The 57245-nt window shown below is 63.0% G+C and carries 51 protein-coding genes (1 of these 51 running past the window's edge); 29 read left to right on the top strand and 22 right to left on the bottom strand.

From position 1 onward, the window contains the following. Window positions 1–141: 141 nt before the first annotated feature. The gene (locus tag HJO_RS06775; protein ID WP_035615443.1) at window positions 142–1287 is read right to left on the bottom strand and encodes a hypothetical protein; all 1146 of its coding nucleotides are present in this window, start codon (window positions 1285–1287) and stop codon (window positions 142–144) included. Window positions 1288–1503: 216 nt separating this feature from the next. Here HJO_RS06775 and HJO_RS06780 point away from each other — a divergent pair, with 216 nt between their 5' ends. From HJO_RS06780 to HJO_RS06795, 4 genes are all read left to right on the top strand, one after another. Further along, complete coding sequence (locus HJO_RS06780) at window positions 1504–2394, top strand: stearoyl-CoA 9-desaturase (protein WP_035615445.1); 891 nt, start codon at window positions 1504–1506, stop codon at window positions 2392–2394. A gap of 154 nt (window positions 2395–2548) precedes the next feature. Continuing rightward, complete coding sequence (locus HJO_RS06785) at window positions 2549–3307, top strand: vWA domain-containing protein (protein ID WP_035615447.1); 759 nt, start codon at window positions 2549–2551, stop codon at window positions 3305–3307. A gap of 162 nt (window positions 3308–3469) precedes the next feature. Further along, a complete protein-coding gene (locus HJO_RS06790) occupies window positions 3470–3931 on the top strand; it encodes a response regulator transcription factor (RefSeq protein ID WP_035615449.1) in 462 nt (153 codons plus the stop codon). Window positions 3932–4036: 105 nt separating this feature from the next. Continuing rightward, window positions 4037–4582, top strand: a complete 546-nt coding sequence (locus HJO_RS06795) for a DUF4199 domain-containing protein (protein ID WP_035615451.1) — start codon at window positions 4037–4039, stop codon at window positions 4580–4582. Between the two features lie 59 nt (window positions 4583–4641). On the opposite strand, the gene HJO_RS06800 is transcribed toward HJO_RS06795, so the two are convergent. After that, window positions 4642–5421, bottom strand: a complete 780-nt coding sequence (locus tag HJO_RS06800) for an SDR family NAD(P)-dependent oxidoreductase (RefSeq protein WP_035615453.1) — start codon at window positions 5419–5421, stop codon at window positions 4642–4644. Window positions 5422–5487: 66 nt separating this feature from the next. Here HJO_RS06800 and HJO_RS06805 point away from each other — a divergent pair, with 66 nt between their 5' ends. Both HJO_RS06805 and HJO_RS06810 read left to right on the top strand, forming a co-directional pair. Then, window positions 5488–5889, top strand: a complete 402-nt coding sequence (locus HJO_RS06805; RefSeq protein ID WP_051618368.1) for a YkvA family protein — start codon at window positions 5488–5490, stop codon at window positions 5887–5889. Window positions 5890–5893: 4 nt separating this feature from the next. After that, window positions 5894–6541 (top strand): lysoplasmalogenase, encoded by a 648-nt coding sequence (locus HJO_RS06810; RefSeq protein ID WP_035615454.1) that lies wholly within the window; start codon window positions 5894–5896, stop codon window positions 6539–6541. Here the strand turns inward: HJO_RS06810 and HJO_RS06815 are convergent. Continuing rightward, entirely contained in the window at window positions 6538–7377 is an 840-nt protein-coding gene (locus tag HJO_RS06815) for a TauD/TfdA dioxygenase family protein (protein ID WP_035615457.1), read from the bottom strand. The two genes, HJO_RS06810 and HJO_RS06815, sit on opposite strands and share 4 nt — an antisense overlap. Before the next feature lie 133 nt (window positions 7378–7510). On the opposite strand from HJO_RS06815, the gene HJO_RS06820 reads away from it, so the two are divergent. The 7 genes from HJO_RS06820 to HJO_RS17625 all read left to right on the top strand — a co-directional run bounded on the left by HJO_RS06820 (window position 7511) and on the right by HJO_RS17625 (window position 16850). Then, window positions 7511–8674 (top strand): phosphoserine transaminase, encoded by a 1164-nt coding sequence (locus HJO_RS06820; RefSeq protein WP_035615459.1) that lies wholly within the window; start codon window positions 7511–7513, stop codon window positions 8672–8674. Between the two features lie 137 nt (window positions 8675–8811). After that, window positions 8812–10407 (top strand): phosphoglycerate dehydrogenase, encoded by a 1596-nt coding sequence (serA, locus tag HJO_RS06825; RefSeq protein ID WP_035615461.1) that lies wholly within the window; start codon window positions 8812–8814, stop codon window positions 10405–10407. Window positions 10408–10504: 97 nt separating this feature from the next. Continuing rightward, a complete protein-coding gene (locus tag HJO_RS06830) occupies window positions 10505–11095 on the top strand; it encodes a flavodoxin family protein (RefSeq protein ID WP_035615463.1) in 591 nt (196 codons plus the stop codon). Between the two features lie 71 nt (window positions 11096–11166). After that, window positions 11167–11745, top strand: a complete 579-nt coding sequence (locus HJO_RS06835; protein ID WP_035615465.1) for an acyloxyacyl hydrolase — start codon at window positions 11167–11169, stop codon at window positions 11743–11745. Window positions 11746–11891: 146 nt separating this feature from the next. Then, window positions 11892–13184 carry an adenylosuccinate synthase gene (locus tag HJO_RS06840; protein ID WP_035616031.1) on the top strand — a complete coding sequence of 431 codons (1293 nt, stop codon included), beginning with the start codon at window positions 11892–11894 and terminating at the stop codon, window positions 13182–13184. 86 nt (window positions 13185–13270) lie between these two features. After that, on the top strand, window positions 13271–13507 hold the full coding sequence (locus HJO_RS06845) for an HP1242/YdcH family protein (RefSeq protein WP_035615466.1): 237 nt from the start codon (window positions 13271–13273) through the stop codon (window positions 13505–13507). 136 nt (window positions 13508–13643) lie between these two features. After that, the gene (locus tag HJO_RS17625; protein ID WP_084141714.1) at window positions 13644–16850 is read left to right on the top strand and encodes an ATP-binding protein; all 3207 of its coding nucleotides are present in this window, start codon (window positions 13644–13646) and stop codon (window positions 16848–16850) included. A 120-nt stretch (window positions 16851–16970) separates the two neighbouring features. On the opposite strand, the gene ccrA is transcribed toward HJO_RS17625, so the two are convergent. After that, window positions 16971–18242, bottom strand: coding sequence for a crotonyl-CoA carboxylase/reductase (ccrA, locus tag HJO_RS06855; protein WP_035615468.1), 1272 nt, complete (start codon window positions 18240–18242; stop codon window positions 16971–16973). 155 nt (window positions 18243–18397) lie between these two features. Here ccrA and HJO_RS06860 point away from each other — a divergent pair, with 155 nt between their 5' ends. Then, window positions 18398–19282, top strand: coding sequence for an aminotransferase class IV (locus HJO_RS06860; RefSeq protein ID WP_035615470.1), 885 nt, complete (start codon window positions 18398–18400; stop codon window positions 19280–19282). Here HJO_RS06860 and HJO_RS06865 read toward each other — a convergent pair. Together HJO_RS06865 and HJO_RS06870 are read right to left on the bottom strand one after the other, a co-directional pair. Next, a complete protein-coding gene (locus tag HJO_RS06865; protein WP_051618370.1) occupies window positions 19231–19539 on the bottom strand; it encodes a SemiSWEET transporter in 309 nt (102 codons plus the stop codon). The two genes, HJO_RS06860 and HJO_RS06865, sit on opposite strands and share 52 nt — an antisense overlap. Before the next feature lie 39 nt (window positions 19540–19578). Next, the gene (locus HJO_RS06870; protein WP_156945459.1) at window positions 19579–20118 is read right to left on the bottom strand and encodes a hypothetical protein; all 540 of its coding nucleotides are present in this window, start codon (window positions 20116–20118) and stop codon (window positions 19579–19581) included. A 149-nt stretch (window positions 20119–20267) separates the two neighbouring features. Between HJO_RS06870 and HJO_RS06875 the strand changes: the two genes are divergently transcribed. Both HJO_RS06875 and rimK read left to right on the top strand, forming a co-directional pair. Continuing rightward, the gene (locus HJO_RS06875; protein ID WP_035615474.1) at window positions 20268–22262 is read left to right on the top strand and encodes a protein meaA; all 1995 of its coding nucleotides are present in this window, start codon (window positions 20268–20270) and stop codon (window positions 22260–22262) included. An 86-nt stretch (window positions 22263–22348) separates the two neighbouring features. Further along, on the top strand, window positions 22349–23758 hold the full coding sequence (gene rimK, locus HJO_RS06880; RefSeq protein ID WP_035615475.1) for a 30S ribosomal protein S6--L-glutamate ligase: 1410 nt from the start codon (window positions 22349–22351) through the stop codon (window positions 23756–23758). Here the strand turns inward: rimK and HJO_RS06885 are convergent. Both HJO_RS06885 and HJO_RS06890 read right to left on the bottom strand, forming a co-directional pair. Further along, window positions 23745–25013 carry a multidrug effflux MFS transporter gene (locus HJO_RS06885; RefSeq protein ID WP_051618371.1) on the bottom strand — a complete coding sequence of 423 codons (1269 nt, stop codon included), beginning with the start codon at window positions 25011–25013 and terminating at the stop codon, window positions 23745–23747. The genes rimK and HJO_RS06885 overlap by 14 nt on opposite strands. A gap of 144 nt (window positions 25014–25157) precedes the next feature. Beyond that, the gene (locus tag HJO_RS06890) at window positions 25158–25748 is read right to left on the bottom strand and encodes a CC0125/CC1285 family lipoprotein (protein WP_035615477.1); all 591 of its coding nucleotides are present in this window, start codon (window positions 25746–25748) and stop codon (window positions 25158–25160) included. A gap of 171 nt (window positions 25749–25919) precedes the next feature. Between HJO_RS06890 and HJO_RS06895 the strand changes: the two genes are divergently transcribed. Beyond that, complete coding sequence (locus HJO_RS06895) at window positions 25920–27473, top strand: PQQ-dependent sugar dehydrogenase (protein ID WP_084141717.1); 1554 nt, start codon at window positions 25920–25922, stop codon at window positions 27471–27473. A 70-nt stretch (window positions 27474–27543) separates the two neighbouring features. Here the strand turns inward: HJO_RS06895 and HJO_RS06900 are convergent, their stop codons facing one another. Next, window positions 27544–28974 (bottom strand): aldehyde dehydrogenase family protein, encoded by a 1431-nt coding sequence (locus HJO_RS06900; protein ID WP_035615479.1) that lies wholly within the window; start codon window positions 28972–28974, stop codon window positions 27544–27546. A 128-nt stretch (window positions 28975–29102) separates the two neighbouring features. After that, window positions 29103–30623: a helicase HerA-like domain-containing protein gene (locus HJO_RS06905; protein ID WP_035615481.1), complete on the bottom strand. Its 1521-nt coding sequence runs from the start codon at window positions 30621–30623 to the stop codon at window positions 29103–29105. A 150-nt stretch (window positions 30624–30773) separates the two neighbouring features. On the opposite strand from HJO_RS06905, the gene HJO_RS06910 reads away from it, so the two are divergent. The 5 genes from HJO_RS06910 to mtgA all read left to right on the top strand — a co-directional run bounded on the left by HJO_RS06910 (window position 30774) and on the right by mtgA (window position 39912). Beyond that, the gene (locus HJO_RS06910; protein WP_035615483.1) at window positions 30774–31862 is read left to right on the top strand and encodes an AI-2E family transporter; all 1089 of its coding nucleotides are present in this window, start codon (window positions 30774–30776) and stop codon (window positions 31860–31862) included. Between the two features lie 358 nt (window positions 31863–32220). After that, complete coding sequence (locus HJO_RS06915) at window positions 32221–36933, top strand: NAD-glutamate dehydrogenase (protein WP_241764689.1); 4713 nt, start codon at window positions 32221–32223, stop codon at window positions 36931–36933. Between the two features lie 96 nt (window positions 36934–37029). Further along, window positions 37030–37704 (top strand): glutathione S-transferase family protein, encoded by a 675-nt coding sequence (locus HJO_RS06920; RefSeq protein WP_035615486.1) that lies wholly within the window; start codon window positions 37030–37032, stop codon window positions 37702–37704. Beyond that, window positions 37685–38824 carry a tRNA epoxyqueuosine(34) reductase QueG gene (gene queG / locus HJO_RS06925; RefSeq protein WP_035615488.1) on the top strand — a complete coding sequence of 380 codons (1140 nt, stop codon included), beginning with the start codon at window positions 37685–37687 and terminating at the stop codon, window positions 38822–38824. Before HJO_RS06920 ends, queG begins: the two co-directional genes overlap by 20 nt. Further along, the gene (mtgA, locus tag HJO_RS18140; RefSeq protein ID WP_156945461.1) at window positions 38821–39912 is read left to right on the top strand and encodes a monofunctional biosynthetic peptidoglycan transglycosylase; all 1092 of its coding nucleotides are present in this window, start codon (window positions 38821–38823) and stop codon (window positions 39910–39912) included. The genes queG and mtgA overlap by 4 nt, the downstream gene beginning before the upstream one ends. Window positions 39913–39921: 9 nt before the next feature. On the opposite strand, the gene HJO_RS06935 is transcribed toward mtgA, so the two are convergent. After that, the gene (locus HJO_RS06935; protein ID WP_051618372.1) at window positions 39922–41412 is read right to left on the bottom strand and encodes a mechanosensitive ion channel family protein; all 1491 of its coding nucleotides are present in this window, start codon (window positions 41410–41412) and stop codon (window positions 39922–39924) included. A 9-nt stretch (window positions 41413–41421) separates the two neighbouring features. Continuing rightward, the gene (locus tag HJO_RS06940) at window positions 41422–42339 is read right to left on the bottom strand and encodes an SDR family NAD(P)-dependent oxidoreductase (protein WP_035616045.1); all 918 of its coding nucleotides are present in this window, start codon (window positions 42337–42339) and stop codon (window positions 41422–41424) included. A gap of 103 nt (window positions 42340–42442) precedes the next feature. Between HJO_RS06940 and HJO_RS06945 the strand changes: the two genes are divergently transcribed. The 3 genes from HJO_RS06945 to HJO_RS06955 are packed head-to-tail and all read left to right on the top strand — an operon-like array spanning window position 42443 to window position 43959. Further along, window positions 42443–43093, top strand: coding sequence for an HAD-IA family hydrolase (locus HJO_RS06945; RefSeq protein ID WP_035615490.1), 651 nt, complete (start codon window positions 42443–42445; stop codon window positions 43091–43093). Then, the gene (locus tag HJO_RS06950) at window positions 43080–43661 is read left to right on the top strand and encodes a hypothetical protein (protein ID WP_035615492.1); all 582 of its coding nucleotides are present in this window, start codon (window positions 43080–43082) and stop codon (window positions 43659–43661) included. The genes HJO_RS06945 and HJO_RS06950 overlap by 14 nt, the downstream gene beginning before the upstream one ends. A gap of 4 nt (window positions 43662–43665) precedes the next feature. Next, on the top strand, window positions 43666–43959 hold the full coding sequence (locus tag HJO_RS06955) for a 4a-hydroxytetrahydrobiopterin dehydratase (protein ID WP_035615494.1): 294 nt from the start codon (window positions 43666–43668) through the stop codon (window positions 43957–43959). A 12-nt stretch (window positions 43960–43971) separates the two neighbouring features. Here the strand turns inward: HJO_RS06955 and HJO_RS06960 are convergent, their stop codons facing one another. The 5 genes from HJO_RS06960 to HJO_RS18860 form a co-directional block, all read right to left on the bottom strand. Beyond that, the gene (locus tag HJO_RS06960) at window positions 43972–45600 is read right to left on the bottom strand and encodes a response regulator (protein WP_051618373.1); all 1629 of its coding nucleotides are present in this window, start codon (window positions 45598–45600) and stop codon (window positions 43972–43974) included. Between the two features lie 96 nt (window positions 45601–45696). Next, window positions 45697–47250 (bottom strand): carbon-nitrogen hydrolase family protein, encoded by a 1554-nt coding sequence (locus tag HJO_RS06965; RefSeq protein ID WP_035615496.1) that lies wholly within the window; start codon window positions 47248–47250, stop codon window positions 45697–45699. Window positions 47251–47305: 55 nt separating this feature from the next. Further along, entirely contained in the window at window positions 47306–48598 is a 1293-nt protein-coding gene (locus tag HJO_RS06970; RefSeq protein WP_035615498.1) for an ATP-binding protein, read from the bottom strand. 13 nt (window positions 48599–48611) lie between these two features. After that, window positions 48612–49292: a response regulator gene (locus HJO_RS06975; protein WP_035615500.1), complete on the bottom strand. Its 681-nt coding sequence runs from the start codon at window positions 49290–49292 to the stop codon at window positions 48612–48614. Between the two features lie 7 nt (window positions 49293–49299). After that, window positions 49300–49929 (bottom strand): MarR family transcriptional regulator, encoded by a 630-nt coding sequence (locus HJO_RS18860; protein WP_156945463.1) that lies wholly within the window; start codon window positions 49927–49929, stop codon window positions 49300–49302. On the opposite strand from HJO_RS18860, the gene HJO_RS06985 reads away from it, so the two are divergent. Next, window positions 49818–50702, top strand: coding sequence for a branched-chain amino acid aminotransferase (locus tag HJO_RS06985; protein WP_035615502.1), 885 nt, complete (start codon window positions 49818–49820; stop codon window positions 50700–50702). The two genes, HJO_RS18860 and HJO_RS06985, sit on opposite strands and share 112 nt — an antisense overlap. 24 nt (window positions 50703–50726) lie before the next feature. Here the strand turns inward: HJO_RS06985 and HJO_RS06990 are convergent, their stop codons facing one another. Together HJO_RS06990 and HJO_RS06995 are read right to left on the bottom strand one after the other, a co-directional pair. Next, window positions 50727–51485 (bottom strand): GGDEF domain-containing protein, encoded by a 759-nt coding sequence (locus HJO_RS06990; RefSeq protein ID WP_051618375.1) that lies wholly within the window; start codon window positions 51483–51485, stop codon window positions 50727–50729. Window positions 51486–51635: 150 nt separating this feature from the next. After that, window positions 51636–52274: a peroxiredoxin gene (locus tag HJO_RS06995; RefSeq protein WP_035615503.1), complete on the bottom strand. Its 639-nt coding sequence runs from the start codon at window positions 52272–52274 to the stop codon at window positions 51636–51638. 128 nt (window positions 52275–52402) lie between these two features. Here HJO_RS06995 and HJO_RS07000 point away from each other — a divergent pair, with 128 nt between their 5' ends. Further along, window positions 52403–52930, top strand: a complete 528-nt coding sequence (locus HJO_RS07000) for a SixA phosphatase family protein (RefSeq protein ID WP_035615505.1) — start codon at window positions 52403–52405, stop codon at window positions 52928–52930. A 114-nt stretch (window positions 52931–53044) separates the two neighbouring features. Here HJO_RS07000 and HJO_RS07005 read toward each other — a convergent pair whose 3' ends face one another. The 3 genes from HJO_RS07005 to HJO_RS07015 form a co-directional block, all read right to left on the bottom strand. After that, complete coding sequence (locus HJO_RS07005; protein ID WP_035615507.1) at window positions 53045–53356, bottom strand: UrcA family protein; 312 nt, start codon at window positions 53354–53356, stop codon at window positions 53045–53047. Between the two features lie 93 nt (window positions 53357–53449). Further along, window positions 53450–53632: a hypothetical protein gene (locus HJO_RS07010; protein WP_035615509.1), complete on the bottom strand. Its 183-nt coding sequence runs from the start codon at window positions 53630–53632 to the stop codon at window positions 53450–53452. 247 nt (window positions 53633–53879) lie between these two features. Continuing rightward, window positions 53880–55451, bottom strand: coding sequence for an FAD-binding domain-containing protein (locus HJO_RS07015; RefSeq protein ID WP_241764691.1), 1572 nt, complete (start codon window positions 55449–55451; stop codon window positions 53880–53882). A 253-nt stretch (window positions 55452–55704) separates the two neighbouring features. Here HJO_RS07015 and HJO_RS07020 point away from each other — a divergent pair, with 253 nt between their 5' ends. Beyond that, a complete protein-coding gene (locus HJO_RS07020; protein WP_162173791.1) occupies window positions 55705–57036 on the top strand; it encodes a glycosyltransferase family 2 protein in 1332 nt (443 codons plus the stop codon). A 104-nt stretch (window positions 57037–57140) separates the two neighbouring features. After that, on the top strand, window positions 57141–57245 hold the beginning of the coding sequence (locus HJO_RS07025) for an acyl-CoA dehydrogenase family protein (protein ID WP_035615513.1). Its footprint extends 1110 nt past the window's final position; the window shows 105 of its 1215 coding nt (coding positions 1–105); the start codon lies at window positions 57141–57143; its stop codon lies beyond the right edge, outside the window.

The following is a 57245-nucleotide window of genomic DNA, read 5'->3' on the forward strand; positions in this document are numbered from 1 at the left end:
TGAGCCACCTCACAGGGGCAGATTTTTCGCGAGACGGGTATTCGAACCCAAGGTGCGGCCGCGGAAAAATCGGGCACAGGTCGCCAGCGAACACCCCTTTCCGTGGCGAATGCAGAGCTGAAGGCGCCTGCGTGCGCGATGTCAGGTGTTTGCGAGCGGCTCGGGATCGGCGGCGGGGGTGCGCCGGCGGCTGTAGAGGATCAGCAGGGCAACGAGGCCGATGGATGTGCCCTGGCTGGAGAAGAGTTCCAGCATGCCGGCAAAGAACCAGCTGGGGATCGCCGCACGTGCCTGGGCCTCGATCAGGATATCGCCTTCGCCCTTGCCGAGCAGTTCGGCATTGGCGGCCTCGATCTTGGCCTGCAGCGCGTCGCGGCGGCGGGCGAGGCCGAGTTCGTTCTGGGCATCGCGATAGGGTTTCTGTTCGGTGCGGCCGACGCGTTCGACTTCCGAAATATAGGCTTCCAGGCCTTCGACGGAGCGCGTTTCCGGCGGGATGCCGGCCAGCTGGACCCGCCAGTCGGCAAGCTGTTGCTGCAGCAGGGCGCGGTTTGTTCCGGCCGTGGTGATTTCTGCCTCGGAGGCCTGGTTGTTGGCCGCGATATACATCTGCGTGCCGAGAATGCTGGTGCCGGCGCCGGCAAGGGCGAAGAGCAGGGCGCGGACACCTTCCTTCATGCGCTTGTTGGCCGTGTGCCAGTAGAAGAAGGTGAAGCCGCCAAACGAGATGACTGACGCGATAACGCCGGTCCAGCCCCAGAGCCCGGCCTGCAACGGGTCTGTCACGGAACTGGAGAAGGCCTGGTAATTGGCAAAGCCGGACAGGGCCGCCGCGCTGAGGCCCGCGCCGAGAAACAAGAGCGCGAGCAGGGTGATGATGATGCGCTCGCCGAGGTTGCGGTGAGGGCGGGGAGGGGGCGGTGGGGGTGGAAGAACGCGGTCTTCAGCGCGGAGAGGCAGGACTTTGGGTTGCATGGCCGGCTGGAGGGCGCCTGACTCCGCCTTGGTAACTTCCGTGAACTCTGCGTCCTGCACGGCGGCATTGGTTGGCACCCCGGATGACTCCAGGGCGACGATCAGGTCTTCGAGGTCACCCTCAGTCTTGCAACTTGAGCATTTGAACTGTCCGGCATGGAAGTTCACCGAGAGACTGTAATCGCCCGAATCGACGCAGTCAGGTGTCAGCGAACAGCGAATCCTGAGCGCCGTCTCATCCTGGCTTGCCTCCGGATCGACCCCAAGCGACACAAGGCGTTCGATCGCTTTCAGGCGGCGTTCTTCCTGCATCCCGCTTGTTTCCCCGATCCTTGGGTTCAAACCCACCGCTGAGCGCATTTATCCGAAACTCGAGCTTTGCGTCACCCCTGCGATCACATATGCGCAATGGATGACAATTCCGGCTTCCCCGAAGGCGTTGCCGACCTTAAGTATGTGTTAATCGGCCCGGCCTGAGAATGGCTTGCAGAACGCACGGCCCGTCGGCCGATTGGAGACACTACGCACATGATCCCTCGCTCTCTGGCCATCCCGAAAACGTGGAAGACATTCAATTCGGCCAGCTTCTTTTCAGCCTTCGGCTACCCGGCCCTTGGCCTCGCCCTGTTCATCACAATGGTCGTTCTCGGTTTCGCGCTGAGCGAACTGACGTTCCACTGGTGGTATTTCCCGATCGCGCTCGGCGTGATCGCGCTGTCCGTGTTCCTGTGCAATGCCGGCATTGGCCCGCTGCACCGCATTCTCCAGCACCGCGCAGGCGAGTTGAAGGCGCCGGCGCAATTCCTCACGATGATGAACCTGATGCTGGCCATGCAGGGCAACGTGAAGGACTGGGTGAACTATCATTCGCAGCACCACCGCTTTGCCGATGCGCCGGGCGACCCGCACAACCCGTTTGAATCCAAGCGCTGGGCCTGGGTCGGCTGGATCCTCTGGCGCGACAAGAAGGACACCGACCGCCCGCTAGCCATGTGGCTGAAGGGGCATCCGATCATTGTCTGGATGGACCGGTTCTACAACGAGATCAGCCTGGTCGTGCACCTTGTCATTCCCGCGGCTGTCTACCTGATCGTCTGGGCTGCCGGCGGCTCGCTCGTGCTGACCGCGATCATCCATGCCAGCGTCGTCATCGGCCGCGCCATCCAGTTCCACGCCACCGTCTACGGCATCAACGTGCTCGGCCACCTCAAGACACCGATCTGGGCAGACCACCTGATGGCGCTGCTGACAGGCGGCGAAGCCTTCCACGATCATCACCATGACGCGCCGCAAAGCGCGCTGCACCGCCCGCGCAAGGGCGTCTGGAACCGGATCGTCGACTATAACGGCACCATCCTGCTGGCCTTCGAGAAGATCGGTTGGGTGCAGAACCTGAAGATCGCGCCGCAGTTCGCCTGACACGTTCCTGAATTCATTCTGAACTGGCCCGCCCTTCAAAAGGCGGGCTTTTTCTTGGCTTCGGCACAGGTTGGCCACAGGCGCGCCCCAATGTTTCGCAATCCTGCCCGTCACGAAGGCTGGGGAGCCGATAGAAATGGGAAGGGACGCCCCGATGAAATCCACACTCTTATCAATCGCCATGACAGGCCTCAGCCTGGCCATGGTCCTGCCTGCTGCGGCCAAGCCGGCACCGACACCCGCGCCGACCGCCGGGTCCATACACTCCTACATCCTGCTCGACCGCACCGGTTCGATGAGTGACATCTGGGACGAGGCACTCGGTTCGGTGAACGCCTATGCAGCCAGCGTCGGCGAAGCCGATGAGGGCGAGACAGAAGGCGAGGACATCAAGACCGCCGTCACGCTGGCGGTCTTCGACTACCAGGAATCCCTCCAGTTCGACGTCCTGCGCAAGGCGGTCCCGGCAGAATCGTGGACGAATGTCACCAATGACGAAGCCAGTCCGCGCGGCATGACCCCGCTGTTCGACGCCATCGGCCGGATGGTCTCGCTGGCCGAAGCCGACAAGCCGGAAAAGGCCGTCATCGTCATCATGACGGACGGCCATGAGAACTCGTCGAAGGAAATCACCCGTGACGGCGCCAAGGCTGCGCTGGAGCGGGCAAAGGCCAATGGCTGGGAAGTTGTCTTTCTCGGTGCCGAATTCGCAAGCTTCGGTGACGCCGACGCTGTTGGCATGAGCGCCTCCAAGACCATGGCCGTCGGCCAGGGCCGCATGCAGGATTCGATGTCCGCGCTTGCCAAGAAGTCCCGTGCCTATGGCAAGGGCGAAGAGGCCGAGATCATCTTCGATGAATCCGACCGCGCCACGGCCGGCGAGGAAGACGTCAAACAGCGCAAAGGCCAATAGGTTTCAGGGGCGGTTTGACCTTCCCGAAGACTGGCCCCTGAAATGAAAGCCCGCTCGGTGTGAGCGGGCTTTCTGATTCCGGCGTTCCCATGATCCGGGGCGTGACCTGCAGCAGGTGGAGCGCTAGTCTGCGCGCCTGACTCACGCTGGCTGGTTCCCGACATGCGCAAACGCACCCGTCTCAGACGCCTTGTCCCCGGATCGCTCCGGACATTGGTCGTCTATGGCGTGGCGCTGGCGGCCGGTGCCCTGCTGCTGCAGTGGCTGGAATACCAGCGATTTGCGCAATTCCATTCCGCTGAACTCCAGATCGGCATTGTTGCCGCCCTGTTCCTCGCACTTGGCGTGTGGGCGGGCTCCAGACTGTTCCGGCGCAGTGCCACGAATGATGCTGGCGAGGCGCCCGGCAACCCGGCGGCCCGTGCCGCGCTGGGCATCAGCGACCGCGAACATGAAGTGCTGGGCCTGCTGGCAGGGGGGCTGTCGAACAAGCAGATTGCGGCAAAGCTGGGTGTGTCGCCCAATACGGTGAAGACGCACATTGCCCGCCTGTTCGAGAAACTGGGCGCGCGGCGGCGGACCGAGGCCATCCTCAAGGCGCGGGAACTCGGACTCGTGGCATAGGCCTGATAAAAAGGGTGATTTCGCGAAAATCACCCTTTCGGGCGATTGAGCCGAACCGGAGGAAGGCCTTTGGTCCGGGCATCCAATCAAGGGGAGGAGAGTGAAATGTTGAAACGTATTGCCTGGGCCGGGCTCGGCGGAGGCTTGATAGCAGGCGTGTTCCTGTTCGGTGTCACGATGGCGCTGAAAGACCTGTCACCGGCCGAGAACAAGTATGGCGCCCTGTTCGGCTATGCGTCCATGTTCCTGGGCTTCAGCCTGATCTTCGTGGCCGTCAAACAGCAGCGCGACGTTGCGCAGGGCGGCGTCATCAGGTTCCTGCCGGCCCTGGCAATGGGGCTGGGCATCACGTTGATCGCCGGGGTGATCTATGTGATGGCCTGGGAAGTGACGCTGGCCACGACGGGCATGGACTTTGCCGGCACCTATGGCGACGCGATGATCGAGGCAGCCCGCGCCAAGGGCGTTTCAGGCGAGGAACTCGCCGCTGTCGAAACCCGGACGCGCAAGTTTGTCGACATGTATCGCAACCCGCTGTTCCGGATGCCGATAACGCTGACGGAGATCGTGCCGCCGGGCCTGCTCGTGTCGCTGGTTTCGGCATCACTGCTCAGCAACAGCCGGTTCCTGCCGGCGCGCGCAAACGCCTGAAACGGAAAAGCCCGCTCCTGGGAGCGGGCTTTTTTTGTCTGGGCGACGGGGGCAGGCGCTCAGCGCGGTGCCATGCGGATGGCGCCGTCGAGGCGGACGTCTTCGCCGTTGAAATAGGCGTTGCTGCACATCTCGCAGGCCAGCGACGCATATTCTTCCGGATTGCCGAGACGGGCCGGGTGCGGCACCTGTGCCCCGAGGGCCTTGCGGACCGGCTCAGGCGCACCTGCCAGCAGGGGCGTGTCAAAGATGCCGGGCAGGATCGTGTTGACGCGGATGAACTCGCGGCTGAGGTCGCGGGCGATTGGCAGGGTCATGCCGACAACACCGCCCTTGGAGGCTGAATAGGCAGCCTGGCCGATCTGGCCGTCTTCAGCGGCAACGGACGCAGTGTTGACGATCGCGCCGCGCTCGCCGTCGATCGGGTCGAGTGTCATCATGCCGGCAGCCGATTTCGCGATGCAGCGGAACGTGCCGACAAGGTTGATCTGGATAATCAGGTTGAACTTGTCGAGCGGGAAGTGGCTGATCTCGCCTGTTTCCTTGTGGCGGCTGGCCGTCTTGATGGCGTTACCGGTGCCGGCGCAGTTGATCAGGATGCGCTCCTGGCCGATGGCGGCACGCGATTTCACGAATCCCGCGTCGACGGAAGCGTCGTCGGTCACGTTGACCTCGCAGAACACACCGCCGAGCTTCTTGGCCAGGGCTTCGCCCTTTTCAGCGTTGAGGTCGAACAGCGCGACCTTCACGCCCATGCCGGCGAGCTTGGTGGCGGTGGCTGCGCCGAGGCCGGATGCGCCGCCTGTAATGACGGCGGATATGCTGGAATCAAGTTTCATGGGGCACTGCCCTCCCTGGTTTTCGTCTGACTGGCCATGTGTCTATAATGGTATGAGGAGTTCGCAATGACTGACGCAGCGGAAATTATAAATACGGTCAGGGGCACGGACGGGACATACCTGCCCAAGTCGATCGAGCGCGACGAGCGCATAGCGCGCGGCCTGGTGCCCAAACTGATGCGTGTGATCGGCCGGGTGCCGTTCGCCGACGACCTGGTTGCGGCCTGGTACGCCGCCCGCGACCCGCTGACGCCGATGAAGGCCAAGGCCGTCCTGTTCGCGGCGGTCGCCTATTTCGTCATGCCGCTCGACCTGTTGCCCGACATGGTCGTCGGCCTCGGCTTCACCGATGATGCGACCGTGCTGGCCACCGCGCTTGGCGTGGTCGGCATGTATGTGAAGGAGCGCCATCGCCGCATGGCCCGCCGGCTGCTGCGCCTGCCGGAACCTGTCAAAGGGGCCGACTAGGCGCATGACCGGGGGGGAGGTTTCAGTCTACGCGGCAATCGCGCTCGGCCTGCTCTATGGTGTCGCCTTCTGCTATCGCGCCAAGGGCCTGACGGGCCTGCTGGTGAAGACCGGTTCGACGGCACTGCTGGCGCTGTGGGCGTACCTGGCGGGCGGGCCGCTCCTGCTCGTCGCCGCGCTGGCGCTGAGTTCGCTGGGGGACCTCTTCCTCGCGAAGGACGGCGAACGCTGGCTGATGCCGGGCATGGCGGCCTTCTTCCTTGCACATGTGGCCTATGTCGCCCTGTTCTGGGGCCTGGACTTTGCGCCGCGGACTGTCCTGAACCTGACGGCGCAGATCGCGCTGATCTTCGGTGGGGCAGCCTTCGTGCGGTGGCTGTCACCCTGGCTTGGCACCATGCGGGTGCCGGTGTTTGCCTATGCGGCGGTGATCCTAGTCATGGGCGCAGCGGCCCTGCGGCTTGATGCGGCCTACTGGCTCGTCACGCTCGGTGCGTTGATGTTCATCGCGTCGGACACGGTCCTGTCGCTGCAGCTTTTCCGCAAGCCCGCAGAAGAACCTGCCGGCGTTAAGTCTTCGCTCGCAGTCTGGACGCTGTATTTCGGCGGGCAGGCCCTGATCGCCTGGGGCATCCTGCGCGTCCTGGCCTAGCGCGGGCGGTCGCCGTTTACCGTCACGCGGCGCATGTGGCGGCGCTGGCCGGCATAGTCGTTCAGCGCAAAGTGCCAGGTGCAGCGATTGTCCCACATGGTGACATCGCCTGCCTGCCAGCGCACCCGGCAGGTGAACTGTTCCTGCCGCGAAAGGTCGAACAGGTAGTTCAGCAGCGGCTTGCTCTCCGCCCGTGTCCAGCCGGCAAAGCGCAGGGTGAAGGCGGGGTTCACATAGAGGCCCTTCCGGCCGGTCTCCGGATGCGTGCGGATGACGGGATGCTCGTATTCCGGTGCGTCGTCGGCGCGGGTCGCCTGCATCGACTTGCGGTCTTTCGCTGAAATGCCTTTCGCGCCGTATTCCTTGCCCGCCGAATGGATGGCGGTCATGCCGGAGAGCGTCTTCTTCAATCCGTCAGACAGCGCGTCATAGGCGGCCTGCTGGTCGGCAAACAGCGTGTCACCGCCATAGGGCGGGGTCTCGATCGCATGCAGGATCGAGCCGAGGGCCGGTTCCTCGAGGAAGCTCATGTCGGTGTGCCAGCCGCCGCCGAAATTCACCGTGTCTTCCGGTTCCTTGATGATTTCGAGGATTTCCGGGTGGCCCGGCATGGCTTCGACATAGGGGTGCACGTTGAGCGTCCCGAAGCGGCGGCCAAAGGCCTTGTGCTGGTCCGGGGTCAGGGTGTGCTGGCCGCGGAAGACAAGCACCTTGTGGGCCATGAAGGCGCTGTGGATCTGGTCAAATGCCGCGTTCGACAGCTCGCCCGAAAGGTCGAGGCCCGTGATTTCGGCGCCAAGTGTGCCGGAAAGGGGAGTGATCTGTATTGCGGTCACACCCTTTTGAAGCAGGTCGCAGCGCCGACCGCAAGAATGCCGTTTGCTCCCGACCGAGAAATATGAGACAGACGCGGCGGGCCACATGCCCCCAACGGCATGCAGCCTATCTGTAAGGATAGGAGTAAAACAGATGACCAATGTCGCCAAACCCGGCGTGCTTCCCGCATGCCCACACTTTTCGTCCGGCCCGACTGCAAAGCGTCCCGGATTTTCCCTCCAGAAACTTGAGACTGCCGCGCTTGGCCGTTCGCACCGTTCCGGCGATGCGAAGAAGAAGCTGAAGGCCGCAATTGACCGCTCCAAGGCGATCCTCGGCATTCCCGACGATTACCGCGTGGCTATCGTGCCGGCGTCCGACACCGGCGCGGTCGAGATGTGCATGTGGTCGATGCTCGGCCCGAAACCCGTCGACGTGTTCGCCTGGGAAAGCTTTGGCCAGGACTGGGTCACCGATGCGCTGAAGCAGCTGAAGCTGAAGGACTGCAACACCTTTGTCGGCGATTATGGTGTCCTGCCGGACTTCACCAAGGCGCGCGATGATGCCGACCTGATCTTCACCTGGAACGGCACCACGTCTGGTGTGCGCGTGCCGAACGCCGACTGGATCAAGCCCAACCCTGACCGCGTCGTGATCTGCGATGCGACGTCGGCTGCCTTCGCGCAGGACATCGAATGGGAAAAGCTCGATGTCATCACGTACAGCTGGCAGAAATGCCTTGGCGGGGAAGCCGCGCACGGCATGCTGGTGCTCAGCCCGCGCGCCGTCGCCCGGCTCGAAAGCTACACGCCCGACCGGCCGCTGCCGAAAATCTTCCGCATGACCAAGGGCGGCAAGCTCAACGAAGACCTGTTCGAAGGTGCAACCATCAACACGCCGTCGATGCTGTGCGTCGAAGACTACCTGCAGGCGCTCGACTGGTGTGAGAGCCTTGGCGGTTGGAAGGGGCTCCAGAAACGCTCCGACGAAAGTCTCGCCACGCTGACCGACTGGGTCGCGAAGACCGACTGGGTGGAATTCCTTTGCCCGGATGCAGCGGTGCGTTCGAACACCGGCGTGACGTTCAGGATCGTGGATCCGCGCGTCGCCGGCATGGACGAGGCCGGCCAGCGTGATTTCGTCAAGCGCATGATGAAGCGGCTCGAAAAGGAAAACGCCTGTTTCGACGCAGCCGGCTATGCCAAGGCCCCTCCGGGCCTGCGCATCTGGTGCGGCGGATCGGTTGAACCATCGAATGTCGCGGCCCTGACGCCGTGGCTCGACTGGGCCTTCGCGGAAGAAGCCGCCAGCCTCTAGCTGTTGCCTCCTGCGCTCTCGTCCCTCGACTTCGCTCGGGATGAGGGCGCGCTGACACACCCAATGGAAGGCTCATCCTGAGCAACGTCGAAGGAGAGCCGGGCCTCGCGCCCCTGAAATCGCAAAGAGAAACCGAAATGCCCAAAGTCCTTATCGGAGACAAGCTCTCCCCCGCCGCCGTCGAGATCTTCCACGCACGTGGTATCGAAACCGTCACCAAGGTCGGTCTGAACACGGAAGACCTGATCAAGGAAATCCCGGACTATGACGGCCTGGTCGTCCGGTCCGCCTGCAAGCCGAATGCAGACGTCATCGCTGCGGCCAGGAACCTGAAAGTCATTGGCCGCGCCGGTATCGGCGTCGACAATATCGACATCAAGGCGGCCACCGCAAAGGGCGTCGTCGTGATGAACACGCCGTTCGGCAACGCCATCACCACAGCCGAGCACGCCATCGCCATGATGTTCGCTGCCGCCCGGCAGATCCCGGCCGCCAACGCGGAAACGCAAGACGGCAAATGGCCGAAATCCGGCTATATGGGCACCGAGGTCAGCTACAAGACACTGGGCCTGATCGGTTGCGGCAACATTGGCAGCCGTGTCGCCGAACGCGCTGTGGGCCTGAAGATGAAGGTCGTCGCCTACGACCCCTTCCTTACCGAAGAGCGCGCCGTCGAACTCGGGGTCGAGAAGGTGGAACTGGACGACCTGCTGAAACGCGCAGATGTGATCACGCTGCACGTGCCGCTGACAGACCAGACCCGCAACGTCCTCTCGCGTGAAAACCTGGCGAAGACCAAGAAGGGCCTGATCCTGGTCAACTGCGCGCGCGGCGGCCTGGTCGACGAGGACGCCGTTGCCGAAATGCTGGACAATGGCCATCTTGCCGGCGCCGCGTTCGATGTGTTTGCCGTGGAGCCCGCCAAGGAAAACGTGCTTTTCGGCAAGAAGAACTTCATCGCCACGCCGCACCTCGGCGCCGCCACGACTGAAGCGCAGGAAAATGTCGCCCTGCAGGTGGCAGAGCAGATGTCGGACTACCTGCTGTCGGGTGCGGTCACCAATGCGCTGAACATGCCGTCGATCACGGCGGAAGAAGCCCCGCGCATCAAGCCGTTCGCCAGCCTTGCCGAAAAGCTGGGCAGCTTCGCCGGGCAGATCTCGGATTTCGGCTATGATGAAGTCGTCATCGAATATGAAGGCGAGGTTGCAGACCTCAATCGCAAGCCGCTGACGGCGGCCCTGCTGGCTGGCCTGCTGCGCGCCTCGCGCGGTGACGTGAACATGGTGTCGGCCCCGGCGATCCTCGCCGACTCCGGCGTCAAGCTGACCGAGACCAAGACAGAAGACAGCCCGGTCTATGACAGCCTGATCCGCGTCAAGGTGAAGACCAAGGCGACCAAGAACGCGTCGGAAGGTGGCTGGCGCACGCTTGCCGGCACGCTGATTGCCGGGCAGCCGCGCATTGTCGAAGTGAAGGGCATGGCGCTGGAAGGCGATTTCTCGCCGGTCACGCTGTACGTCAACAATCTCGACAAGCCGGGTTTCATCGGCGCGCTTGGCCAGATGCTGGGCGAGGCGAAGGTCAATATCGCGACCTTCCACCTTGGCCGCACCAAAGCCGGCGGCGAAGCGATCGCCCTGATCGGCATCGATTCCGTGCCTGGCGATGCGTTCGTGACCAAGCTGCAGGCGCTGCCGCAAGTGCGGTATGCGAAGGTGCTGACGTTCTGATCGTTCGAATGCCGCATAATTGCTATTCAGACCGCAGGGCTGCCCGATGGGTGGCCCTGCACTAGCTAACAGGCTCCAACCAGCAAGGAGCCTCATCATGGCCAAGATCGCTATCGTCTATCATTCCGGCTATGGTCACACGGCCAAGGTCGCAGAACACGTCCGTATCGGCGCTGCCAGTGTCTCCGGCGCGGAAGTCATACTCTACAAGGCCGACGACCTCACCAGTCCCGACGCGGGTCCGTGGGATGAACTGGCCGCTGCCGATGCCATCATCTTCGGCGCGCCAACCTATATGGGCTCCGCATCGGCCGTCTTTAAGCAGTTCATGGAGGCCAGTTCGAAGGTCTGGTTCTCGCACGGATGGAAAGACAAGATTGCCGCCGGATTCACTAATTCCGGCTCATTGTACGGCGACAAGTCCTCGACCCTGCAGCAATTTTCCACCCTCGCGGCGCAACATGGCATGATCTGGACAGGCACCGGCATGCTGCCCGGCTACAATGCGTCCACCAAGGACATCAATGCGGTGCACAACCGGGCGAGCTTCACGCTGGGCCTCGGCGTCCAGTCGTTGACAGACCAGCCGGCAGACCAAACGCCGGATCGCTTCGATCTCGAGACGGCCGAGCAATTCGGCCACCGTGTCTCTGAAGTCACCATTCGCTGGGTTCGCGGCCGCACCTAGTGCGCAAAGCCTTGACGGCGCGGCAAAAACATTAATTCCCTTCCATCTTACGCCTGACAGGGGAATCATTCATGCGCCGCACTCTACTCACACTTTCCACGCTCGGCCTGCTGGCCGGGACAGCGTCGGCGGACCTCCTGGAGGAGGTCCGTTTCGGCGTCCTGCAACACAATATCTGTGTTCAGGACTGCAATAATGCCGACAAGGAAGACGGGCCCAACATCAACGGGGAACTGGTGTTCAAGTCCCCGAATTTCCTGTCGATCATCTGGTCGCCACGCCCTTATGTGATGGGCAGCGCCAACACGGCCGGTAATACCAGCTTTGGCGCCGTTGGCCTCACATGGGACTGGGAATTCGCCGACGGCTGGTCGCTGGAACTGGGAGAGGGCTATGCGATCCATAGCGGCGAACTGGAAAGCCCGTTCCCGCAAGGCGATCCGCGGGGCGATGCCTTCACGGAAAAGCACGTCCTGCTCGGTTCGCGTGACCTGTTCCGGACCTCGTTTGGGCTGAACTACGAATTCTCCGACAGCTGGGGTGGCCAGATCCTGTACGAGCATCTCAGCCACGGCCAGATCATCGGCAGCGGCCGCAATCAGGGCCTCGACAATCTCGGCGTGCGCGTCATCTACAAATTTGGTGGCTGAGGCACCGTCGCCGGAAGCGACATTTTCGCCCGCATCGGCAACTTGGGCATGATTGCGCGCGCACGCCACGCCAACCATGTCGGCAGGGCCTTGCAATTACCGGCCAAATCCTGCCCATGTCGCGGCGGCTGAATAGGGAGCAGGACATGTCAGGTGTGGTCGTCGTCGGGGCCCAGTGGGGCGATGAAGGCAAGGGCAAGATCGTCGACTGGCTGTCGAGCCGGGCCGATGTGGTCGTGCGTTTCCAGGGTGGCCACAATGCCGGTCATACGCTGGTCATAGACGGCAAGGTGTTCAAGCTGGCGCTGCTGCCGTCGGGCCTGGTGCGCGGCGGCAAGCTGTCGGTGATCGGCAATGGTGTCGTGGTGGACCCCTGGCACATGCTGACCGAGATCGAGGGCATCCGGGCGCAGGGCGTCGAGGTGACGCCGGAGAACCTTGTTCTCGCTGACAATGCGTCGCTGATCCTGCCCTGGCACAAGGACATTGATGCGGCGCGGGAAGGGGCCCTAGGCGCCGCTCAGATCGGCACCACCAAGCGCGGCATCGGCCCGGCCTATGAAGACCGCGTCGGCCGGCGCGCCATCCGCGTTGCGGACCTGGCTGATCCGGCTGCGCTGGACATGAAGATCGAGCGGCTGCTCGCCCATCACCGGCCCCTGCGCACCGGCCTCGACCTGCCCGAACCGGACGGCGCGCAGCTCAAGACCGACCTCCTGGCCATTGCGCCGCAGATTCTCGCGTATGCCCAGCCCGTCTGGAAGCTGCTGGACGAGCAGGTCAGGCGGGGCCGCCGCATCCTGTTCGAGGGCGCTCAGGGCGTGATGCTGGATGTCGACCACGGCACCTATCCGTTCGTCACCTCGTCCAATGTCGTCGCCGGGAATGCATCCGCCGGAAGCGGCGTCGGTCCGGGCGCCATTTCCTATGTGCTGGGCCTTGCCAAGGCCTACACGACACGGGTCGGCGCCGGCCCGTTCCCGACCGAGCTGCATGATGAAACCGGCGAGCGGCTTTGCCGCATCGGCAAGGAAGTCGGCGTCAATACCGGCCGGCCCCGCCGCTGCGGCTGGTTCGACAGCGTCATGGTGCGCCAGGCCTGTGCCACGAGCGGCGTGAACGGCCTGGCCCTGACCAAGCTCGACGTGCTCGACGGATTTGACGAGATCAAGGTCTGCATCGCCTATCGCCTGCACGGCAAGGAGATCGACCACTACCCGGCCGGCCTGACCGACCAGGCGGCCGTTGAGCCGATCTACGAGACCATCGAGGGCTGGAAGGGGTCCACCGCAGGCGCCCGCAGTTGGGCCGACCTGCCGGCCGAGGCGGTGAAATATGTCCGCAGGCTCGAAGAGCTGGTGGGCAAGCCCTGCGCGCTCGTGTCGACCTCACCCGAACGCGAAGACGTCATCCTGATGCGCGATCCGTTCGAATTGTAGGACTACGCAGACTCCCTTAGTGACAAGGGGCGCGCGATTTGACCTCTTGCGGGCCAGAAGCCCATTTGACGAGGAGGTCATCGCCAATGTCCCACACACCCCACGAACTCGCCGAGGAATTTCCTGACGCGGTAGACAAGATTCATGAGCTGAAGGCCAGCAATCCGCATTTCGCCCGCCTGGCGGATGAATACCATGATGTGAACCGGCACATTCACCGTCATGAATCGGGAATCCAGCCGACCACGGACGCGCACGAGACGGAATTGCGCAAGCGCCGGCTGGTCCTCAAGGACGAAATTTACGCGATTCTGAAGGGCTGACCGGTCCGGCCTGGGTGGCCCGCGGGGCACCTTTGAACCGCCAAGGTAGCAGCGGCGCACACGCAGCCCGAGTAAGATATCGTAAATTGTATAGTGAATAGGGTCTTCCAGGAATCGATCTTGAGGACCTGAATGTATGACTCTGTCAACACTTGAAGAGCCAGCTGCAGCCGAGCGGAGCGGGGGGGCACGCCTCTCGGCCTTCATCCGCCGGCCAGGGATTGTTCATGCCCTGTTGGTTCTCGCCTCGTGTTCATTGTCTGCCGGTGCGGTCCTGCTGACACGTGGCACTGGCGACGTTGCAGCCGTCTGGCCCGTCAACGCGATCCTGCTGGTCGTGGTCCTGAAGTGGCCCAGGGCCGAATGGCCTTCATTGTTCGGGTGCCTGATCCTCGGCAACCTGCTGGCCAATTTCCTCATCGGCGACCCGTGGCTGCGCTGTGTCATCCTGGCCGGCGCGAATAGCCTTGAAGTGCTCATCGTGGCGCTGATTATGACCCGGAATTTCAAGCCAAGAATTACCAGCAAGGCCGGCATCATCCGCCTGTGCGCAGCATCCCTGATCGCGTGCAGTGTTTCGACCCCGCTGGCACTTGCAGGGCTTGCCATCACCGGCGCGACACTTCCCTTGCAGAACACGGTTCTCTGGTTTTTCGGGGACATTCTCGGCCTGCTCCTCTTCACTCCGCTGCTGTGGGCGCTGTTGGCGAAGCGCGATCATGTCGGACAGGCGCTGAGCTGGAAGTCTGTGGTCGAGGGGTTTCTTGTTGTCGCCGTCACGATTGGCGTGTTCGCCCAGTCGAGCTTTCCGCTGCTCTTCCTCGTTCCGCCGGTTGTCGTGCCATTCACGTTTCGCCATGGGGTTCGCGGGGCCGCCGTTGCGCTGCTTGTCGTAACGGCGATCTCCATCGGATTCACCTATGCCGGAATGGGGCCGACAATGCTGGCAACAGGGGGTGTCGTCGAGCACATGCTGGTGCTTCAGGCGTTCCTTGCGGCGAACTCGTACATGGCGCTGACGCTCGGGGCGTCGGTTGTGGAGCGGAACCGCCTGAACCAGCGCCTGCGCAATTCGCGGCGCCGGATTGTCGAGCGATCTACACGGGAAAACGTGCTTCTCAGCCAGGCCGAAATGGCAGACGAGATCTTGCACGTCGGCCACTGGACGGTGGAGGCGGGCACGGGCGACATTTACTGGTCGCCGGAAGTTTACCGGATTCACGGCGTGACGCCTGAAACGTTTGATCCGATGCTGGGAGCTGCGCTGGATTTCTTTGCTCCGGAGGATCGCGAATGGGTTTCGGACATGATTGATCGCCATATGGCAACCGGGGAGGACTGGGACTTCGAGGCGACCCTCATTCGACGCTCTGACGGACAGCGGCGGCGGGTGAGGTCGATTGCGAAATGCCAAGTCAACCGGTCGGGGTCGGTTGAGAGCATATTCGGCGTATTCAAGGATATCACGCAGGAACACGAACTCTATGCGGCGCTCGCCGCGAAGGAAGAGCAGTATCGCCTCCTGGCCGAACACTCGACCGACATTGTTCTCAAGTTCGGTCTCGATGGCATCATCAATTACGCATCGCCCTCGGCCTCCGTGATCGCGTCGCCGGAAGAGTCGATTGGCAAGCGGACGGTCGACTTCGTCATCCCTGAAGACCGCGACTACGCGATCGCAATCACGCAGGACCTGTTCACGGACAAGGAATTCGACCACAGCGTACAGCGCGAATTCAGGGTGCGTCTCGCTGACGGTTCGATCGTCTGGCTGGAAGGCAAGCCGCAGATCATTTCTGACGCCGACGGAAATGCGGTTGAAGTTGTGTCGACCTATCGCGATGTCAGCGAGCGCCATGAGCGCGAGAAAGCGCTCGCCGAAGCGCGCCTGGAAGCTGAATTGGCAACTGTCGCCCGCACGGAATTCCTGTCCAACATGAGCCATGAAATCCGTACACCCCTGAACGGTGTTCTCGGGTTTACCGACATCCTGAAGACAACGGCGCTGACGGATGACCAGCTGACCTATGTGCAGCGGATTTCATCTGCGGGCCGCACGCTGCTCGAAATCGTCAATGATATTCTGGATTTCTCGAAGATCGATGCTGGCCACATGGATGTCGAAAAGCGCCCTTATGATCTTCGCGCGGTCATCGACGATGTCGTGAGCCTGATCGCGGCGGCGCGGCCAAACCCGAACGTCAAGATCTCCTGCCAGGTTTCGCCTGATGTGGCTGCGGCGGTGGTGGGAGACGAGACGCGCGTACGCCAGATTCTCACCAATATCGTCGGCAATGCCGCCAAGTTCACGGAGGCTGGTCATGTCCGGCTGGACGTGCGGGTGAGAGACGGGCGGCTCTGCATGATTGTCGCCGATACCGGGCCGGGCATTCCAGCCGACAAGATCGCCCATATCTTTACCGGCTTTTCGCAGGCCGATTCGACAATCACCCGGCGTTTCGGCGGCTCCGGCCTCGGCCTGTCGATCAGCCGGTCGCTGGCATTGCTGATGGATGGTGATCTGGAGATCGTCAGTGAGGAAGGGGAGGGCACGAACGCAATCGTCACCCTGCCTTACATTCCTGATCGGCGCACAGGCCGTGCCGAGACACCGGACATGGTCGAAGACCGCCGGGCGCCCACTGCCGCCCGCGTGATGGTCGTCGACGATGTCGAGATGAACCGGGCCCTGATCGAAGTCGGCCTGCGCAATGCCGGCCATGAAGTGACGAGCTTTTCGTCTGCGCCCGAGGCGATCCTGTCGCTGCTGGAAGGCACGCTGTATGACATCATCCTGATGGATGTGCAGATGCCCGAGATGGACGGTCTGACTGCGACGCGTCGCATCCGTGAAATGCTCGGGCCTGCATCCCGGCTTCCCATCGTTGCCCTTACGGCCAATGTGCTGGCCAGCCAGGCGGAAGAATGTATCGCGGCCGGCATGGACGCGCATTTCGCCAAGCCGATCAACATGGTGGGCCTGAACGGCCTGATCGACCGGCTGTTGCGCAAGAAAGGGACCGAAGATGCCGAGCGGGCCGCTGCGGCGGATGCGCAGATCGAAGCGCTGAAGGAAGACTGCCGCCGCGATATCCTCAACCTTCCCGGCCAGTTGGGCGCGCTGTTGCGCATCAGTGCACCGGAAGAACGTGCGCGCGCAGTTGCGGCCCTTGCACATTCCGTTGCGGGAACATCCGGCAGCCTGGGCTTCAAGGACGTGTCGGACGCCGCTTTCAGGCTGGAGTCAGTCGCGAAGGAAATTGTTGTCACCGGCACGCCTGTCAGCGGGTCGCTGGAAGGCGCGGTCGATCGCTTCGTAAGTGTCGCCCAAGCTGCGGCCTGACAGCGGCGCAGCGCCCGCGAAGGCGAGGCATTCGCTGACCGCCTGACCTGAGACGGGGCCAATTATAGGAAAGCCGGCTCCCAAGGGAGCCGGCTTTGCCTGCTCGTGAGGTCGTAACGGCTAAGTTTGCCCGCTGACGGCCAGGACGTCTTCTACCGTGCGCAGGCCGGGTTTCGGGCTGGTGACGAGGACGGCCATGTTGCCGGGCAGGTGCTTGTTGTCGAGCATCTTGTCATGGGCGGCCGGGATCTGATCCCAGGTGAAGACTTCCGACATGCCAGGGTCAATCCGCCGGTTGATGACGAGATCGTTGGCGGCGCTTGCCTGTTTCAGGTGCGCGAAGTGGCTGCCCTGAACGCGTTTCTGGCGCATCCACAGGAAGCGGGCATCCATGGTCAGGTTGAAGCCGGTCGTGCCGGCACAGATGACCACCATGCCGCCGCGCTTGACCACGAAGACCGAGACCGGGAACGTGCTCTCGCCCGGATGTTCGAACACGATGTCGACATCCTTCTTGCCGGTGATGTCCCAGATCGCTTTGCCGAACTTGCGCGATTCCTTCATGTAGTCGGAGAATTCCGGACCGTTGACCGTGGGCAGCTGGCCCCAGCAATTGAAGTCCTTGCGGTTGATCACGCCCTTGGCCCCAAGGCTGAGGACGTGTTCGCGCTTCTCGTCGCTTGAAACGACGCCGATGGCGTTCGCCCCGGTGACGGCGCAGAGCTGGACGCCGAAGCTGCCTAGGCCGCCGGACGAACCCCAGACGAGCACGTTGTCGGCTGGTTTCACGATGTGCGGGCGGTGGCCGAACAGCATGCGATAGGCGGTGGCCAGCGTCAGCATGTAGCAGGCGCTTTCTTCCCAGGTGAGGTGCTTCGGGCGGGGCATGCACTGGCGGGCCTGGACGCGGGCGAACTGGGCGAAGCTGCCGTCCGGCGTCTCATAGCCCCAGATGCGCTGGGAGGGCGAGAACATCGGGTCGCCGCCATTGCATTCCTCGTCGTCGCCATCGTCCTGGTTGCAGTGGATGACGACTTCGTCGCCGGGCTTCACACGCGTGACCTTGCGGCCGACCGCCCAGACGATGCCGGCAGCATCGGACCCGGCGACATGGAAGTCCTGCTTGTGCACGTCGAACACGGAAATCGGGTCACCCAGCGCGGCCCAGATGCCGTTATAGTTCACGCCAGCCGCCATCACGAGGACGAGGACTTCGTCGGAATCGATTTCCGGCACCGGAACCTGTTCCAGTTGCATCGCCGTCGAAGGGCGGCCGTGGCGCTCGCGGCGGATCGCCCATGCGTGCATGAGCTTGGGCACATGGAACTCCGGCGGTATCTCGCCGAGCTCGTAGATGTCCTTGATTTTGCGGGCGGGGCTGTCTTTAGCCATGGGATTGCCTTCCTCCTGGGGTCGTACCGGGGACCCGAGCGCCTTTATGGCATCTTCACAGCCCCCCCAATTGCGGCCACACTGGCCTGTGAACTGCACCAGTGCAAGAAAATTGTTGCAGCGCACAAACGAGATCCAAGGGAGCGCGCTGCGCCATGACTGTCTGCAAGACCGCCTATCTGGGCAACGCTTTCTGCGATGTCGAGTCGGCCAGGATTTCACCGTTTGACCGCGGATTCCTGTTTGCGCACGCTGCATATGAGGTAACGGCGGTCTATGCTGGACACCTTGTCGATTTTGGCGGCCACATGGCGCGGCTCGATCGGACCCTGAAAGGAATAGGGGTGCCGAATCCCCTGTCTGGTGAGGGCTGGACGAAGATTCACCGCGATCTCATCGCCATCAACAGCCTGACCGAGGGCCTGATCTACCTTCAGGTTTCAGCCGGGGCCTATGGCCTGCGGGACTTTGCCGGCCCGGAGACATTCCAGCCCACCGTATTTGTCTATGCCGACGCCCGGCGCCTGATCGGCGATGCCGCGCGGGACGGGATTCGCGCGATCTTCCTTGACGATTCCCGCTGGAAGCGGCGTGACATGAAAACCACACAGTTGCTGTCTCAGGCGCTGGCCTACCGGACGGCGCGGGAATCAGGGGCCGATACGGCGTTCCTTGTGGAAGATGGCCATGTGACGGAGGCGGCATCCGCGAATGCCTGGATCGTGAATGGGGAGGGGCAGCTGGTGACGCGGGACCTGTCGCCATCCATCCTGCCGGGGATCACGCGGGCGGGTGTGCTCGATTTGCTGGAAGGGTCAGGCCTTCATCTTGTCGAGCGGGCCTTCACGCCGGACGAAGCGCTGAGCGCGAAGGAAGCGTTCACGACGTCTGCGGGCGCGATGATTGCGCCGGTCGTAGCGATTGACGGACAGGCCATCGGTACGGGCCGGCCGGGACCGGTGACGCGGCAGATCCAGCGGCTGTACTATCAGGCGATGGGCGCGGACGTGGCGGCAGTGGCTCCTTGGGCGATGGGCTGACGCGCTGCCAGGACGGCGCGGGTCTTGAGCGTCAGGATGGTGCCGGCAAGGCCAAGCGTCACGGCGTTGGCCAGGATGATCGGCAGGCTGGCGAGCAGCAGGCCATAGACCAGCCAGGCCGTTATTCCCAAAGTGAACAGAACGTACATGACGAGGGAAATGCCGCCGGTTTCGCGGGTGCGCAGGATGTGCACGGCCTGCGGAACGAACGAGATTGTCGTCAGGATGGCCGCAAAAAATCCAATATATTCAGTCATTTGAAGAGGCCCTGGGGGTGGCGATGCTGCTGGTCGCAGTCAGCGGCGAGGAGGCGAGTTCGGATCGGTTTCCGGATCGTAGAATTCACCTTCGATAATCTCGCCATCTGCAATGCCTGAAGCAGGACCGCTGTTACGGAACGATGCGTTCAGGCTGGACAGGACGCCGCTCATCTCGGTTGTCGCGATGCGGGCGCTGATCGCGTTGACGGCCAGGGCGAAACCGCTGATTCCGAAGAAAATAGCTGCATCTTCAAGGCCCAAGCCGCGCGCGAGCGAGGTGTCGCGAAACAGGGCAAGGATGCCAAGCAGGATGATGAACAGGCCTGCAAGGCCGCCGAGGCGCACCGCAAACCCGGGCAGGAGCGGCGCAAGGGCGACAGGGGCCGGCGCGCCGGCCAGGCTGGCAAGGCGCAGCCGTTCGACCAGGCTGACACCGATCATGCCGGCCGCGAGCACCGCCACCATCAGGGGGCTGCGCTGCATCACGGCCACCAGGAACACGCCGAACGGAAAGGCGAGCAGGCCGGCGAGGCGCAAGGTAAGTGCGGTCTGGAGGGGGGAAGTCGCTGAGGGCAAGGCGGGGTCCGCGGGGTGGAGTGAAGGTGTGGTGGGTCCGTTCCGATGTGGCCATACCAATGCGTCAACACAAGGGCGCGCGGCGGCGCTTGCGCTGGGCCGCGTCGCGCGGCATGTTGCGCCGCAACAATAAAAGGGGACCTCCCGGCATGGCCGACACAGACCGACCCATCCAGCACGCGCCGGACAGACCGTGGATTTTCCGCACCTATGCCGGCCATTCGACAGCGCAGAAGTCCAACGAACTGTACCGCGGAAACCTGGCCAAGGGGCAGACAGGCCTCTCCATCGCCTTCGACCTGCCGACGCAGACGGCCTATGACGCCGACCATATCCTGGCGCGCGGCGAAGTCGGCAAGGTGGGCGTACCGGTCAAGCATATGGGCGACATGGCCCTGCTGTTCGACCAGTTGCCGCTGGAAGAGATGAACACGTCGATGACGATCAATGCGCCGGCGGCCTGGATGCTGGCCATGTATGTGGCGCTGGCTGACGAGCGCGGAGACGACCGGCACAAGCTGCGCGGCACGACGCAGAACGACATCGTCAAGGAATACCTGTCGCGCGGCACCTATGTGTTCCCGCCGGAACCGTCGATGCGGTTGATCTCGGACATGGTTAGCTGGTGCTATACCGAAGTTCCGAAATGGAACCCGATGAATGTCTGCTCCTACCACCTGCAGGAAGCCGGTGCGACCCCCGAACAGGAGCTGGCTTATGCGTTGGCAACCGCGATTGCCGTGCTGGACCGCGTGAAGGCGGGCGGACAAGTTCCGGAATCAGACTTTGAAACCGTGTTCGGGCGCATTTCGTTCTTCGTGAATGCGGGTGTGCGTTTCGTTACGGAACTTTGCAAAATGCGGGCGTTCGTCGACCTGTGGGAAGAGATCGGCCGCGAACGCTATGGCGTGACCGACCCGAAGGCGCTGCTGTTCCGTTATGGCGTGCAGGTGAACTCGCTGGGCCTGACCGAGCCGCAGCCAGAAAACAATGTCTATCGCATCCTGATCGAGGCACTGGCCGTGACCCTCTCGAAGCGGGCTCGCTGCCGCGCGCTGCAATTGCCGGCGTGGAACGAGGCGATGGGCCTGCCGCGCCCGTGGGACCAGCAATGGAGCCTGCGCCTGCAACAGATTTTGGCCTATGAAACCGACCTGCTGGAATTCGAGGACATTTTCGACGGCAGCCATGTCATCGACGGCAAGACCGAAGAGTTGAAAGACAAGGCGCGGGCGACTCTCGCCGAGATCGACGCGCTGGGCGGGGCAACCAATGCCATTGGCCATATGAAAGAGAGTCTGGTCGGCGCGCATATCGACCGGATCAAGGCGATCGAAAGCGGAGCCCTGAGCGTTGTCGGCGTGAACAAGTATACCTCGACCGAGGAAAGCCCGCTGGGCACGGGCGATGGCGCGATCATGACGGTCGACCCGGCCGAAGAGGCCGCCCAGGTGCGCGACCTGAAGGCGTGGCGGGCGAAACGGGACAATGCGGCGGTCGAGGCGGCGCTGGCGAACCTGAAGGCGGCGGCAGCGAGTTCGGTGAACATCATGGAGCCGTCGATTGCCTGCGCCAAGGCGGGGGTGACGACCGGCGAATGGGGCACGGCGATGCGCGAAGTGTTCGGCGAATTCCGCGCACCGACAGGCGTGGCCATGGTTATCAGCGGCGGCGGCGACGAGGAAATCGACGCGGTGAAGGCCGAGGTCGACCGGGTGTCTGATGCGCTGGGCCGGCGCCTGACCTATGTGCTGGGCAAGCCCGGCCTCGACGGGCATTCCAATGGTGCCGAACAGATTGCGGCGCGGGGGCGGGAAGTAGGCATGGATGTCGTCTATGAGGGCATCCGGTTTACGCCAGCCGAGATTGCCGCACAGGCGAAAGAGGCCAACGCGCACGTGATTGGCCTGTCGATCCTGTCCGGCAGCCATCTGGACTTGGTGCGCGAGACGATTGCCGAGATGCGCAAGGCGGGGCTTGAAAATGTGCCGCTGGTGGTGGGCGGCATCATCCCGCCGGAGGACGCGCGCGCCCTGCGCCAGATGGGCGTGGCCCGCATCTACACACCGAAGGATTTCAAGATCACCGGCATCATGGGCGACGTGGTGAAAGTGGTCGAGAAGGCCTGGCTGGCGACGACATAGGCTTACAGCTTTCTTCTTCTTGCGGGGCCGGGACAAGGCGTTTAAGGGCGGCGATCACTTACAATCCAGCCTGATCGGGAACCGCCATGGGACAGTTTGAACTCGGTTGGGAAGAGTGGCTGGCGCTGCCGGACCTCGGCCTGCCTGCCATCAAGGCCAAGGTTGATACCGGCGCGAAAACCTCGGCGCTGCATGCCAGCGTGATCGAGCCGTTCGGGCCGAACACCAAGCCGCAGGTGCGCTTCCTGATCCAGCCGGACCCGGCAGACCCGAACCTCGAAATCACCTGTTCGGCGCGGGTAATCGACCGGCGCGAAGTGACGAGCTCGAACGGCGACACCGAACTGCGCTACGTGATCGAGACCGAGGCGGAGATGGGCGGGCGACGCTGGCCGATCCAGCTGACCCTGACGAACCGCGAGAACATGACCTACCGGATGCTGTTTGGCCGCGGCGCCATCCAGCCCGACATGATCGTCAATCCGAACGCCTCGTTCAGCCAGCCCTTGCTGGACTATGCGCGCTATAATGGCCTGCCGAAGCGGACGCCGGTGAAGCGGCCCCTGCGGATCGCCCTGCTGACGCGCGAGCCGAACAATTATTCCTCCAGACGCCTGGTGGAAGCTGCCGAGGCGCGCGGCCACGTCATGGAGATGATCGATACGGCGCGCTGCTACATGCAGATCGGCACGCTGGACCCCGAAGTGCATTATGACGGCAAGGCACTGGCCCGGTTCGATGCCGTGATCCCGCGCATCGGTGCATCGATCACCGATTACGGCATGGCCGTGCTGCGCCAGTTCACCAATACCGGTGCGTTCTGCCTGAACGGGGCAGGGGCGATCGGACGCTCGCGTGACAAGCTGTTGGCGCACCAGTTGCTGGCGCGGGCCAAGATCGGCATGCCAATCACCGCCTTTGCGCACAGCCCGAAGGACACTAAAGACCTGATCTCGCTCGCCGGCGGGGCGCCGGTCGTGGTCAAGCTGCTGTCGTCGACGCAGGGCAAGGGCGTGGTGCTGGCCGAGACGCGCAAGGCGGCCGAAAGCCTTGTCGATGCCTTCCGTGGCCTTGAGGCGAACTTCCTGGTGCAGGAGTTCATCAACGAGGCGGCAGGCGCCGACACGCGCTGTTTCGTCATCGGCAACAAGGTGGTTGGCGGCATGAAGCGCCAGGCGGCCAAGGGGGAGTTCCGGTCCAACCTGCATCGCGGCGGAACGGCAACCGCGGTGAAGCTGACGCGGGCCGAACGGGATATCGCGCGTGAGGCGGCGAAAGTGCTGGGCCTGCGTGTGGCAGGGGTGGACCTGTTGCAGACCGATGACGGCCCGAAAGTGCTGGAGGTCAATTCCTCGCCCGGCCTGCAGGGGATCGAAGGCGCGACCGGAAAGGACATCGCCGGCATGATCATCGAACACCTCGAGCGTCAGGTGCGCCCATTGGCCAAGGTGCGCGAAACGGGCGCCAAACCGCGCCGCCGGGTCAACGTGAACTGAACAGCTTGCCCTTTTCGGTGATCAGGATGATGACCAGAGATATGACGCCGAGGCTGACAAAGCCCAGCATGATCGGGACCGTTGTTCCGTTATACTGGTTGGCAATGGCCATGGCGATCAGGCTGGAAACCGTGGTCGTGGCAAAGCCAAGGGCCGCAGACGCCGTGCCAGCGATCTTGCCGAGCGGTTCCATGGCCAGTGCACTGAAATTCGATCCCATCAAGCCAAAGCAGCCAAAGCAGAGCGCGAAGATCGGGAAGAAGACATAGAGATTGTCGGTCGTGAAATGGGTGACCACAGCCAGGATCGCCGACATGATGGTAAAGACCAGCAGCGCGGTATGGCTGATGCGGCGCATGCCGACCTTTTCGACGATGCGGGAGTTCAGGAAATTGGCGCAGGCGAGCGTGCCGGCGACGCCAGCAAACCAGAGCGCAAAGGTTTCCTTCTGTCCGAAGACCTCGCGGAAGATCTGTTCCGACGAGGCGATGAACGAGAACAGGGCGCCGAAGATGACGCCGGAAGCGCACATGTAGCCGAACGTGACGCGTGACTTGATGATCTGCTCATAGGCACCGAGGGCGGCGCCGAGATTGAGCGGCTGCCGGGCGTCTTCCGGAAGCGTCTCGGGCAGGCGGTACCATGTCCAGATGAGCATCACGATGCCGAACGCGGCGAGGACGACGAAGATGGCCTCCCATGGCGCAACGAGCAGCACGATCTGGCCAATCCCCGGCGCGAGGATGGGGACGACCATGAAGATGGTCATCACGAGCGACATGAACCGCGCCATCTGGCGACCGGCAAACAGGTCTCGTACGACCGACACGGCGACGAGCCGGCCGCCGGAAGCAAACACGCCTTGCAGGAAACGCATGATCAGCAGGGCCATGAAGTCGCGCATCACGATGCAAGCCAGGGCGGTGATGCTATAGCCGACAAGGGCGACGAAGAGGGGACCGCGGCGACCAAACCGGTCGGAGACGGGCCCCCAGATGATTTGCGGTGCGCCAAAGCCGAGCACGTAGGAGAAGATGATCATCTGCTGGCGGTTGTCGCTTTCCATGCCGGGCGCGGTCAGGCCCACCGCATGGGCAATTTCGTTAAGCGCGGGCAGCATGATGTCGATGCCGAAGGCATTGAGCGCCATCAGGCCGGCGATCATGACGACGAGTTCGCTTCGGCCGGGAACGGGGCGCTTTGCCACGGGCAGGACACCTGATGGTGGAATCGCGGTGGGTTCGGTGTCGGCCATGAGCCCGCCTCTCCTGTCAGGTGCGGATGGGGAGGGAGCCTATCTGGGGCAAGCATGGGGCCTTGCCTAGGGGCCGGTTGGCATTAAATCCGATTGTTGCAAAAACGCCGCCCGGGCGGGGCGGCGTTCTGTTGGCAAGGCGATTCAGGATTCAGGTCGCTGGATCTGGGTCCCAAGATTGAAGATCACCTGATCGGCGTCGAAATAGGCCGGATCGTCAGGCTTCTCGCCCTTGCTCATCACGATCTCGGCGGATGCGACATAGCTCGTCACTTCACGATATTCCTGTGGGCCATCCCAGAAGGGATCATAATAGCCGAACCGGGATGCGTAGAACGAGCGCGGATAGGCCCAGCGGCGGTAGGGGTCGTAGAAGTAACCCGCCCGCGGACCGAAATACCGGTAGTCGAGGGCGAAGTGGTCGTAGAAGGGCGAATAGCCGGATCCGACCGGGATAGCGCGGCTCTTGGAGTCGGTTGTCCGCTGGACAACGCGGAAATTGTCGAACCCGTTCTCCTTGGTCAGTTCGGCGGCGCGGTAGAGCATGTAGGTTTCGACTGTCTTGCGGTCAGTCAGGCTGTTGCCAGCAAACTGGACCTGAAAACGGTTCGATTCGATCTGCTGTTCGGAATACCCGCGATCAGTGTCCATCGCGGCCTGATACGGGGTTGCGGTTGTGCAGGCTCCGAGCAGGAAAAGTGCTGCAAGGCCTGCAGCCAGGTTCAGTTTTGCCATTGAGCATACCTCCGGGTGGCGTCGACTTTTATATATTTAGTAGCGTTCAGTCTGAACGCCAGTTGAACTGGTGCGTTCCAGTTCTACCATTTGTCATCTGACAGACGAAACCGGGCGCGCTACGTTGTTGTGACGGTCTGTACAGTAATAATCATCTGGAGCGATAAGGCCATGCACATCAATGTGAACGTGTCCGCGATGGCCCGGTCAATCCTGCCGGCCATCGGGCTTGCCGCCTGCAGCGGTGGCAGCGACAGCCCAAGCCCGCCCCCGCCGCCTCCACCACCCGCTGCGAACCGGGCACCGGCCTTTACGTCGCCGGCGCAGGTGACCGTCGCGGAAAATACGACTGGAACTGTCTACACCTGGGCCGTATCGGACCCGGACGGTGACACGCTGACCGTGTCGGTGGTGCCCGGCGGCGACGAAGGGGCGTTCGATATCGACATCCCCTCGCGGACGATCCGGGCTGCGACACCGCTCGATTTCGAAACCCCGGCGGATGCCAATGGTGACAATATATATGACGTGACGCTGGAAGCCCGCGACCCCGGCGGCCTGATGGCGCAGTTGGCGCTCAGCATCACGGTCAGCAATGTCGTCGAGGACATGACGCTGACGCGGGTCGGCACCGGGTTTACCCAGCCGCTCTACCTTGTCGGACTTCCGGGCAGTTCACGTGTGCTGGTACTGGAGAAAGGCGGGCGGGTTCGCCTGCTGGATCCTGCGACCGGTGCAATCGATCCGGTCGACTTCCTCGATGTGTCGGCTGACACGACGGCGGCCGGGGAGGGCGGGCTGCTGGGCCTTGCATTTTCACCCGACTTCGCAACCGACCGGACCTTCTACATCAACATGACGAACAATTCCGGCGATACCGAAATCCGGCGCTACACGATGTTTTCCGGATCCAATGTCCAGGCCGATCCTGCGACGTCTGACGTGGTCCTGACCTTCGACCAGCCGCAGTCGAACCATAATGGCGGCTGGATCGGTTTTGCGGCCGATGGCCTGCTGTTCGTGCCCACCGGCGACGGCGGCGGTGGGGGGGATCCCAGCCAGAATGCGCAGAACCCGAACTCCCTGCTCGGCAAGATCCTGAGGATCGACGTCACTGGCGACGCCTTCCCGGCAGACCCGGAACGTGACTACGCGATCCCGCCGGGCAATGCATTCGACGCCGCGAGCGGGCGGGAAGAAATATTTGCCCTTGGCGTGCGCAACCCGTTCCGGTGCAGCTTCGATCCAGTCACCGGTGACCTGCTGATCGGCGATGTCGGACAAGGCGCCATTGAAGAAGTGGACCGCCTGCGCATGACGGATGCCGGCACGAATTTCGGCTGGGACATCCAGGAAGGTACGCAGGATTTTGAAGGGCCAGACCAGCCTGGCCTGACTGATCCGGTTGCAGAATATGCTCATGGCAGCGGGCCGGCCGCGGGCGAGTCGATCATCGGCGGATACGTCCATCGCGGCAATGTCGAGACGATCAAGGATTCCTATGTGTTTGCGGATTTTGTCAGCGGTAATGTGTGGGCGATCCCGGTCGACAACCTGGTCGTCGGCCAGACGGTGTCGGCCGGTACGTTCCTTCGCCTGAATGATGCCCTGCGGCCCGATGCCGGTACGCTGTCCAGCATTTCAAGTTTTGGCGAGGACAATGACGGCAATCTCTACATCGTCACCCTGGTGGGTGACATCTTCCGGATTGGCAACGCACCTTAGGTGCGGGCCCAAAAAAAGGGGCGACCCGGCGGGCCGCCCCTTGTGGATGTTACAGGCCTGATGCGCTGCTTCAGGCGGCCTTGTAGCCGATGACTGCCTTCGTCTCGAGGAATTCCTCGAAGCCGAGCTCGCCCCATTCGCGGCCATTGCCGGACTGGCCGTAGCCGCCGAACGGTGCCGAGAAGTCAGGACCGGCACCATTGACGGTGATCTGGCCGGCGCGGATGCGATTGGCCACTTCGTGGGCTTCTTTTTCCGGGCCCTGAACATAACCTGCGAGACCGTAGACCGTGTCATTGGCCATCTCGATGGCATCTTCGAGCGTGTCATATGGCAGGATGCAGAGCACGGGGCCGAAGATTTCCTCGCGCGCGATGGTCATCTGGTTGGTGACGTTGGCGAAGACCGTCGGACGGGCGAAATAGCCCTTGTTGAAGCCTTCCGGACGGCCGGGGCCGCCTGCAACGAGCGTTGCGCCTTCCTTGATGCCGGTTTCGATCAGGTCCTGTACCTTCTGGTACTGGTTGCCGTTCGAGATCGGACCGATGGAGCCGGGGGTCGCTTCGCCGGGCATCATCACCTTGACGGACTCGGCAGCTGCCTTTGCGATGGCAATCGCCTGGTCCTGCTGGCCCTTCTGGACAAACATGCGCGAGGGCGCGTTACAGGACTGGCCGGTATTGGTCATCATCTGACGCACGCCGCCAGAGACGGCTTTCTCGAGGTCAGCCGTTGGCAGGACGATGTTCGGTGACTTGCCACCGAGTTCCTGGGCAACGCGCTTGACGGTCGGGGCAGCGGCCTGCGCGACAAGGACGCCGGCGCGGGTCGAACCGGTGAAGCTCATCATGTCGACATCAGGATGTGCCGAAAGAACGGCGCCGACGCTTGGGCCGTCGCCATTGACGAGGTTGAACACGCCCTTGGGCACGCCGGCTTCATGCAGGATTTCTGCGAAGATCAGCGCGTCGAGCGGTGCGATTTCGGACGGCTTGAGGACCATGGTGCAACCCGCAGCGAGGGCCGGTGCTACCTTGCAGGCAATCTGGTTGAGCGGCCAGTTCCATGGCGTGATGAAGCCACAGACGCCGATCGGCTCCTTGCGCAGCATGGTCGTGCCTTTCAGCTCTTCCCATTTGAAATTGCGAAGGATTGCGGCGGCAGTCGCAAAGTGGCCCATGCCGGCCGGAACCTGCGCAGCGTTTGCGAGCCACATCGGGGCGCCCATTTCATCGGAAATGGCGCTGGCCAGATCGGGGATGCGCTTCTGGATACCGGCGGTGATCTTGTCGAGCAGGTCAGCGCGGTATTCCGGGGTGGTTTGCGAGAAGGACGGAAAGGCTGCCTTGGCAGCCGCAACGGCCTTGTCAACGTCAGCTTTCGAGCCGAGCGAGATGCGCGCGAAGGGTTCTTCGGTTGCGGGATTCTCGACGTCCAGCGTGCGCGGCTCGACCGGATCGACCCACTCACCGTTGATGTAGAATTTGAGATAGTCTTTCATAGGCCTGAGCCTCCCTGTGAGTTCGGTTGTTCTTTAATGACTATAGGTGACGCGGGCGTCACCTGCGAGTCCTGACCTTAAGGAAATCTGCGGAGTAACGGGGAATTCATGTGCGCCGGGCCAGGCGCCTAACGCTTCATGCCGCCAAGGATACCCCGCAGGATGTAACGGGTGAATTCACGGGTGGCGGTGCGGGCCGCCTGCTTGCCTGCTGCCTCGAGCGGGGTCTGGCGCCGCGACCGGGTCGACTTGGCGCGGGTCTTCTTCTTGTTGAGGGCTGCTTTCGCCTTGGATTCCCTGGCTGCGAGCCGTTCGGCTTCCTCGGTCGCTTCGGCTTCCTTCGCCTCAAGGATCTCATAGGCCGATTCCCGGTCGATCACCGTTTCATACTTGCCGGCGACAGGACTCTCGGCCTGGACGGCGGCCCGTTCAGCGTTCGTGGCTGGTCCGAGGCGCGAGGACGGAGGCCGGATCATGGTGCGCTGGACCACGCTGGGCGCGCTCTTGGCGTCGAGGGTCGAGACGAGGGCTTCGCCGGTGCCGAGCTGGGTGATGACCTCGCCGGTATCGAAACGGGGGTTTTCGCGGAAGGATTCGGCCGCGGCGCGGACGCCCTTGCGCTCGGCCGGCGTATAGGCCCGCAGGGCGTGCTGCATCCGGTTGCCCAGCTGGGCAAGCACGCCTTCCGGCAGGTCGCGCGGGTTTTGCGTGACGAAGAAGACGCCGACGCCCTTCGACCGGATCAGGCGGACGACCTGTTCGATTTTCTGGAGCAGTGCGGCCGGGGCGTCATCAAACAGGAGGTGGGCCTCGTCGAAGAAGAAGACGAGCTTGGGCTTCTCCGGGTTGCCGATTTCCGGCAGGCGCTCGAACAGTTCCGACAGGAGCCAGAGCAGGAATGTCGAATAGAGCTTCGGACTGTTGATCAGGCGCGTTGCGTCGAGCACGTTGATATAGCCGCGCCCGTCGAGCGTCGTGCGCATCATGTCGGACAGGTCGAGCGCGGGTTCGCCGAAGAAATGGTCGGCGCCTTCCCGTTCGAGCACGAGGAGGTTGCGCTGGACCGCACCGAGCGAGGCGGATGCGACATTGCCATATTCCCGGCTGATCTCGTCGCGCACGTCTTTCTGGGCGAGGTGGTTCAGCAGCTTGCGCAGGTCCTTGAGGTCGAGCAGCAGGAGATTGTGGTCGTCGGCGTATTCGAACGCGATGTTGAGCACGCCCTCCTGCGCATCGGTGAGTCCCATCAGGCGCGAGAGGAGCAGGGGCCCCATTTCCGAAATGGTGGCGCGGACCGGATGGCCGTTCTCGCCGAAGACGTCCCAGAAGATCGCCGGGGCGGCTGCGTAGCTGTAATTCTCCAGGCCGATCAATTCTGCGCGAGCGACGAGCTTGTCATGCAGCTTGTGGTCGGCGCTGCCGGGCACGCAAATGCCGGACAGGTCGCCCTTGACGTCGGCGCAGAAGACCGGGACTCCAGCGTCCGAAAAGCCCTGCGCCAGGATCTGCAAGGTGACCGTCTTGCCCGTTCCGGTCGCGCCGGCGACCAGGCCGTGCCGGTTCGCCACTTTCAGCAGGAGTTCCTGGGCGACATTCGGCGTGCCAGACCCGTCAGCGTCCGCGCCGCCGATAAAAAGTGAATCCGTCATCCTGTCCGAGCCTCCCGCAATGAGGGCAGGACGCTAGTGGTTTCGCAGGATTCGGCAAGGGGGCGGACTGCCACGAAAAAATCGGGCGCGAAGGCGCTTGACGAAGGGCGTGGCTGCTTACAACCTCCAGCAAATACTCGGGGGAACACGATGGATCGCGCATCAAAGACAGGTATCTGGATCATCGCGACGGGTGTCATTATCGCATTCCTGTATGTCGGCCGGGGTATCCTTGCGACCTTTGCGATGGCGGTGTTCCTGTTCCTGATCATCGAGGGATTTGCCACGGTCATCGACAATTGGGCGGGATGGTTGCAGCGGGGCGTGGCCCGCATCGTCGCGATCCTGACCGTTCTGGGTGGATTTATCGGCTTCATCGCATTGATGGCAAACGGCATGTCACAATTCGGGCGTGATGCGGCCGACTACGAGATCAAGATCAACGGCCTGATCCAGGACGCTTACGGCGTCGTGAACATGGAAAACGCCCCGACGCTGACGCACCTCCTGTTCAATGAGGGGGGGCAGCGGTTCTTCGCGACCATCGCCAACGCGACCGGCGACTTGTCGGGCGACCTGATGCTGATCTTCATCTATGTCGCCTTCCTGTTCCTGGCGCAGTCCGGATGGACGCGGAAGCTCGACAACATCTTCCCGGACCCGACGCGCCGCGAGCAGGTCAAGGTGATCGGGGCCGATGCACGCCGCGGTATCGAGACCTACCTGTGGACCCAGACCGTCATTTCGGCGCTGATCACCGTACTGACCTATGTGTCGCTTCTGGTGCTGGGCGTGAAGAATGCCCTGTTCCTGTCGGCATTGATCTTTGTCCTGAACTATATTCCGACCGTGGGGTCGATTGCGGCAGCCCTCGTGCCACCACTTTTCGCGCTCGTTCAGCCCGACATCCCGGCATGGGTTCCGGGCGCGTCACCGCAGGATGTCTACATCTACGCAGCGATTGTTTTTGCAGCTGTCAGTTTCTGGCAGTTCTCAATCGGCAATTTCCTGCAGCCGCGGATGATGGGCGAGTCGCTCAACCTGTCCGCACTGGTTGTGTTGCTGGCACTCGCAATCTGGGGTGTTTTGTGGGGCATTCCCGGCATGTTCCTGTCCGCGCCACTGACAGTGCTGATGATGATACTGTTTGCCCAGTCGGAAGGGACGCGCTGGATAGCGATCCTTCTGTCAGCCGATGGAAACCCGCAGGGCAAGGGGGGGCAAGTAGTCGCAGGTTAAACTGCCAAAGATCGTGGCAAAAAGGGATGTCGTAAGGCAACCGAGTGACAACGAGCCGGGCGACACTGTTATATTCAACCTTTGGCTCTGTGCTATTAGCACATGGCATAGGTGACATTTCCCGCTTCGTGCATATGTTGCACTTATCAAGATCAGGCCTCCGCGTGCGTCCCCCCACCCAGCCTGCGGATCGCCTGTAGGGCCCGTCGGACATGTCCCCGTTCGACGGGCCCGTCTCTTTCTGAAAGAGCGGCATTTGGTTCCAGTTGAATCATACTCATTGATGGTCTGCGCGGCTCACAGTAGACCGGATGGATGCCCACCAATCGCCACATGAGCGCTAATGATGTCCCCAACAATGACTGACGCTGATCCGCTTCAGCAACTGCTGAAGCAGATCGACCTGGAATCGAACAACGAGGACCTTACGGGTCTCACGCCCGCCGACCTGAAAAAGCTGTCCACCGACCTGTGGGCCTGGGCCAGCGGGATCGAGGCTGGCACGCAGGGGGTGCGTGTCGTGCCGGTGGCTGAAGGCGCCAAGGGCGCGCTCAACCGGTCGGTCCTGGAAACGACAGGGCCGGACATGCCGTTCCTGGTCGATTCACTTCTGGGGGAATGCGCGTCCGAGGGGCTGGAAGTGAAGGCCCTGTTTCACCCAATCGTGAAATTCCCGGACGGGCGTCTTGTGTCGGTTATCCAGATCCACTTGCCGCTGATGACGCCAAAGGAAGCAACCCGGCTGGCGGACGGCGTCCGCAAGACCCTGGAAGACACACGCCAGGTGGTGAACGACTTCATCCCGATGCGCGAACGGATGCAGGCCGAGATCAAATGCATTGCCGGCCTGCCGACCCATTCCGCCTCCGACAAGGACGAGACGATCGCCTTCCTTGAATGGCTGCTGGAAGAGCATTTCGTGTTTCTCGGCTGTCGCGAATACAAGTTCGAAACCGACGCGGCGGGCAGGGTGCTGCCCGAAGAGCCCATCATGGTTGAAGGCTCGAACCTCGGCATCTTGCGGGACGAGGCGCTCAACGTGCTGTCGCGTGACAGCGAGCCGCTTGTCCTGACACCGGAGATCAGCGACCTGCTGGCCGAGCCGTTCCCCATGCTCGTGGCGAAATCGACGCTTGAGAGCCGGGTCCATCGCCGGGTCAAATGCGACTATATCGGCATCAAGAAATATGACGCAGCCGGCAAGGTGAATGGCGAGGTCCGTTTCCTTGGCCTGTTTACAGCCGAAGCCTATGACGAAACGGCCCGCTCCATTCCGTTCGTTCGCCGCCGGGTGAAAACGGTCATCGAGGCGACGGGCGCGACGCCGGGCGGCCATACGGAAAAGACCATAGCGAACCTGCTGGAGACCTGGCCGCGCGATGAACTGTTCCAGACCAATTCGCGTGTCCTGACTCCGATCATGATCGGGGCGCTGCACCTGGTCGGCCGACCGCGTACACGCCTGTTCCTGCGCCGTGACCAGTTCGACCGGTTCGTGTCGGCCATCGTGTTCGTGCCGCGCGAAGCCTATGACACGACGCTGCGGTTGCGCATGGCGGAGGTGTTGACGCGCGCCTATGCCGGCAAGCTCGTGAAGTTCCAGCCCTATTTCGATTCCGGGCCGCTTGCCCGCGTGCATTTCGAGATCGCACTCGAGCGTGGCCATCCCAAACCCGATGCTGTGGCACTCGAACGTGAAATCACCGAACTTGCCCGCACCTGGGACCAGGGCTTCCGCCAAGCGCTGCTTGCGAGCGATCTCGATCCCGAGCACAGGGACGGCGCCCGCGCCTTTGTCGGCGCGTTCAACGCGGCCTATCGCGAGGCCTTCCCGCCGGACGAGGCTCTGCGCGATGTCACCACGATGGCGGAGCTGAATTCCGGCGTGCCGATCCTGGCGCGCGCCTTCCGTTTCGAAGCCGATGATCCAAGCAAGGTGCGGATCAAGATCTATGCCCGCGACGGTGCGATCCCGCTGTCGCGATGTGTGCCGGTGTTCGAGAACATGGGCCTGTTCGTGAATTACGAGACCGGATACCCGGTGCGTCCGTCGGAAAAGCCGGTGTCGGATGCGCCGGAGACCTACTGGATCCACTCGCTCTACATGCGCACCGCTGATGGCAGTCCGATCGAACTCGACAGGCTGGCGCGCGGTTTTGAGGATGCGTTCGTTGCAGTGTGGAGCGGCCGTGCGGAGAATGACGGGTTCAACCGTCTGGTACTGACAGCGGGCGCAAGCTGGCGCGAAGCGGCGCTGATGCGTGCGCTGGCCGCCTATCGCCGCCAGAGCGGACTCGACCAACCCCAGGTCGTGCAGGAACGCGCCCTGTCGGCACACCCGCATATTGCGCGGCTGCTGCTTGACCTGTTCGCGGCACGGTTCGATCCGGCACAGGGCCTGGCCCTGGACCAGCGGCAGGCTGCCTGTGCAGCCCTGCGCAAGGAAATCGACGTGGCCTTGCGAGACGTGTCGTCGCTCGCAGAAGACCAGACGCTCCAGCGCTTTGCCGACCTGATCATCGCCATCCAGCGGACGAACTTCTATCAGACCGGAAAGAACGGCGCGCTGAAGCCTTTCATCAGCTTCAAGGTCGCGAGCCGGGAGCTGGAAGAATTGCCGGAGCCCAAGCCGTTCCGCGAAATTTTCCTGTCGAGCCCGGAAGTGGACGGCGTGCACCTGCGCTTCGGCCCTGTGGCGCGCGGCGGGTTGCGCTGGTCGGACCGGGCGACCGACTACCGGACGGAAGTGCTGGGCCTGGTCAAGGCGCAGCAGGTCAAGAACGCTGTCATCGTGCCGGTCGGCTCGAAGGGCGGTTTCTTCCCGAAACAGCTGGCAGACCGTTCGGACCGCAAGGCGTGGTTTGAAAGTGGCCGTGATGCCTACAAGCAGTTCATCACTGCATTGCTTGAGCTGACCGACAATCTCGATGGAGCGCACGTGCTGCATCCGGACGGCACGGTTATCTGGGACGGCGAAGACCCCTACCTGGTCGTGGCCGCCGACAAGGGGACGGCGACGTTCTCCGACACGGCGAACGCAATCAGCGAAGCGCACGGATTCTGGCTCGGAGATGCCTTCGCGTCGGGCGGATCGGCCGGGTATGACCACAAGAAGATGGGGATTACCGCCCGCGGTGCCTGGGAAGCGGTCAAGCGCCACTTCCGCGAAGTCGGGAAAGACATACAGACCGAACCTTTCACCGTGATCGGTGTCGGCGACATGAGTGGTGACGTGTTCGGGAACGGCATGTTGCTGTCGCCGGAAATCCGGCTGCTGGGTGCATTCAACCATATGCACATCTTCCTTGATCCGGACCCCGTCGATCCGAAGAAGAACCTGGCGGAACGCCAGCGTCTGTTTGACCTGCCCGGATCGAGCTGGGCAGATTATGATGCCAAGCTGATTTCATCCGGTGGCGGCGTGTTCGAACGCGCAGCGAAGTCGATCACGCTCAGTGATGCAGCGAAAGCGCTGACGGGGCTTTCCAAGGATGTGGTGACCCCGGATGAACTTATCCACGCCCTGCTCAAGGCGCAGACGGACCTCCTGTGGTTCGGCGGTATCGGCACTTACGTGAAAGCCTCTTTTGAATCGCATGCGGATGCAGGCGACCGGGCCAATGATGCCATCCGCGTCAATGGCGGCGACCTGAAGGCCAAAGTCGTCGGGGAGGGCGCAAATCTCGGCATGACCCAGGCGGCCCGGATCGAGTTTGCCCTGGCCGGTGGCCGGATCAATACGGATGCCATCGACAACTCGGCCGGCGTCGACAGTTCGGACCATGAAGTCAACATCAAGATTCTCGCGGCTGAAGCAATCCGCCTGAAGGCCCTGAAAGCCAAGGACCGGAACGTACTCCTGGCCGGAATGACCGACGATGTGGCCGCGCATGTGCTGCGCCACAATTACGACCAGACGGCTGCGCTGTCGCTGGCCGCGACGAATGCCGCTGGCGATCATGAAGCGCTTGAACGGCTGATGGTCTATCTGGAGGACCGCGGGGTTCTGAACCGGGAACTGGAAGGCCTGCCGTCATCCGCGCAGATGCGGGTGCGCCATGAACATGGCCAGTTCCTGACCCGTCCGGAACTTGCAGTCATCCTCGCCTGGTCGAAGATCACGCTGTTCGACGACATCATCGTGTCCGATATTCCGGACGATCCGTATTTCGCCGACGTGGCGAAGGATTATTTCCCGGTACCAATCAATTCGTTCGACACGGCGATCTCGAACCACCGGCTGAAACGGGAAATCATTGCCACTGTCATTGCCAACCGGACGCTCGACATGGCGGGGCCTGTTCCCCTGCAGCGGCTGCGCGAACTGACCGGCAACGACAATGCGGCCGTGGTGCGCGGGCTGGAAGCGGCCCGTGCCGTGCTCGACTTCGATGCGTTCCGCCGCGAGGTCGACGCGCTGGACAACAAGGTGCCGGCGGACGTCCAGATGGACCTGCGGATGCAGGCTGCCCACGCCATGAGCGAGGCCGCCAGCTGGTTCGTGCACGAGATGCCGAAACGGCGCGTTGGCGAGGCGGTGGAACTGACCCATGCGCCGCTCAATGAATTCAAGGCAGCCCTTGCGCAGATCCATTCACCTTTCCCGGCGGCCCGGATCGAACGTGCGGCCCGGATACTGGTGAAACGCGGAACACCGGAAGCGCTTGCCCGCTGGGCCGCGGCCATGAGCCATTTCTCGCAAGGACTGGTGGTGGTCGAACTGGCGCAGGATGCCGGCGTTGCCGTGCCGGATGCCGGGGCCTGCTTCTACGGGATCGGCGACTCTCTCCGGCTCGACCGGTTGCGCTCCAGTGCCCGCGAAGGCCTGGCCAAATCGGGCTTCTGGGACCGGGTTGCCGGACGCCGCCTTGTCAGCGAACTGGTGCGCCTGCAGGCGAGTGCCGCGCAGGACGCCCTGGCGAATGGCGGTACCGAAGCATGGCTGGCCAGCCATAGCGACGCGCGCAAGGTGCTGATCGCAACGCTGGGTATGCTGAGCAAGGACAAGGACTGGTCGTTTGCCAAGTTTACCCTGTCCGCAGACGCTGTGCGGCAATTCATGGGCCGGTAAGGGCTGGCGAGTTATACACAGGGCAGGAGCGCATGTTGCGGCAGCCGGAATGGCTGCCCTGACGGCGCATGAGACCTGCTATGAGTGAACGCCATCATGAAACGGCTCTACCAGTGGCCCCTTGATCCAGCCGGACGGTTGGTGCGCCTTGTCCTCGCCGAAAAGGGCGAAGGGTTCGAGCGGGTGGATTCACCGGCCTGGGCCCCGCATCCCGATGTGGCCGCGCTGGGGTACGGGGCGGTGACGCCAGCCCTCGTGTCGTCCGACGCGACCGGTCGTGTCGTGGCCTGCGGCACACGGGCGATCTGCGAACACCTCGAGGAGGCGTACCCGTTGCCCGCGCTCCTGCCCGCTGACCCGAACGAGCGCGCCGAAGCGCGCCGGCTGTGGGCCTGGGTTGAAGCCGGGTGTGAGGAGATCACCGATACGCTGCTGACCGAACGCGTCGTCCAGTGGGTGCGGCGCGAGCGCCAGCCGGATTCCGAAAAGTTGCGTCGGGGCGCGCATGCCCTGCGCGGACGCCTCACGTTCCTGAACGGATTGGTGGAAATAAACGGTTATCTTGCCGGGCGGACATTGTCGCTCGCAGACCTCGCCGCCGCCGCGCACCTGTCGGCCTATGACTATTTCGGCGATGTCGAGTGGAACGCTGTGCCAGACCTCAAGACCTGGTATGCACGCATCAAGTCTCGTCCCGCATTCCGGCCGCTGCTTGCCGACCGGATCGATGGTACAAGACCTGTACCCCATTATGCCGATCTCGACTTCTGATCCTGTGGCCGGTTCGCCCGAGGCCTTCCTGAAAACGACCGCACGGGCGATCGGCTTTGACGGCGTGCGCATCGCCCGCGCCGATGCGCCGTGGCATGCGGGCGAGCGGCTGGAGGCCTTCGTGGCTGACGGCCGCCACGGACAGATGGCATGGATGGAGACGACGCTGGAGCGGCGCAAGGCACCGACGGCGATGTGGGCCGGGGCGAAGTCTGCGGTGGTCGTGGCGCTGAACTATGGCCCGGGCCTCGACCCGATGGAGATGCTGGCTGAGACGCGGCTTGGAAACATCTCGGTCTACGCCCGCGGCAAGGATTACCACGATCTTCTGAAATCGCGCCTGAAACAGCTGGCGCGGGCGTTCGTGGCAGAAACAGGCGCGGAAGTGAAAGTGTTTGTCGACACAGCGCCGCTGATGGAAAAGCCGCTGGCGGCAAAGGCCGGCATGGGCTGGCAGGGCAAGCATACCAACCTGGTAAGCCGCGACCTGGGGTCCTGGTTCTTCCTCGGGGTGATGCTGACGGACGCCGAACTCACACCCGATGCGGCTGAAGCCGACCATTGCGGATCATGCCAGGCCTGTCTCGACGTGTGCCCGACGAAAGCCTTTCCGGCGCCCTACCAGCTCGATGCGCGGCGCTGCATCTCTTACCTGACGATCGAACTTGCCGGGCCCATCCCGCATGAATTCCGCGCGGCGATGGGCAACCGGATCTATGGCTGCGACGACTGCCTGGCCGTGTGCCCATGGAACAAGTTTGCCGCCGCTGCGTCGGAGGCCGCGCTGCATGCGCGGGCCGAGCTGAAGGCGCCGGAACTCGATGAACTGGCGGCGCTGGATGATGCGACGTTCCGGGAGGTCTTCTCGGGGTCTCCCGTCAAGCGCAGCGGGCGCAACCGGTTTGTCCGCAATGTCTGCATCGCGATCGGCAATTCTGCAGATCCCACGCTTGTTGCCTCCTTGCTGCCCCTGCTTGGGGACGCAGCGCCGGAAGTGCGCGGCGCAGCGATCTGGGCGCTGGCACGTCTTGATCCTGCCCGATTTGCGGCCGAGAAGTCCGCCCGCCGGGATCGCGAAGCCGATCCGGGCGTTGTGGCGGAATGGGACCAGACGGCATGACGATGGCAGGCGGGCGACAGCGGGGCGGCAAGGGGCCGGTCAGGGTGTGGCTGGGGCGTGTCGTGAAGGTGCTGGCCGGCCTGTTCGTGGCGTTTCATCTCTACGCATTGCTGCTCAAGTTCGCGCCCGCGCCTGGCACCATCCTGATGGTCCAGCGCGCGATCAGCGGAGAAACGATCCGGCGGGACTGGGTGCCGCTGGAAGACATCTCTCCCTACCTCGTCAGCGCGGTCATCGCGGCGGAAGATACCCGCTACTGCCAGCACCACGGTGTCGATCCGGAAGCCATCGAGAAGGCCATCGGGGAGTACAAGAGCGGCAAGGGCGTGCGGGGCGCGTCGACCATCACGCAGCAGACGGCCAAGAACGTGTTCTTCTGGAATGGCGGCGGGGCACCGCGCAAGGCCGGCGACATGTGGATGGCAACCTTTGTCGATTTTGCCTGGGGCAAGCGGCGCGTGATGGAAGTCTACCTCAACGTGGCCGAATGGGGGGACGGCATATTCGGCGCCGAAGCCGCCGCGCAGGCCCGGTTCGGAAAGCCGGCATCCGACCTCAGCATGCGTGAAGCGGCCTTGCTGGCCGCCGTGCTGCCGAGCCCGAACAAATGGCGGGTCGATCCGCCGGGGCCCTATGTGTCGAAGCGGGCTGGCACGCTGCAGGCCCGCATGCGCGTTGTGCGCCACCAGGGGCTTGATGCCTGCGTCTTTGGCGATGCGCGCCCGGCGGCACTGCCACCCGTGAAGGGTGAGCCGGCGCCGCCAACCGAAACAATGCCCGACTTGCCGGATGCCCCGGACCCCGCGCCGGATGATTCCGGCCCTGACACGCCGGTGGCGGCGGGCGATCCGCTGAATGACGTGCTGGATGCGGCCGACGACACGTTTTCGCGCCCCGCGCCGGCGCCTTCGCCTGACGAAGCGTTGGACCCCGTGGCGCAACCTGACTTGGCACCGGCGGCGGAACCGGAAGGGCAGGGCGCACCGGAACCAGCCGAGGGTGGCCCGGTGGACCTGCGCCCGCACAATGATCTCGGGCTTGAACCGGAACCGGAACCGGAGCCGGAGGCCGAGCCCGCACCGCAATAGGCGAACCTGTCAGGTGCCCGGCTTGGGCGTGCGCGGCGCGCGGGTGAGGTTCACGTTCAGCGTCGAATCCGGTTCGATCACGATTTCCTTGCGCCGCAGCGGTGTGCTCATGCCATTCTCTGTGAAGCGCTTCCAGACTTCGCGCAGGATGTTGGAGGCGACATTGGCCGTGCCGTGTTCCGGATCGACGATCCAGAACCGCATTTCGAGTTGGATACCTTCATCGGTGAAGTCCTTCACCAGGCAAACCGGCTCCGGCCACTTGATGACGCGCGGCGTGGCCTTGGCGGCCTCGATGACGATGGCGATCGCCTCTTCAAGGTCGGAGATGTAATCGATACGCAGCTCCTTGGAGATACGCACGCGCCGGTTCGAAAAGCTCCAGTTGACCACCTTGTCGGTCACCAGTTGCTCGTTCGGGATGAGGAATTCCTTGCCTTCCTGGGTCGTGACCGACGTGTAGCGCAGGCCAAGCGATTCCACGACGCCGAACGTGGTGCCCACCTCGATGACGTCGTTCGGTTTGATCGAGCGTTCCGAGAGCAGGATGATGCCGGACACGAAGTTCGAGACGACTTTCTGCATGCCGAAGCCAAGGCCGAGACCGATGGCGCCGCCGAGTACGGCAAGCCCCTCGACCGGAATGCCGAGGCCGGCCAGGGTCAGCAGCGCTGCGGCAACGAAGAGCGCAATCTGGATGGTGCTGCCGATCAGGATGCGAATCGACGGTTCGACTTTCGGCAGGGTGTTGACCCGGCGCTTCATCTTGGCGGCCAGCCAGCTGGCGGCATACATGAACAGGGCGGCGGTAATGACGGCCTGTATGACGAAGATGGGGCTGATCCGTTTGGCGCTGTCGCCGACGCCGAATTTGGGGCCGATTGCCGACAGCCAGTCGATCACTTCCGGCAGGACACCGAAGACGAAGAGGATGGCGAATATCCAGGTCAGCGATGCGATCGGCCGGCGCAGTTCGCTGGGCAGGAACCCGGTAGCAACCCGGATCGCGGTCCAGGCGACAGCGAGCGACAAGGCAATGCGCACGAGGATTGTCGGCTGGTCGAGCCCTGACAATAATGACAGGGCCCCGAACAGGAGCAGCGCCCAGAGCGCGGGGCGGACGCCCTTTCGCAGGATGGTGAGCGCTTCACCGCGCGGTGGTTCGAAGAACCTGCGCAGTGAAACCGTGACGAGGCGCTTCAGCGGCACCGAGAATGTCAGCCCGATCAACAGGGCAAGCAGGATCGCACCCAGTTGCAGCCCGATCGAGATCAGGAAATCCGGTTGGACGATCTGGTCATGGATCCAGCCGCCCGGGTCGCTCAGGAATGGCTGCGCCTGCTGGATCTGGGCTTCGAAGGGGTTGTGGGGAAGGGTGTCCAGCGCTGCCGGTGCAGGGGCGGTTCCCGGCGGAACGGCTCCTGCCTCGACGGGCCGGCAATAGGCGAAGCCATCACTTCCAGTGATGCACTTCTGGAAGGTGACTTCGCCTTCTTCCAAGCTGCGCTCCTAGACCGGATCGTAGGGGAAGACGCTGGCCGAGGCACCAAGATCGGTGAAGGCGCCCTGCATTGCCGGGAAAGCCTGGTCGATGAGGCTGTCAGGTGTCCAGCCTTCCATCCGGGCAACGGACTTGATCGGTCGCGGCTGGTTGCAGAGGATTACCTCATTCCCGCGCACGATGAAGATCTGGCCGCTAACCAGCTTGGACTTGTCGGCACACAGGGCCACGGCAAGCTGGGCGACCTGGTCGGCCCGCATGGCATTCTTGATCCGCTCGACGCGCTGGGCGCCGGCCTCGTCCTTGACGGGGATCGACGCGATCATGCGGGTCCACGCGAACGGGGCGATGACATTGGAGCGGACATTCTTGCGTTCGCCTTCCATCGCGATGCTGCGGGAAAGGCCGACGATGCCCATCTTGGCCGCGGCATAGTTCGCCTGGCCGATATTGCCGATAATGCCCGACGTGGACGTGAACAGCACGAACGCGCCATTCTCTTTCTCACGGAACAGCTCGACTGCGGCCCGGGTGACGTTGAAACTGCCGCGCAGGTGGACGTCGATGACGCTGTCCCAGTCACTTTCTGACATCTTGTGGAACATGCCGTCGCGCAGGATCCCGGCCGGGTTGATGATGGCATCGAGACCGCCGAACGTGTCCTTGGCCTGTTCGACCATGCCCTCGACCGCACGCATGTCGGTCACGCTTTCGGAGTTCGACACTGCTTCGCCGCCAGCTGCGCGGATTTCAGCCGCGACCTTTTCGGCCGGGCCGGCATCGCCCTCGTCGCCGCCCGTCAGGCTGCCGCCGAGGTCATTGACGACGACTTTCGCCCCTTCGCGAGCGGCGAGCAGTGCCGTTTCGCGGCCAATGCCGTTGCCACCGCCTGTAATCAGTACCGTTTTTCCGTCCAGTACACCCATAATCATCATTCCTCCAAAATCCATGTGATTGACGGCCACCCTAGATGCGGCCAAGCAATGTTCAAGGTTTGAAACTCGATTTCAGGCAGGCTAAGGGGGCAGAATGCAAAAGACTTTCAAAGCGGTAATCTGGGATTTCGGGGGCGTTTTCACGTCTTCGCCCTTCGATGCCTTCACGCGGTACGAAACGGAAAATGGCCTGCCGGTGGATTTCATCCGGTCCGTCAACGCGGTGAACCCGCTTGAAAACGCCTGGGCGCTGCTGGAGCGCAGCGAAGTCGATGCATCCGGGTTTGACGCCATGTTTCGCGCCGAATCCAGGGCGCTGGGCCATGAAGTGCCCGGGCGGGACGTGCTGTCCCTCCTGTCAGGCGCTCTCCGGCCCCGCGTGGTGGACGCTTTGAAAGTGTGCAAGGCGCAGGGCAAGGTGGGCTGCATCACGAACAATGCGCCGATCGGAAAAGGCGCTTCGATGACAAATGATAATGACAAGGCGGCTCAAGTAGCGAAAGTATTCGCCATGTTCGACCATGTGATCGAAAGCTCGAAACTGGGCATCCGCAAGCCGGATCCGCGCATTTATGCGCTGATGTGCGAGGCGCTGGATGTCGAACCGGCGGACTGTGTCTATCTGGACGATCTCGGGATCAACCTGAAACCGGCCCGGCAAATGGGCATGACCACGATCAAGGTGCTCAATGAAGGCCAGTTACTGGCCGACCTTGAGTCGGTGACCGGCTATGCGCTGGCATAGAGCGTGCCTTGCGGCGCTGGTCCTCGGCCTCGCTGCTTGCTCGAAAGGTGCAGAAGAGCCTGTGCCTGTGATCCCCGACCAGAGCCTGACCCGACCGCCGCAGGCGCCCCAGCATGTTGAGCTGGCCGCGCCTGTCGTGGAAACGCGAGACCGGTTGATCAAGGCTGCCAAGGTCGGCTCGCTGTCGCGGATGGCGCGAATCGCAGCCGAAAGCGACCAGTTCGTCTCGAATTTTTCCGGCGAATCGCACCGGGACTTCTGGGACCTGCTGAATCGGACCGGCCTCGATCCGACCCGGAAGTTGCGCCAGTTGTTCGAGGAGCCGGCAGGTGTGAGAATGGTGGACGGGGAGCGCTGGTATGTCTGGCCGGACCTGGCGGCGCTTGATGCTGCCGATCTGATCCCCGAGAAGCTGTCCTTTCGTGAACGCAGGCGCCTCAGGGAGCTGATCGGCGAGGACGGTATTGCCCTGGTGCGGCAGGGCAGGGGCTATCCGGGAATGCGAACGGCCATCGCCGAGGATGGCCGCTGGCTGTATTTTGTGCTCGGACTTGATGGAGAGGACTGAGACGATGGCAGGCAAGATCGGCGCGGGCGCGGCCCTCGCAAGACTGGACGACTGGCGCGCTGGCGACGGCGAGCGGGACACTATCTGCAAGACTTACAAGTTTGCGGACTTCAAGACGGCCTGGGCGTTCATGTCGGGCTGCGCCCTGAAAGCGGAAGCGATGGACCACCACCCGGAATGGTTCAATGTCTACAACCGCGTCGAGGTGACGCTGACGACACACGATGTGGACGGTGTGTCGGACAAGGATGTGACGCTGGGCGTGTTCATGGACACGCTGGCAGCAAAGCTCGCCTGAGCGGAAGCTGGATCAGACCGCCTTCGCGACGCGTTCCGGTTTGGCCGACGCCGTGCCAGCCGCATCCAGGACCCGAATCATTGCCGCGATAAGCTGCTTTTCCTCGATCGGCTTGGAGACATAGTCATCCATCCCGAGGGAGATGAACCGGTCGCGGTCGCCGGTCATGGCGTCTGCCGTGAGGGCGATTACCGGAATCGCAGCCCAGGCCTCGCCGCAGCTGCGTATCCGGGACAGTGTTTCCGGACCGTCCATCATCGGCATGTGGACGTCGAGCAGGACGAGGTCGAAGGGCTCGCGTGCCAGCATTTCAAGGGCTTCTTCGCCGCCGGGCGCTTCTGAAACGATCACGCCTGCCGGTTCGATAACGACCCGTGCAACGCGGCGGTTGATGCCATTGTCATCAACAACCAGGACCCGCTTGCCGGCCAGTTGAGGCTGTTCGCGATCTGTTGTCGCGCCGCGTGGCGCGACGGCGGCGGGCTTGGTGCCGGCGGGTGGAGCCACGGCAGCCTCGGCCAGACGGGCCTCGAAGGTCAGCGTGAACACGGATCCCTCGCCCGGCTTGCTGACGCAGGTGACATCGCCGCCCATCATGTTGGCGAGGCGCTTGGTGATCGCAAGTCCGAGCCCGGTGCCGCCGAAACGGCGGGCTGTCGACTGGTCGGCCTGCTGGAAATTCTGGAACAGCTTGCGGCGTTGGGCCTCCGTCAGGCCTATGCCCGTGTCCGAGACGTGAACTGTCGTCAGGAATTTTCCGTCCTTGTCGGGCTTTCCGGCGCGGACGGCGATGAGCACGCCACCCTTGGCGGTGAACTTGAGGGCATTCGACACAAGATTGTCGATGCACTGGCGCACGCGCAGGCTGTCAAACGCGATATTTTCGGGAAGGTTGGCGTCGACAACGACGCGCAGATAGAGGTGCTTCTTGTCGGCGAGCGTGCGATAGGCGCGCTCAAGGCGCATGATGCGACTGCGGAGATTGTCGACGACCGGACTGATTTCCAGCTTGCCGGCCTCGATTTTCGAGAGGTCCAGAATGTCGTTCAGCAGCGCCAGCAGGGTTTGCGCGCTTTCGGTGATCGTATCGACCATGTCGCGTTCCGCGCCGGGCAGGTTACAATGCGCAAGCGCCTGGGCCATGCCGAAGATGCCGTTGAGCGGCGTGCGGATTTCATGGCTCATCGAGGCGAGGAATTCGGACTTGGCCTCGCTGGCCATGACGGCGTGCCGCCGCGCAGCATTGAGGCTGATCTCTCTTTGCACGAGGTCCGTCACGTCATGGGTCAGACCGATCAGCGCTCCGCTCTTCAGTCGCGTCAGGATCGTCGCCACGTGCCGGCCATTGGCCGTCACCATGTCGAGGTCCTTGCAGTTCGTGACGGCATCGACGACGAGCGCGATGCGGACGTTCGTGGTTTCCTGATTGAGCTTCGGAAACAGTTTGCGCACCTGCACGGCAATGGCTTCGTGGAGTGAAGCCCCCTCGTCCATGCGGGCAAAAAGGTCTGGCCAGTGTTGTCGGGCCAACTCGTTGGCAAAGCTCAGGTCGTTTTCAGGACTCAGGACAAAAAAACCGCTGCGCAGGGAATCGAGCGATTGCCAGGCGTCTTGGAGCGAGATTTTCCTGGCGTCATGCATGCAGGCGGATTCCAGACCATTGTTTCTCTGGAACTAACCGGAATTTGTTGAGAGACTGTAAAGTGCAACCATAACGATCAAACACGCGCCCGGCATCTAGTGCTTCTGCTTGTTCCAGACAACCTGGTAAAGATCAAAGCGCCGGTCCTTCAGGTTCTGGACTGCGCCGGACTGGCGAGCGGTCAACAGGTCCGACAAGGACAGGTCCGCCAGGGCGATTGTTTCGGTATTGGCCGGCGTGTCAGCCGCGATGCCGTCGCGTGAGAAAGGGAAGTCCGACGGGGTCAGGATACAGCTTTCGGCATAGTGGATATCCATGTTCTCGACATTCGGCAGGTTGCCGACGACACCGGACATGACGACATAGCACTGGTTCTCGACGGCGCGCGCCTGGCAGCAATACCTGACCCGGAGATAGCCGCGCCGCTCGTCGGTGCAGAAGGGAACGAACAGAAGGAGCGCGCCCTGGTCGACAAGGTGGCGTGCCTGTTCGGGGAACTCGCTGTCATAGCAGATCATCACACCGATTGGCCCGCAATCTGTCTGGATCACGGTATTGCCCTTGCCGCCCTGGATATTCCACCAGCGCCGTTCGGACGGTGTCGGGTGAAGCTTCTGCTGGGTATGAACGGATCCGTCGCGAAGGAACACGTAGGATATGTTCAGGATGTCGCCATTCTCCATCTTGCTGGGATGCGAGCCGCCGATGATGTTGATATTGTAGGAGACAGCCAGCTTCTCCATGAAGGCGATGTAGCGGGGCGTGTATTCGGAGATTTTCTCGATGGCATCGATGGGCGCGAGCGGCGTCTTCTCAAGCGACAGCAATTGCAGCGTAAAGAGTTCCGGGAACGCCACGAAATCGGAGCGATAATCTGACGCGATGTCGACGAAATATTCGACCTGGGTCTCGAACTCGTCGATGGACTGGATCTTGCGCATCTGGAATTGGACGGTGGTGATGCGCACGGTTTCCGGAAGGTTCGTGCCGCCGAAGCTGGGCTTCGCCTTGATTTCTTCCTGCGCCAGCGGGTTCTTCCACAACATGTGGGTGGCGTGGTTCATCGAAGCAGCATCGCCCGGCAGGTAGTTCTTCAGCACACCAATCGGCTCGAAGCCCTGGCGCAACTGGAACGTGATGACCTGATCACGCAGTTTCGACCCGACGACAGCCGCGATATAATCTGCGGGATTGGGATATTCCTTCGCGCGCCGCGCATAGCCGGGCATGCGCCCGCCGAACACGATGCCCTTGAGTTCGAGGTGCTGGCAGAGTTCCTGACGGGCCCTGTAGAAGCGCTGGCCGATTCTCAGGCGGCGGAAGGCCGGGTCGACGCCGACATCCATGCCGTACAGCAGGTCGCCTTCCGGGTCGTGCCGCGCGGCAAATCCGCCGCCGGTAATCTCGTCCCATGTATGCGGAGCGAACGCCACCGCAGACGTGATCATGAACGTGGCGCAATGGCCGACGATCCGGCCTTCATACTCGGCAACAAACTGGCCCTCGGGGAACCGGTTGATGTGGCCGAGAAGATTGTCGCGCGTATAGCCCATGCCGGCGCCGTAGATCCGTTCGGACAGGTCTATCATGGCATCGACGTCGGTCGGCTTGGCGTTTCGGATGATCAGTTTGGCGGGAGAGTTCGTCATGCAGGCTCCGGGTGGGTGGCGGCCCTGATATGGGCAGGCGCGGCAGTTGTTCCGATCAATGGGGCAGGCGCAGGCTTGCCCGCAGCCCGCCAAGGGCGCTGTCGGACAGCCTGAGATCCCCTCCATGCGCCCGCGCGGTGTCGCGTGCAAGTGTGAGTCCCAGTCCGGTGCCGGACGTGTTCTGCGTGCGGGCCTCGTCGAGGCGTGCGAACGGCCGGAAAGCCTCTTCGCGGCGCTCGGGTGCGATGCCGGGGCCATCATCCTCGACATGCACTTCCGCCGCACGGGGCCCTGAAACCAGGCTCACGCGCACCTCGGTGGCATATTTGACGCCGTTCGAGATGAGGTTGTTGACCGCGCGCTTGAGCGCCAGCGGGCGGCCTGTGATCTCGAGCGATGCCGGGCCTGTAACGACGATATGCGGGCCGAAGCCGGCCGCCGCTTCGCGAACGAGGACGGCAAGGTCGAGCGGGACCGGTTCGTCCCCGTCCTCGCCCCGGGCGAAGGTCAGGTATTCGTCGAGCATCATCGCCATGTCGTCGAGGTCAGCGCGTGCGGCCGCCAGTTCCTCGGTCTCTTCCATCATCGCCAGTGACAGTTTCAGGCGCGTGAGCGGGGTGCGCAGGTCATGGCTGACACCGGCCAGCATGGACGTTCGCTGGTCGGCGAAGGCCGTGAGACGGCTTTTCATGTCGATCAGCGCGCGGGCGGCGTCTCGCACTTCGGTTGCGCCCGAGGGGCGAAAGTCCGGCGCATCGCGGCCCCGGCCAAAGGCACGTGCCGCTTCGGACAGCCTGAGGATCGAGCGAACCTGCTGGTTGAGGAAGGCCACTGCCAGGCCCAGCATCATGAGGGACGAGATGATCACCCAGACAATGAAAAAGTGCGAGTTCACCGTCAGGGCCCGCTTGCGTTCGATCCGGATTTCCACCGTGCCACTGGCGGACGGAAACCGGAAATGCAGCATTGAAGCGGCGTCGATACTGACATCCACAGGTACGCCGAGGCGGGTTTCCAGCTCTTCCTTGAGGCCCGACCGGTACGCAAAGGACCTTTGCAGCCTTGGCCCGCCCCCGGGCGGGTCGACGCGGGCACAGTCGAACGTCATGTCGAGGTCGGCCGCCAGCTGGTCACGGTCGACCGGCAGATCGGGGCGACCGTCGCAATAGGACTGCACGAGTGCAGCATCGCGGGCGATGGATTGCGCCAGCTTCCGGTTCACCTCTGCCAGATGGCTGCTGTAATAATACCATGTCATGAGCGCCAGGATCAGCACGACCGGCGCCACCACCATCAGGAGGCTGCGGGCATAGAGCCCGCGCGGGGTGATGTCTCTCAATCGCATCATCGGGCGCGCCGCCTCAATCCGGCATCAGGCGATAGCCGACGCCCCGGACGGTCTGGATATGAACGGGCTCGCGGGGGTTGGGCTCGATCTTGCGGCGCAGGCGGGTCACCTGCACATCGACCGAGCGCTCCATTCCAGCAGAAGTCAGGGCCGCGAGGTCTTCCCGGCTGACCGGTTCGCCGGCCTTGGCCGCCAGCACACTCAGCAATTGCAGCTCGGCATCGGTGAGCCGGACGCGCCGGTCGCCTTCGCGCAGTTCGCCGCGGGCGGCGTTGAAGACCAGGCCGGACATTTCGACCTCGTCGGGCGGCGTTTCCTTGTGTGACCGGCGCAGGATCGCAGCACAGCGCAGCGCCAGTTCCTCAGGCTCGAACGGCTTGGGAAGGTAATCGTCGGCGCCGCTTTTCAGGCCTTCGATCCGGTCACTCGCCTGGCCGCGGGCGGTGAGCAGCATGACGGGGGTTTCCTTTTCGCGGCCGCTGCGGATCGCTGCGAGCAGGGACAGGCCGTCCTCGCCCGGCATCATGATGTCGAGGATTGCCAGGTCGAACGTCATGTTGGCCAGGAACCGCCTGGCAGTTTCCGCATCGGGGGCGGCGGTCACGCGATAGCCCTCGCGGCTGAGAAAGCGCTTCAGCAGGTCGCGGATGCGGTCATCGTCATCCACGACAAGGATGTGGGCGGGATCGGTCATGTCCGGGTCACTTTGCCAGCGCCTCCAGCGCAATGCGCATGCCGGCGACGGCATCGGGCCCGGCGGCGCGGAATGCGAGGCGCAGCCGCTCGCGCAGGACGATCGCGATCGGCGTGGTCAGGGTGACGCCGGCGTCCGACAGTGTCAGCTTGCGCCGGCGACCGTCATTCTCCTGTCGCTCGCGCTCGATCAGGCCGCGTGTGTCCAGCGCGCCGATCAGGCGGGCGAATGTCGGCACCGTCATGCCCAGCGCGTCGCGCATCTGGCTGACCGTTCGGCCCGGGTCGAACCGGATTGCTATGAGAATCTGCATCTCTGGTTTGCTCAGCCCCGCTTTCTTGCGGGCTGTTTCTGCGGCAGAAACAAGCTCACGTGCCCCCGCCATGAGAAGGCCGACACCGCGATCAAGCTCCTGGTCCATCAGGAACAAGCGAGGATCGAACGGTCTGTTCAGGTTGACGTCAGGGCCCATAGTCTGAAATGAACGCGAATATATAGAAAGTGCAAGCGAGGAGCGCTGATTCCATGGCAAGTATCCCTTTTGACGACCGCGACGGGTACATCTGGATGGACGGTGAATTCGTGCCGTGGCGGGATACCAAGGTGCACGTGCTGACGCACGCACTCCACTATGCATCCGCCGTTTTCGAAGGCGAACGGGCCTATGGTGGCAAGATTTTCCGCTCGCTGGACCATTCCCGGCGCCTGCACAATTCGGCCCGCATCATGGGGTTCGAGATCCCGTTCACGGTTGAGCAGCTCGAAGAGGCCAAGCGCGAGGCCCTGGCCAAATCAGGACTCGACAGCGCCTATGTGCGCGCCGTCGCCTGGCGCGGATCGGAAATGATGGGTGTTTCGGCCCAGAACAACACGATCCATCTCGCGGTGGCCGTCTGGGCGTGGGGCGACTATTTTGCCGACAAGATGAAGGGCATCCGGATGACGCACGCCGATTGGCGGCGTCCGGCGCCCGACACGGCGCCCTGCCACGCCAAGGCTGCCGGACTGTACATGATCTGTACGCTGTCCAAGCATGCCGCAGAGAAGGCCGGGTATGCCGACGCGCTGATGCTGGATTATCGCGGCCAGGTTGCCGAGGCGACAGGCGCGAACATCTTCTTCGTGCGCGACAACGCACTCCACACACCGACGCCGGATTGCTTCCTGAACGGGCTGACGCGCCAGACGACGATCAAGCTGGCCCAGGCCCGGCAGATCGAAGTGATCGAGCGCGCCATCATGCCCGACGAGTTGGCGACATTCTCGGAATGCTTCATCACCGGCAGCGCGGCGGAGATTACACCGGTCGCCGAGATCGGCACGCATGTCTACAAACCGGCCGAGATCAGCCATGGGCTGGTCGACGACTATACAAGGCTGGTGAACGGCAAGATGGAATTGGCGCTCTAGGCTGCTGCTACTGGCAGGACCGGCTCAGGCGGCGATTTCGATCGTGCGCCGGGAATTGACCTGGTTGCGGCCTGCGCGCTTGGATTCGAACAAGGCGAGATCTGCAGTCTCCATGGCCAGGTCGAGTGTCGATCCGACACCGAGCAGGCATGTGCCGAAACTCGCCGTGACCGACAATTGGGTGCCTTTGTAGTCGATCGTGAGGGCCGCGATTTTTTCGCGGATGCGTTCGCATACCAGGGTCGACTGTTCCAGGGTCACATTGCTCAACAGGATGACGAACTCTTCGCCGCCCCAGCGGCCAAGCCGGTCAAACGGGCCGCGCAGTTCGGCAAACGCGATGGCAGCGACTTCCTGCAGCACGGCGTCTCCGGCCTTGTGGCCGTGGCGGTCATTGACACGCTTGAAGTGATCTAGATCGAAGATCACGAGCCCCGCAGTCTGCTGGGTGCGCCGCATGCGCTTGAGTTCCTCGTCGACGGTCTGCTTGAAGTAGCGCCGGTTCGAGATGCCGGTCAGCGGGTCGATCGAAGCCAGCGTTTCGAGCCGGTGCTGGTACATTTTCAGGCGAAACTCGTGCTGGGAGGCCAGCGTGGCCGTTGGAATGGCAACACAGGCAGAGACCAGCAGGTTGGTCAGCACGAAGGTTTCGGGGTTCTGCGGGATGCCGAAATGATAGACGACCATCGAGAACGTGAACGACAGGCAGAGGGCCGTAATCGCGACAAACGCAAAGAATGTCAGCGAGTCGAAAAGATCCTGCTTGTGGTCGTTTATGGCCATGAATACCTCCGCCAAGCCTGACCTTGCCACGGATTCAGAAAGATACGTGAAATCCGGGAAAGCCAATTTGGCGGGGGTGGTTCATGACATGTTAACGCGTTGGCGCCTGTGCCTATTGCAGGTTTGCCAATGCCGCGCGCCGCCGCAGGCCTATTTCCCGGGCTGGGGCGTGTAGCGCAGATACGGCTTCGCCGCCTTGTAGCCTTTCGGGAACAGGCGTTTGATTTCCGCCGGATCGGTCAGGGACGGTACGATGATGACATCTTCGCCATCGCGCCAGTTTACCGGCGTGGCGACCTTGTGTGTGTCGGTCAGCTGCAGGCTGTCGATCAGGCGCAGGACTTCATCGAAATTGCGGCCGGTGCTCGGCGGATAGACGATCGAGGCGCGAATTCGCTTGTTCGGGTCGATGACATAGACTGCGCGGACGGTCAGTTTTGCGTCCGCGTTCGGATGGATCATGTTGTAAAGGGTCGCAACCTTGCGCCCGGTATCGGCGATCATGGGGAACGCGACGGTCGCGTTCTGGGTCTCTTCGATATCCTCGATCCACCGCTTGTGATCCTCGATACTGTCGACCGACACGACAAGGGCTTTGGCACCGCGCTTGGCAAACTCGTCCTTCAGCTGGGCTGTATAGCCAAGTTCCGTGGTGCAGACCGGCGTGAAGTCGGCGGGGTGGGAGAAGAACACGACCCAGTCCTTGCCGGCCCATTCGTGGAAGCGGATACGGCCTTCTGTTGTATCGGCCTCAAAGTCCGGGGCTACGTCGCCGATAAGAAGGCTCATGTTTCAAACTCCTGTCACTTGATTTCAGGACCGAAAATGGTGCCTAAGAACGACATGACCAATGCGCGGCACCTCATAGTGTCGATCAGTTTTTCTAATGGTCGCCGCAGAGTGAGCAATATTCATCCATGAAACGCCTTATCCTGATGCGCCATGCCAAGACCGAACCCTGGACGGAAGGTATCGACGATTTCGGCCGGGCGCTGACGGACCAGGGACGATCGGATGCCCGCCGCATGGCCGAGGAAATCGTGGCGATCGGCTGGAGCCCGGAGCGCATTCTCGTCTCGACGGCTCGCCGCGCCCGCGAAACCTGTTCGGAAGTCGCCAAGGTGGTGGAAGGTGAGAAGGTGCGGCCGATGGAGTCGCTCTACCTGTCCGGTATGCGGGGAATTTCGGAATCGGTGAAACAGAACGATAGTGCCGGCACGCTGATGGTGATCGGCCACAATCCGGGCTTGCACGATTTCGGCCTGACCCTGCTGCGCGACGGCGGCAGTTCGGACCACGACGCGGCCGTGCGGCTGACCGAAAAATTCCCGACATCCTGCGTTGCCCTGTTCGAGTCCGATGAGGACGGCGCCTTCGTGCCGGTGCATTTCAGGCTGTCCGAGGTCTTCAGGGCGCGGGATTTCCGCGAGGCAGACCCGGCCTGAACGAATACGCCGCCCTGCCTTGGAGGGGACAGGACGGCGCAAGAAGCCGAAGGCGATGCAGGGCAGGGGGAGAGAGGCGGCCTCGCCTTTTTGGAGCGGCTTCCGGGCTCGTGTTCAGTGCGCCGTTCTGGCGGCATGAACCTCGGTCAGGCCGGCGTGGTCGATCGCTTTCACGGCCTTGTTGAGAGTCCGGGCGGTGCAGAGCTTGGTGGCTAACTCGCCGCCGGCCGGGAAGTTGACGTGTTCAGTTGCGCAGCGCTTCGAAATCTCTTCACGAATGTGCTGATATTCGGCCTGGGCACCTGCGGGCGTATCCATGGCAGCGCGGTTGAAGTCGACGGCGACTTCGAAATTGGTGCTGGTGGCAAGGGCCGGCATCGCGAAGAGGCTGGCAGCAACGGCGGCGGCGACGAGGGGGCGTTTCATGGCGGGTCTATCCTTCTTGTGTGGTGGGGAAAGTCCTGCCGGCGCCGGCCGCCCCAGGGGAGGAAAGGCGGTTAGCGCCAGCAGGCGGGAGGGCTAGTGGGCCTCACGGCGGGTGTGACGACGGCGGCGGCGGACCAGCAAGCCCGGACGGCCTCCGACTGCGACATCATTCGCCGGGTGTGTCCGGACGGTGGCCTCGCCGGTCATCATGGCAAGGGCCATCGTGGCGCGGGGGGCGTTGGCTTCGACGTCGTTGAGACGGGCGCGGGGGGTCATTTTAATAAGTCCTTCTTGCTGTGTTGACTGTCCTTGGCGGACCATTCCGCCGTCGACAGTCTCAAGATAGGGAAGGAATTATCGAAAAGCAATAAAAATTTATCGAAAAAAAATAAATATAGAGAAATTCGGGCCTTACGACTTGTTGTTTGTCGATATGATACGCCTGTGTGGCGTTTCAAGGCCAGTTAACTCTGTTTCATCCAAATCTTTGGGGCGGTCCTGGCTGACTGCCCTGACCATCCGGCTAGGCGGAGCGCGACGGGCGGGTCTGTTCCGGCAGGTCAAGATCGAAGGCGAGCTGGCGGGGCGGCGCAGATGGGCGTCGCAGTGACGCCCTGGCGCGGGGCGTGCGGCCAGTGTCCTGACGCCCAATACTGATGGCTGTGGGGGCAGGGGTGGGGCCGTGGCGCAGGGCCTGGATGCGGCCACGGGCCTCGCGCGCCGCAGCCATGTGATCGACAATCCGCATCGGGTAAGTCTGGCCAAGCACGATCCCGGCGCGGGCCAGCTCCGCCTTCGGGGCGTCCCAGGGGGCGTGAATGAAGGGGGTGGGCAGGCCGGCCAGCTCGGGCACCCAGCGGCGGATAAAGTCGCCGTCCGGATCATGGTCGAGCGACTGCTTGACCGGGTTGTAGATCCGCGGCGCATGCGAACTGATGATCGCCGCCTGTGCCATCGCCTGAGGATAGTGGATGGCGGCTTCGAAATCGGTGAACAGCGCGGCCAGCCGGGCGGCGGGCAGGCGTGCGTCGAGCCAGAGATGATGCGCGGCAAACGCCATGGTCATGGCGCGCATGCGGAAATTCAGCCAACCGGTCTGGTTCAGCGACCGCATGCAGGCGTCAAGGAAGGGAAAGCCGGTGCGACCATGAATCCACGCCTCCAGGCGCGGATCGCCGTCGGCCGCGACCTCGCGCACGCCATCCGGGCCAGGCAGCAGGTTGCGCCTATCGATCGAGGTCTGGTCTTCAAGCTTCTGGAAGAACTGGCAACGCCATTGCAGCCGCGACAGGAAATTGTCGATCGACGCCGTGAAGGTGGAATCGCCGTCGATATCGTATTCCGCCCGTGCCCGCCGGGCAGCCTGCCAGGCTTCGCGGACCGATACGGTGCCGAATGCCAGATGGGGCGACAGGCGCGAGCACGCCACGCTCGCCACCAGCGGGTCCGACATCGACGTCCGGTAACGGCGACCGCGAGAGGCCAGGAAAGACCGCAGCAATTCGACCCCTTCGGCGCGGCCGCCCGGCTGGCGTGCCGTACAGCCGTCCGGGGCGAGTCGGAAATCCTCGGCGATCGGCCACGGTTCTGACGGAACATTCGCTGCTGCAATCGTGTCGGGCGCCTTGCCGCGTGGTGCTGACATCTGGTCTTCCCAGTAGCGCGGCCAGCCATCCCGTACGGACAGGTGCCCGCCGACGCCATTCTGTGCCTGCTCCCGCAGCGCGATTCCGGCCTTCATCGTCCAGCGCTGGACTGACCGGTCGCGGTCAAACGTCCATTGCAGGCCGGTTTCCCGGTGGACATGGATCGCGGCGATGCCATGGCGTGTGTGGATATCGGCCAGGACGTCCTCGGCTTTGCCGGTGCGGATGCAGAGGGCCGATCCGCGTGCTTTCAGCGCGTCATCGAGGCTTTGCAGGCATTCGACCAGGAAATCGAACTGCCGTCCGGAATGCTCCGGCTGGGCCCAGAACCCGGGTTCGAAAATATAGAGGGGCAGCACAGGTGCACCGCTCGCGACTGCGGCGAGCAGTGGCGCGTGATCGTGGACCCGAAGGTCCCGCCTGAACCAGACGACATGAAGATCGGTCATGGAACAAACATAGAACATTTGACCGGAACCTCAAGCAGATTCTGCAAATCCGCTTTTGTTCACCTCCACACGGCGAAATTGTTTCGGATCCGAAACAATTTCAACCTGTGGTTTGTGGATACAGGTTTATCCACAGGGTTCTTGTTAACCTATGGGTGCGGATGGGTTCATATCGTTTGAGCGGCAGCCACGCGTAGGGCGTGCCATTCCGGCTGAACCGGAGCCCGATCCGGCATTGGCGGATATGGCTGCGATGGGGTTTTCACGCAGTCACCCGGAGGGCTCGGCGATCGTCGCAATAACACCAGGGCAGCGTGGTGCCCTGCGCCGGGTGTTCGTCCTGATCGGCCTCGCCGGCCTTCTGGCGCCGATCATGCTGGTGCGTGGCGCGCTGGCGGCAGGACTCTTCATATTCGGGGCAACGATAGCGTTCCGGCTCGCCATGGTCCTGTCGGCATCCAGGTCCCGGCCAGCGCAGCAGGTCCGGGATGCCGACCAGGTTCTCTACCCTGTGTACACCATCCTTATCGCGCTGAAGGATGAAGCGGCGACTGCGCCGCAACTTGCCCGCGCGATCGCGGCGCTGGATTACCCCGCAGACCGGATCGATCTGAAGCTGCTGGTCGAGACGGGAGATGACGATACGCATGCCGCCTTGAGGGCGGAAGACTGGCCGATCGGCACCGAATTGCTCGTCCTGCCCCCCGGATTGCCGCAGACGAAGCCGCGCGCCCTTAACTATGGCCTTGCCCGTGCGAAGGGGGCCTATGTCGTGGTGTACGACGCCGAGGACCGGCCTGACCCGGCCCAGCTGCGCGCCGCCGCGGAAGCCTTTGCGCGCGACCCGGCGGGCCTGGCCTGCGTGCAGGCGCCGCTCGTTGGCACACATGCGGGGCACAACTGGCTAGCGGGCCAATGGGCGCTCGAATACGCGATCCAGTTCTCGCTGATCCTGCCGGCGCTCGCGCGTTTCAGGCTGCCAATTGCACTCGGCGGCACGAGCAACCATTTCCGGCGCGCACGCCTGGTTGAATCTGGCGGCTGGGACGCATGGAACGTCACCGAGGATGCCGATCTCGGTCTGCGGCTCGCGCGTCTTGGCATGCAGGTCGGTGTGATCTCGCCGCCGACCGAGGAGGCCCCGCCAAACCGGATTCCCGTCTGGCTTGGCCAGCGGTCACGCTGGCTGAAAGGATACCTCCAGACATGGTTCGTGCTGATGCGCCATCCACGGGCATCGGCGCGCCAGATGGGCGTTGGCGGGTTCGCTGCCATGCAGCTGACGCTTGGGGCGTCCGTTCTCTCGGCATTCGTTCATGGGCCCTGGGCGCTCTGGTGCCTGGTCTGTGTCATCAGCCCGGACCTGTCGCTCGGGCCGGTCGGCGCCGGCTTGCTTGCGGCTTCCTACGGGGCGTCACTTGTGACCGGGCTTCTGGCACCCCGCCCGAAGCAGGCGGGCTACGGGTTCGTCCTGCTGACCGCGCCATTCTATTGGCCATTGCAGACCATCGCGATGATGCGCGCCGTGTATGGCCTGCTCCGGATGCCGCATTATTGGGCGAAGACGCCGCATGCCCCAGTGTGACCGGGTGGGCCGGGGCGCAGGTTTTCCCGGCGTCAGGCTTGGCGGGCGGCGCGTGCGGAATTAGGGTTCCTGCAAGATCATGCCCGACCAGAGGAGCCACCAGAATGGCCTATGACGTCACCGAAGACCTCGAAGCGTTCCGCACCGAAACGCGTGACTGGCTGGAGGCGAACTGCCCGCCATCCATGCGCACGCCGATGGCCGACGAC

The sequence above is a fragment of the Hyphomonas johnsonii MHS-2 genome, from assembly GCF_000685275.1.
Classification (GTDB): domain Bacteria; phylum Pseudomonadota; class Alphaproteobacteria; order Caulobacterales; family Hyphomonadaceae; genus Hyphomonas; species Hyphomonas johnsonii.

Bases quoted from the DNA above. Each gene is read 5' to 3' on its own strand.
- HJO_RS06975 (WP_035615500.1), bottom strand. From the start codon at position 49,292: ATGACCGATCCCGCCCACATCCTTGTCGTGGATGACGATGACCGCATC.
- HJO_RS18860 (WP_156945463.1), bottom strand. From the start codon at position 49,929: ATGCATAGTGGAGTGCGTGCGTCAGCACGTGCACCTTGGTATCCCGCC.
- queG (WP_035615488.1), top strand. From the start codon at position 37,685: ATGCCGATCTCGACTTCTGATCCTGTGGCCGGTTCGCCCGAGGCCTTC.
- HJO_RS06865 (WP_051618370.1), bottom strand. From the start codon at position 19,539: ATGACTGAATATATTGGATTTTTTGCGGCCATCCTGACGACAATCTCG.
- HJO_RS06985 (WP_035615502.1), top strand. From the start codon at position 49,818: ATGGCAAGTATCCCTTTTGACGACCGCGACGGGTACATCTGGATGGAC.
- HJO_RS17625 (WP_084141714.1), top strand. From the start codon at position 13,644: ATGACTCTGTCAACACTTGAAGAGCCAGCTGCAGCCGAGCGGAGCGGG.
- HJO_RS06780 (WP_035615445.1), top strand. From the start codon at position 1,504: ATGATCCCTCGCTCTCTGGCCATCCCGAAAACGTGGAAGACATTCAAT.
- HJO_RS06905 (WP_035615481.1), bottom strand. From the start codon at position 30,623: ATGACGGATTCACTTTTTATCGGCGGCGCGGACGCTGACGGGTCTGGC.
- HJO_RS06820 (WP_035615459.1), top strand. From the start codon at position 7,511: ATGACCAATGTCGCCAAACCCGGCGTGCTTCCCGCATGCCCACACTTT.
- HJO_RS06785 (WP_035615447.1), top strand. From the start codon at position 2,549: ATGAAATCCACACTCTTATCAATCGCCATGACAGGCCTCAGCCTGGCC.
- HJO_RS06885 (WP_051618371.1), bottom strand. From the start codon at position 25,013: ATGGCCGACACCGAACCCACCGCGATTCCACCATCAGGTGTCCTGCCC.
- HJO_RS06920 (WP_035615486.1), top strand. From the start codon at position 37,030: ATGAAACGGCTCTACCAGTGGCCCCTTGATCCAGCCGGACGGTTGGTG.
- HJO_RS06900 (WP_035615479.1), bottom strand. From the start codon at position 28,974: ATGAAAGACTATCTCAAATTCTACATCAACGGTGAGTGGGTCGATCCG.
- HJO_RS06945 (WP_035615490.1), top strand. From the start codon at position 42,443: ATGCAAAAGACTTTCAAAGCGGTAATCTGGGATTTCGGGGGCGTTTTC.
- HJO_RS06895 (WP_084141717.1), top strand. From the start codon at position 25,920: ATGCACATCAATGTGAACGTGTCCGCGATGGCCCGGTCAATCCTGCCG.
- HJO_RS06860 (WP_035615470.1), top strand. From the start codon at position 18,398: ATGACTGTCTGCAAGACCGCCTATCTGGGCAACGCTTTCTGCGATGTC.
- HJO_RS06835 (WP_035615465.1), top strand. From the start codon at position 11,167: ATGCGCCGCACTCTACTCACACTTTCCACGCTCGGCCTGCTGGCCGGG.
- HJO_RS07000 (WP_035615505.1), top strand. From the start codon at position 52,403: ATGAAACGCCTTATCCTGATGCGCCATGCCAAGACCGAACCCTGGACG.
- HJO_RS06915 (WP_241764689.1), top strand. From the start codon at position 32,221: ATGACTGACGCTGATCCGCTTCAGCAACTGCTGAAGCAGATCGACCTG.
- HJO_RS07015 (WP_241764691.1), bottom strand. From the start codon at position 55,451: ATGACCGATCTTCATGTCGTCTGGTTCAGGCGGGACCTTCGGGTCCAC.
- HJO_RS06940 (WP_035616045.1), bottom strand. From the start codon at position 42,339: ATGGGTGTACTGGACGGAAAAACGGTACTGATTACAGGCGGTGGCAAC.
- mtgA (WP_156945461.1), top strand. From the start codon at position 38,821: ATGACGATGGCAGGCGGGCGACAGCGGGGCGGCAAGGGGCCGGTCAGG.
- HJO_RS06840 (WP_035616031.1), top strand. From the start codon at position 11,892: ATGTCAGGTGTGGTCGTCGTCGGGGCCCAGTGGGGCGATGAAGGCAAG.
- serA (WP_035615461.1), top strand. From the start codon at position 8,812: ATGCCCAAAGTCCTTATCGGAGACAAGCTCTCCCCCGCCGCCGTCGAG.
- HJO_RS06965 (WP_035615496.1), bottom strand. From the start codon at position 47,250: ATGACGAACTCTCCCGCCAAACTGATCATCCGAAACGCCAAGCCGACC.
- HJO_RS06990 (WP_051618375.1), bottom strand. From the start codon at position 51,485: ATGGCCATAAACGACCACAAGCAGGATCTTTTCGACTCGCTGACATTC.
- HJO_RS06950 (WP_035615492.1), top strand. From the start codon at position 43,080: ATGCGCTGGCATAGAGCGTGCCTTGCGGCGCTGGTCCTCGGCCTCGCT.
- HJO_RS06810 (WP_035615454.1), top strand. From the start codon at position 5,894: ATGACCGGGGGGGAGGTTTCAGTCTACGCGGCAATCGCGCTCGGCCTG.
- HJO_RS06790 (WP_035615449.1), top strand. From the start codon at position 3,470: ATGCGCAAACGCACCCGTCTCAGACGCCTTGTCCCCGGATCGCTCCGG.
- HJO_RS06800 (WP_035615453.1), bottom strand. From the start codon at position 5,421: ATGAAACTTGATTCCAGCATATCCGCCGTCATTACAGGCGGCGCATCC.
- HJO_RS07010 (WP_035615509.1), bottom strand. From the start codon at position 53,632: ATGACCCCCCGCGCCCGTCTCAACGACGTCGAAGCCAACGCCCCCCGC.
- HJO_RS06875 (WP_035615474.1), top strand. From the start codon at position 20,268: ATGGCCGACACAGACCGACCCATCCAGCACGCGCCGGACAGACCGTGG.
- HJO_RS07005 (WP_035615507.1), bottom strand. From the start codon at position 53,356: ATGAAACGCCCCCTCGTCGCCGCCGCCGTTGCTGCCAGCCTCTTCGCG.
- HJO_RS06805 (WP_051618368.1), top strand. From the start codon at position 5,488: ATGACTGACGCAGCGGAAATTATAAATACGGTCAGGGGCACGGACGGG.
- HJO_RS06890 (WP_035615477.1), bottom strand. From the start codon at position 25,748: ATGGCAAAACTGAACCTGGCTGCAGGCCTTGCAGCACTTTTCCTGCTC.
- HJO_RS06955 (WP_035615494.1), top strand. From the start codon at position 43,666: ATGGCAGGCAAGATCGGCGCGGGCGCGGCCCTCGCAAGACTGGACGAC.
- HJO_RS06995 (WP_035615503.1), bottom strand. From the start codon at position 52,274: ATGAGCCTTCTTATCGGCGACGTAGCCCCGGACTTTGAGGCCGATACA.
- HJO_RS06845 (WP_035615466.1), top strand. From the start codon at position 13,271: ATGTCCCACACACCCCACGAACTCGCCGAGGAATTTCCTGACGCGGTA.
- HJO_RS06910 (WP_035615483.1), top strand. From the start codon at position 30,774: ATGGATCGCGCATCAAAGACAGGTATCTGGATCATCGCGACGGGTGTC.
- HJO_RS06960 (WP_051618373.1), bottom strand. From the start codon at position 45,600: ATGCATGACGCCAGGAAAATCTCGCTCCAAGACGCCTGGCAATCGCTC.
- ccrA (WP_035615468.1), bottom strand. From the start codon at position 18,242: ATGGCTAAAGACAGCCCCGCCCGCAAAATCAAGGACATCTACGAGCTC.
- HJO_RS06775 (WP_035615443.1), bottom strand. From the start codon at position 1,287: ATGCAGGAAGAACGCCGCCTGAAAGCGATCGAACGCCTTGTGTCGCTT.
- HJO_RS07020 (WP_162173791.1), top strand. From the start codon at position 55,705: ATGGGGTTTTCACGCAGTCACCCGGAGGGCTCGGCGATCGTCGCAATA.
- rimK (WP_035615475.1), top strand. From the start codon at position 22,349: ATGGGACAGTTTGAACTCGGTTGGGAAGAGTGGCTGGCGCTGCCGGAC.
- HJO_RS06830 (WP_035615463.1), top strand. From the start codon at position 10,505: ATGGCCAAGATCGCTATCGTCTATCATTCCGGCTATGGTCACACGGCC.
- HJO_RS06795 (WP_035615451.1), top strand. From the start codon at position 4,037: ATGTTGAAACGTATTGCCTGGGCCGGGCTCGGCGGAGGCTTGATAGCA.
- HJO_RS06970 (WP_035615498.1), bottom strand. From the start codon at position 48,598: ATGATGCGATTGAGAGACATCACCCCGCGCGGGCTCTATGCCCGCAGC.